Consider the following 42,102-nt stretch of genomic DNA (forward strand, 5'->3'; position numbering starts at 1 on the left):
GTGACGGGGTGCGGGAGGGCGGCGTGTACGGGGGAGGGAGTGGGGTTGGGGCTCACAGTGGTCATGCTGTTTCGCTTCTCCTCGTGCGGGGGTGCACCACTCAGCACATGCCGGTCGGTGCGGACTTGGCGCAGACGTTGTCGGTGAAGGTGTTGCCCTTGCCGGTGTCCCCATTGGCGAGGTCGGCCGGCTTGTTGCCGAGCACGACATTGCCGCTGATGGCGTTGCCGGTGTTCTTCGTGCCCACGAAGCTCTTGAACAGGACGACGCCGCCGGACATCGGGGTGGTGCCGGAGTTGTCGCGGATGGTGTTCGAGCGGACCTTGGTGTCCGCGGCGCCGGTGAGCACGAGGCCGGAGCCCTGGAGGGCCGACAGCCGTTCGGTCGCGGAGCAGAACTTGTTGTTGCCGGTGATGTTGTTGGACTCGATCGTCATGGCGCCGGCCTGCGGCTTTCCTTCGTCGCCCACGACGAACACACCGGTGCAGTTGCCGGAGACGGCGTTGTCGTGGACCGACAGGTTGCGGACCCGTCTGGCGGTGAACCCGATCCGGTTGTCCTTCAGCGCGTTGTGCCGGACCTCGGTGCCCCGGGTGTCGGTGGCGCCGCCCTCCTTGTCGACGGTGTTCGCGACGAAGATGCCTGCGTCGCCGTTGGCACGGGCGGTGTTGCCGATGAACGCGCCGCGGGTGGAGCGCTCCTGGGCGATGCCCCAGACACCGTTGTGCTCGGAGGTGACCCGGCGGACGGTCAGCCGGTCGGTCCAGGAGGCCCAGACGCCGTTCTTCTTGAACCCGGACAGGGTCAGCGATTCCACGCGGACGCCGTCCACGGTCTTGCCCGACCGGCCCTGGACGCAGATTCCGCTGCCGGCCTTCGCGCAGGCGTCGGTGGCCTTCGTGCCCGCCTCGGCCGGCCGGATCACGGTCTTGCTGCCGGCGCCGCGCAGGGTCAGTTCGGGCTTGGTGACCAGGACACTCTCCCGGTACGTGCCGGGCAGCAGGACGATGGTGTCACCCGGCTGGGCGGCGTCCACCGCTTTTTGGATCGACTCGCCCGGGCGGACCTCGTGCGAGTCCGTGGCCGAGGCGGAGGACAGTCCGCACCCAGCAGCCGACAGAGCCAAGATCGGGACAAAAGCCCTGATGTTTCGTTTCTTCATGAGCCGAAGCTATGGGCGATCTCCCCCTGTTGCCACATAGGGTGAGCGGATGGGTCCGCAGCGTGCCCGAATGGGTGACGCGGGCTCCGCCGCTCGGTGATCCGGGCCCGGTCCGCCCGCGCGGCCGGGCCCGCCCTCATTCCCCGGGTTCGGGCCTGGGCACGACGACCGAGCGGGCCCAGCGGTAGTCGGCCTTGCCGCTCGGCGAGCGCTGGATCCGGTGGGCGATCACCAGCCGGCGGGGGATCTTGTAGCCCGCCAGCCGGGTCCGGCAGTGGGCCTGGAGATCGTCGAGCGAGGGCTCGGCGGCTCCCTCGCGCAGCTGCACCACCGCCGCGACGCGGTTGCCCCACCGCTCGTCGGGCACCGCGGCGACCAGTACGTCGTACACGTCCGGGTGGGCCTTGAGCGCCTGCTCGACCTCCTCGGGGTACACCTTCTCGCCCCCGGTGTTGATGCACTGCGAACCGCGGCCGAGGACCGTGACGATGCCCTCCTCGTCGACCGTCGCCATGTCCCCGAGCAGGACCCATCGCTCGTCACCCCGCCGGAAGAAGGTCTCCGCGGTCTTGCCGGGGTCGTTGTAGTAGCCGAGCGGCACGTGCCCGCGCTGGGCGATCCGTCCCGGCTCACCCGGGGCCACCGGCTCGTACGTCGCCGGATCGACCACCGCCGTACGGGAGTTGACCCGGAGCCGGAACCCGTTCTCCGGGCCCGAGTCGGCCGTCGCCGTGCCGTTGAACCCGGACTCCGAGGAGCCGAAGTTGTTCAGCAGCATCACCGTGGGCACCAGTTCCTGGAACTCCGCGCGCACCGAGTCCGACATGATCGCGCCCGAACTGGACACCGAGAACATCGACGAGCAGTCGGTGCCCTTCAGCGGGCCCTTCAACGCGTCGATCAGCGGGCGCAGCATCGCGTCGCCCACCAGCGACACACTGGTGACCTTCTCCTTCTCGATCGTACGGAGCACCTCGTGCGGTACGAACTTGCGGTGGACCACGACCCGCTGCCCGAAGTTGAAGCCGATGAAGGCGGTGAGCGTCGAGGTGCCGTGCATCAGCGGCGGAGTGGGGAAGAAGGTGATCCCGTCGCCGCCCGCGGCAACCCGCTCGGCCAGCTCCTGCGGCGATTTCACCGGCTCGCCGGTCGGCGCGCCCCCGCCGAGGCCGGAGAAGAAGAGGTCCTCCTGGCGCCACATCACGCCCTTGGGCATTCCGGTGGTGCCGCCGGTGTAGATGATGAACTGGTCGTCGGCCGACCGCGGCGGGAACCCGCGCTCCGCGCTGCCGGCCGCCTCCGCGTCCGTGAAGGCGACCGCGTCCGGACCGCGGACACCCGCCTCCGGGGCCCCCACCCGCACGAGATGACGCAGGCCCGGCGCCTTCGGCGCGGCGGCCGCGACCCGCTCGTCGAACTCGGCGTCGAAGACCAGCGCGGCGAGATCCGCGTCACGGTAGAGGTAGATCAACTCCTCTTCCACATAACGGTAGTTCACATTGACCGGAACGACGCGGGCCTTCAGGCAGGCCAGCACGGTCTGGAGGTACTCCACCCCGTTGTAGAGGTGCAGCCCCAGGTGCTCGCCCGGGGTGATGCCCGCCTCGATCAGGTGGTGCGCCAGGCGGTTGGCGGCCGCGTCCAGCTCCGCGTACGTCAGCCGTCGCTCCGCCCCCGTGCCGGGATGGTCGAGGTAGACGAGCGCCTCGCGTTCCGGAACCGCGTCGACGACCGACTCGAACAGGTCGGCAAGGTTGTACTCCACCGTTCCTCCTGACCCCGGAAGCTGACTGGCTCGGCGGTCATTAGAGCGCCGGGAGGCGCAACTGGGAAGGGTGCCGCCGAAGAAATCTGACTGGCTGTCAGAAAACTATTGAACTGGGCCACCGCCTACTGCAACCTGTTCTAGGTCTTTAGACGGGAGGCGGACAATGGGTGGTACGGAACACCTCGTCGTGCGGCGCGAGGGCGCCACACTGGTGCTCACGCTGAACAGGCCGGAGGCGAAGAACGCCCTGTCGCTGCCGATGCTGGTCGGGCTCCACGACGGCTGGCTGGCGGCGGACGAGGACGACACGATCCGCTCGGTGATCCTCACCGGCGCGGGCGGCTGCTTCTGCGCCGGCATGGACCTCAAGGCCCTGGCGGGCAAGGGAATGGAGGGCGAGCGGTACCGGGACCGGATGACCGCCGACCCCGATCTGCACTGGAAGGCGATGCTGCGCCACCACCGCCCCCGCAAACCGGTCATCGCCGCCGTGGAGGGCCACTGCGTCGCGGGCGGCACCGAGATCCTCCAGGGCACCGACATCCGGATCGCCGGAGCGGGTGCCACCTTCGGGCTCTTCGAAGTGCAGCGCGGCCTCTTCCCCATCGGCGGTTCCACGGTCCGGCTGCCGCGCCAGATCGCCCGGACGCACGCACTCGAAATGCTCCTCACCGCACGCCCGTACAGCGCCGCGGAAGCGGCCGGCATCGGACTGATCGGCCGGGTCGTCCCGGACGGCACCGCGCTGGAGGAGGCCCTCGCCGTCGCCGAACGGATCAATGCCTGCGGACCGCTGGCCGTCGAGGCCGTCAAGGCCTCTGTGTACGAGACCGCCGAGATGACCGAGACCGAGGGGCTGGCCGCAGAACTGAAGCGCGGCTGGCCGGTGTTCGCGACCGAAGACGCCAAGGAGGGCGCCCGCGCCTTCGCCGAGAAGCGCCCGCCCGTCTACCGGCGCACCTGAGCCCAGGAGGCAACCGTGCCCGAAGCCCTCAGCGCACCGCTGGTGGTCGAATTCCCCTTCACCCGCTCCCTGGGCCCCGTACAGAGCGCCTTCCTCACCGGTCTGCGCGAACGCACCGTGCTCGGGGTCCGCACCGCCGAAGGAAAGGTCCTGGTCCCGCCCGTCGAGTACGACCCGGTCACCGCCGAGGAACTCCGCGAACTGACCGAGGTCGCCACCACCGGCACCGTCACCACCTGGGCCTGGAACCACGCACCCCGTCCCGCCCAGCCCCTCGACACCCCCTTCGCCTGGGTTCTCGTCCGCCTCGACGGCGCCGACACCGCGCTGCTGCACGCCCTCGACGCCCCCGGCCCCGAGGCGGTGCGCACCGGCATGCGGGTACGGATCCGCTGGGCCGCCGAACGCACCGGCGCGATCACCGACATCGCCTGCTTCGAACCGTACGACGGCGGTGACACCGGGCACGGCGCCCCGCACGACGGCGAGTTCACCGACCCGGTCACCGGCATCGTCACCCCCACCCGGCTCGACTACCGCTACACCCCCGGCCGCGCCCAGAGCGCGTACCTCGAAGCGCTCTCCGGACAGCGGATCGTCGGCGAACGCTGCCCGTCCTGCCACAAGGCGTACGTACCGCCCCGCGGCGCCTGCCCCACCTGCGGGGTAGCCACCACCGAACAGGTCGAGGTCGGTCCGCGCGGCACCGTCACCACCTTCTGCATCGTCAACATCAAGGCGAAGACCCTCGACATCGAAGTCCCCTACGTCTACGCGCACATCGCCCTCGACGGCGCGGACCTCGCGCTGCACGCCCGCATCGGCGGCATCCCGTACGACCAGGTGCGCATGGGCCTGCGCGTCGAACCCGTCTGGACCGAGAGCGGGCGGCACCCCGACCACTACCGGCCGACCGGCGAGCCGGACGCCGACTACGACGCGTACAAGGAGCTGCTGTAGATGCGAGACACGGCGATCGTCGCCTTCGCGCAGACCGACCACGTGCGCCACACCGACGAGCTCTCCGAAGTCGAGATGCTGATGCCCGTCCTGCACCGGGTCCTCGACGCGACCGGGCTCAAGGCCAGCGACATCGGTTTCACCTGCTCCGGCTCCAGCGACTACCTCGCGGGCCGCGCCTTCTCCTTCACCATGGCGCTCGACGGCGTCGGCGCGTACCCGCCGATCTCCGAGTCCCATGTGGAGATGGACGGCGCCTGGGCGCTGTACGAGGCCTGGGTGAAGATCCAGACGGGGCAGGCGGACACCGCGCTCGTCTACTCCTACGGAAAGTCCTCGCCCGGCGAGGTCCGCGACGTCCTCACCCGCCAGCTCGATCCGTACTACGTCGGCCCGCTCTGGCCGGACTCCGTGGCGCTCGCCGCCCTCCAGGCCCGGGCCCTGATCGACGCCGGCGACACGGACGAGGCCGCCCTCGCCGCGATCGCCCACCGCAGCCGCGCTGCCGCGGCGGACAACCCGCACGCCCAGCTCGGGGGACCGGTCCCGGCCGGCGAGTACGTCGTGCAGCCGCTGCGCACCGGCGACTGCCCGCCGGTCGGCGACGGCGCGGCCGCCGTGATCCTCGCCGCCGGTGACACCGCACGGGCCCTGTGCTCCCGCCCCGCCTGGATCCGCGGCATCGACCACCGCATCGAGGCGCACTCCCTCGGCGTGCGGGAGCTGACCGAATCACCCTCCACCCGGCTCGCCGCGACCCGTGCCGGGGTCTTCGAACGGCCCGTGGACACCGCCGAACTGCACGCCCCGTTCACCTCCCAGGAGGTGGTGCTGCGCAAGGCGCTCCGGCTCGACGACAGCGTCGACGTCAACCCGTCCGGCGGCGCGCTCGCCGCCAACCCCGTCATGGCCGCCGGGCTGATCCGCCTGGGCGAGGCCGCTGCCCGCATCCACCGCGGCGAGTCCGACCGGGCCCTCGCCCACGCCACCTCCGGGCCCTGCCTGCAGCAGAACCTGGTCGCCGTCCTCGAAGGGGAGAGCGCTCATGTCCAGTGAGCCCGTGGCCGTCGTCGGCATCGGCCAGACGAAGCACGTGTCCGCACGCCGGGACGTGTCCATCGCGGGACTCGTCCGCGAGGCCGCCGTCCGTGCCCTCCAGGACGCGGCCCTGACCTGGGCGGACATCGACGCCGTCGTCATCGGCAAGGCACCCGACTTCTTCGAGGGCCTGATGATGCCGGAGCTGTACCTCGCCGACGCCCTCGGCGCGGTCGGCAAACCGATGCTCCGGGTGCACACCGCGGGCTCCGTCGGCGGCTCCACCGCACTCGTCGCCGCCAACCTGGTCTCCGCGCGGGTGCACCGCACCGTCCTCACGCTCGCCTTCGAGAAGCAGTCCGAGTCCAACGCCATGTGGGGGCTCTCGCTGCCGATCCCGTTCCAGCAGCCCCTGCTCGCCGGAGCGGGCGGCTTCTTCGCCCCGCACGTGCGGGCGTACATGCGCCGTACCGGCGCACCCGACACGGTCGGCTCCCTCGTCGCGTACAAGGACCGCCGCAACGCGCTGAAGAATCCGTACGCGCACATCCACGACCCGGACATCACCCTGGAGAAGGTCCGGTCGGCACCGATGCTCTGGGATCCGATCCGCTACTCGGAGACCTGCCCGTCCTCCGACGGGGCCTGCGCGATGATCCTCACCGACCGTGCCGGGGCGGACCGTTCGCCGCATCCGCCCGCCTGGGTGCACGGCGGCGCGATGCGCAGCGAGCCGACGCTCTTCGCGGGGAAGGACTTCGTCTCGCCGCGGGCGGGCCGGGACTGCGCCGCCGATGTGTACCGGCAGGCGGGCATCAGCGAGCCGCGTCGGGAGATCGACGCGGTGGAGATGTACGTGCCCTTCTCCTGGTACGAGCCGATGTGGCTGGAGAACCTCGGCTTCGCCGACGAGGGTGAGGGCTGGAAGCTCACCGAGTCCGGCGTCACCGAACTCGACGGCGACCTGCCGGTGAACCCGTCGGGCGGAGTGCTCTCCACCAATCCCATCGGCGCCTCCGGCATGATCCGCTTCGCCGAAGCCGCGCTGCAGGTACGGGGCCGGGCCGGCGAACACCAGGTCGCGGGGGCCCGGAAGGCGCTCGGCCACGCGTACGGGGGCGGGGCGCAGTTCTTCGCCATGTGGCTGGTCGGAGCCGAGCCGCCCAGCAGCTGACACCGCTCGGTCCCGGGCCGCCGGAAGCCCCCTGCGCGCCCTGTCCGGGACCGCCGGGGGTGGCTAGCCTTGGTCCGGGACGACGAGCGGGAGGAGCCGACGTGGCGGAGCGCACCACGACCCAGCAGCCCTTCGTGGGCTGGGACAAACCGGATCTCGATCTCAGCAACGCGCAGTGGAGATCGGGCAGTCGGGGCGTGGGGGACGTCCAGATCGCCTTCGTCGAGGGATTCGTCGCGATGCGCAACGCCGGGAAGCCCGGCAGCCCGTCGATCGTCTTCACTCCGGCAGAATGGCACGCCTTCGTGGTGAACGCCCGCGACGGCGAATTCGACCTCACCTGAGGACGCGCCGTGCCGTGATCCGGTGTCCGACCGTGATCACCCGATCGGCGGCACGGCGGCACCCGGACCGTCCACGGGGGTCGCGCTCCGTGGACGGCCCGGGTGCCGGGAGTGACCGGACCCCGCCGAGCGGACCGCGACCGCAGCCGGACCCCGGCCGCCAGGTACTCACGGCCGTGCCCGGCGGTGCCGTGCCGGCGGGGGCCGGGCCACCCACCGACGCGACGACCTGTTCGTTCGGTGCGACGGGCCGCACACCCGTCGGCGCCCCGGCCTGCGCGGACCCGGCTCCGCAAGGTGAGCCCGGACACGTAACATGTCTGCATGTCCTTCCTCCGCCGCCGTAGCGCCGCCACACCCGCGGGCCCCGACTTCGACGTCCTGGCCATGGACCCGGGGGACTGGCCCGGAAACCTCGGCGCCGGTCTGCTGCCCGCGCCCGACGGAAGCTGTCAGGGTGTCTTCCTGCGCTACGACCTGTTCGGCGGCCGCGGCCCCGCGATGATCATCGGCAATCTCCCGGAGGGTTCGCCCGCCCGCGAGACCGAGGAGGGCCAGGTCCCGTTCGAGGTCGCCCAGCTGCTGCTCGCGCTGGAGAACGACGAGCCGGTCGAGGTCACCGGCACGGAGGACATGCCCGTGATGCAGGGCGACAACCTGCTGATCGTGCGCCGCGTCAAGCTCTCCGAGAGCCGGATCTCCTGCGTCCAGTTCGACCGCAGCGACGGTGTGCTCGTCACCATCGCCAGCTGGGACCGGCCGATCACCGACGACCTGTACACCCTGCTCAAGCCCCTGCCTGCCGAGCTGTTCCAGCAGGGCTGAATCCGCCCCGCCCGCAGGCCGTCCGCACATACCGGGCGGCTGCGGGGCGCATACCCCGAGATCCGTCCAAGTGCTCGCGGCCTCCGTCCAAGAGGCCGCTTTGTCATGCTCCTTGTCGGGTCAGTCGTCGGACCTTTACCGTCGGCCGCATGACATCCGGGATCACGCGACGTACCACCGTGAAGACAGCGATAGGGGCAACCGGTGCGCTGGCACTGGGAGTTCCGGCCCTTTCCGGCACGGCTGCTGCTGCCGGTACCTCCGATGAATCAACGGGAGACACCCACTCGAAGAAACAGGCGGAACCTACGCTCCGGTACGACGCGCCCGCTGCGGACTGGGAGCGCGAGTCGCTGCCGATCGGGGGCGGCGCCCTCGGCGCGAGCGTCTTCGGGACGCTCGCCTGCGAGCAGCTCACGTTCAACGAGAAGACGCTGTGGACCGGTGGCCCCGGCTTCGCCCAGGGTTACGACTTCGGGAACTGGACCGCTCCCAGGCCCGGCGCCCTCGCCGGAGTGCAGCAGCGGCTCGACAGCGAGGGTGCGCTCGGCCCGGACGCCGTCGCCGCCGAACTGGGCCAGGCGCGGCGCGGTTACGGTGCCTACCAGGTATTCGGCGACCTGAGACTGGATCTGCCGAACGCCCCGGCCGCCCCCGACGCCTCCTACCGCCGCACCCTCGACCTGCGCAACGCCCTCGCCGCCGTGACCTACACCCACCAACAGGTCGTTCACACACGGGAGTTCTTCGTCTCCCACCCCGGCAGGGTGATCGCGGGGCGCCTCGCCGCCGATCGTCCGGGACAGGTGTCCTTCACCCTGCGTCACACCTCGCCCCGCGACGACTGCACCGTCACCGCGGACGGGGACCGGCTCACCGTACGCGGCGCCCTGAAGGACAACGGTCTGCGCTTCGAGGCCCAGATCCGCGTCCGGACCAGTGGCGGCACCGTCACCGCGGGCACGGAAGGCACCCTGACCGTCACCGGTGCCGACAGCGCCTGGTTCTTCCTCGCCGCGGGCACCGACTACGCCGACAGCTACCCCGCCTACCGGGGCTCCGACCCGCACCCCGCGGTCACCGCCGCCGTCGACCTGGCCGCCCGGACCCCGTACGAGAAGGTCCGTGACACCCACGTACGCGACCACCGTGCCCTCTTCGACCGGGTCGCCCTCGACATCGGCCAGGAGCTGCCCGACCTGCCCACCGACCGGCTGCTCGCCGGCTACACGGGCGGGGCGAGCCCCGCCGACCGGGCCCTGGAGGCGCTGTTCTTCCAGTACGGCCGCTACCTGCTGATCGCCTCCTCACGTGCCGGGTCGCTGCCCGCCAACCTCCAGGGAGTGTGGAACAACTCGACCACCCCGCCCTGGTCGGCCGACTACCACAGCAACATCAATCTGCAGATGAACTACTGGCTCGCCGAGGTCACCAACCTCGCCGAGACCACCGCGCCGTACGACCGTTACATCGAGGCCATGCGTGCCCCCGGCCGCAGGACGGCGAAGGAGATGTTCGGGACCGCCGGCTGGGTGGTGCACAACGAGACCAATCCGTACGGCTTCACCGGCGTCCACGACTGGTCCACCGCCTTCTGGTTCCCGGAGGCCGCCGCCTGGCTCACCCAGCAGCTGTACGAGCACTACCGGTTCGGCGGCTCCGCCGGCTATCTGCGCTCCACCGCGTACCCGGCGATGAAGGAGGCGGCCGAATTCTGGCTGGCCAATCTGCGCACCGACCCGCGCGACGGACTGCTCGTCGTCACCCCCAGCTACTCACCCGAGCACGGCGACTTCACCGCCGGTGGCGCGATGTCCCAGCAGATCGTGCACGACCTCCTCACCAACACCCTGGAGGCCGCCCGCACCCTCGGTGACTCACCGGCCTTCCGCGGCCGGCTGGAGACGGCCCTGGAGCGGCTCGATCCCGGGCTGCGGATCGGTTCGTGGGGCCAGCTCCAGGAGTGGAAGACCGACCGGGACGACCCGGCCGACACCCACCGCCATGTCTCGCACCTCTTCGCCCTCCACCCCGGCCGTCAGATCGAACCCGGCAGCGCATGGGCACGGGCGGCCGAGGTCTCCCTCGGGGCGCGCGGCGACGGCGGCACCGGCTGGTCGAAGGCCTGGAAGATCAACTTCTGGGCGCGGCTGCGCGACGGAGACCACGCCCACCGGATGCTCGCCGAACAGCTGAAGAGCTCCACCCTGCCCAACCTCTGGGACACCCACCCGCCCTTCCAGATCGACGGCAACTTCGGCGCCACCTCGGGCATCGCCGAGATGCTGCTGCAGAGCCAGCACGACACCGTCGACATCCTGCCCGCCCTCCCGTCGGGCTGGCCGGACGGATCGGTGCGCGGGCTGCGTGCCAGGGGAGGGTTCACCGTCGACATCGAATGGGCCGCCGGGCAGGCCCGCCGTGTGGTGATCACGGCGAGCCGCACCCGCGAGGTGACCGTCCGCAGCACCCTGTTCGCGAGCGGCGAGAAGGTCTTCAAGGCACGCGCGGGCGGCCGCTACACCCTGGTCGCCGAGGGCTGAGCGAACAACGCGGTCACCCGCGCCGCCGAGACACCGATCCCCGTGGGACCGCTGATGTGCCACGGGGTTCCGGTGCCGCGCAGCAGATCCTGCTCGCGGTAGCGCCGGCAGCCCCGGTGCCAGATCAGGATGCCCGCGAGCCAGTGCTTGAGCTCCAGCACGTACCCCGCCAGCACCTCCCGCGCCTGAGCGTCCAGCCCGAAGTCGTCGTAGAGCACGGGGAGTTCCTGCTCGGCGACGTGCAGGAACTGCCTCAGCCGCGACTTCATCAGGTCGTACACGATCGCCACCCCGGTCGGATAGTCCACCCCGAAGAAGTTCTGCACGACCAGGACGCCGTTGTGCACCTCACCCTCGAACTCGATCTCCTTCTGGTACGAGAACAGGTCGTTGAGCAGACAGGCGTAGTCCGCCGCCGCGTTCTCCAGGGAGCGCAGCGGCCCGCTGTCGTAGATCTCCGGCGGAACCTTCCTGCCGTGGCCCAGCCGGCACAGGCTCATCGTGAGGTCGGAACCGAATGTCATACGCCGCATCTCGACGTAGTCCACCGGGTCAGGGATACGGTTCTGCACCTGGTTCGCCAGCTCCCACACCCAGCTGGCGGTCATGTCCTCGACCGCCTTTCGGAACGCCCGGCGCCCGGCCGTGTCCATCGGCGCCGAGGTGCGCGCCCAGAGATCACCGAGCCCCCGCTCCAGGGCGTTGACCGGCTCGGGCGTCCCGCCCCCGTCCAGGGGCATGAACAGCGACAGGCGCTCATTGGCCAGTTTGGCCCCCGTCAGATCGCGGGCCCGTCCGTGCACCACCGGGAACCAGTCGTCGCCGTACGTTCCCCAGGTCAGCCACTGCGAGGACAGGTCCAGCTCCTCGGGCGTCGCGTCCGGGTGGATCCCCGCCGCGCACAGCGGCAGATCGATCGCGATCAGTCGTTGCTCGTCCCAGATGTGTGAACCGGGCACCCCCGGCTGCGCCTTCAGGATGCCGATCCGGCCCGCCCAGTCGACGATGCGGGCCCGCGCCCCGTCCAGATGCGGACTGAGCGTCGTGCCGAAGGGCAGCTCGAAGTCGGGCAGCAGCGACGGGCCGACGTGCCGGTGGGGCAGATGCGTGTGGCTGCGCAGCCGGGCCGTCTCCGATCGTGGTGTGAAGCGGATCGACGCCGCGGCCATCCCGAAGCCGGTGGTGGCCGCCTCGACCGCGCCGTCGTTCATGTAGCGGCTGGAGCGCAGGTGCCACTCATGGCCGCCGGACTGCCAGTCCTGCAGACCCTTGACGTACGCGAGGACCGCCGCGGTCTGCGCCGGGTCGAGTTCCTTCGCCGCGCAGAGCGGTCCGAGTTCGGTGAGCGCGGTGTTCTCGAACTGCTGGAGACGGGAGGTCAGCAGATCGTTCACCGCGTCGGCGGCCTCCTGGGTGGAGCAGCCGAGGAAGTGCTCCAGGACGAGCACACCGTTGCTGTTCTCGCCCTCCTCCTCCACCTCCCGCTGGTACGAGAAGAGGTCGTTGCGCAGATGCACGCCGTCGGAGAAGGAGTCCCGCAGCACCCGCAGCGCACGCTCGCCGGCCACCGCCTCGGGGACCTCGGCGCCCGCCGCGTACTCCACGAGCCCCGCCGACCAGGGGGCGCCGCCCACCTTGCGACGCATCTCGATGTACTCGACGGGGTTCGCGATGCGTCCCTCGTTGATGTTGGCGAGCTCCCACAATGACTCGTTGAGCAGGTTCTCCGTCGCCTCGGCGAACCTGGCCCGCCAGGCGTCTGACATGCTCGGCACCGTTCGCGCCCACAGATCGGCCAGCCCCGCCTCGACCGGATTGGCCGGCTCCGGCATCGGCGCACCGCGTTCCATCGGCATGAAAGCGGGCAAGCGGTCCAGATAGTGCTTGGCGCCCTCGCGGTCGGGGTTGCGCTTGAACAGCTCCAGGAAGTGGTCGTCGAAGAAGAAGACCCACACGTACCAGTCGGTCACCAGCGAGAGAGCCTCGGCCGAGCAATCGGGATGGGTGTACGCACACAGCAGCGCGTAGTCGTGGGAGTCGATGTCCTTCTCCTCCCAGATGCCCGACCCCTCCACCATCCCCATGGCGCGTGCCCACTGCTTGGTGTGTACCCGGGCCTCCTCGACATGGACGTTGAGCCGCGCCGGATACGGAACATAGAAGTCCGGCAGTGTGAAGGGCTGAGCCATGCGCGTACGGCCTTTCCTGGGTCGCCGCGCGGACATCGCGCGGACGTGATCGTGTCGGCGCGAGCACTACCCTTCGGCCGTTCGGGGTACGCACATCCCGGATTAGTCACATAAAAGGAACGTGTGTTGGTGGTGCCCGGGTGCGCCCGGCCGGAGCTCGGGAACGTGCTCGGGATGCGGACAACAGGCCTCCGGCGACGACCGGTTGAATCTTTCCCGCGCAGGTCGGACACCCTGCCAGTGGTCTGGTCCACTGGCTCGACCTGCGAGCTCCACAGATCCCTTGACGCGCTGTCATTTCAGGTCGGAGAGTGTGCGCGCACAGCGGATCAGTGGGATCGGAACACGCACGGCTCCATCACGCACGGCTCCAGGAAGGGTTGTCATGACGTCCAAGCAGAGGACCGGAATCGCACTCGCGCTGACAGGTGTCGGCGCACTGAGCATGACGCTGCTCAGCCCCGTGACGCAGGCCGGTGCGGACGGGGTGCGACCGGAATGCCCGCGCAGCCTCGCATGCGACTGGGTACCGGCGGCCTACCAGCAGACGGGTGACCCGGCCGACAAGGAGACGTACGGGAACTACGACACCGCGGACCGGCCGCACACCAACAAGGTCAGATTCATCGTCCTGCACGACACCGAGGAAGACTTCGACACCACCCTGAAGATCTTCAAGAACCCGCTGAAGCAGACCTCGGCCCACTACGTGGTGCGCTCGGACGACGGGCACGTCACCCAGATGGTCAAGGGAAAGGACGTCGCCTGGCAGGCCGGCAACTGGTACCTCAACAGCCACTCCATCGGCATCGAGCAGGAGGGCGTCGCCGTCGACGGCGCCAAGTGGTACACCCCCGAGATGTACCGCTCCACCGCCAGGCTGGTGCGCTACCTCGCGGCCAAGTACGACATACCGCTCGACCGCCAGCACATCATCGGCCACGACGGGGTGCCGCCCACCAGCGCGGCGGGCACCAAGAACATGCACTGGGATCCGGGCACGTACTGGGACTGGAACCGGTTCATGGCGCTGCTCGGCAAGCCCACTGTGCCGAGCGCCCCCAAGAGCAGCGAACTGATCACCGTCAGCCCGGACTTCAAGCGGAACCAGCAGGCGTTCCGAGACTGCGAGAAGAGCGTCGACCTGCCGGTCCAGGGCTCCAGCGCCCTGCCGCTGCACACCGCGCCGTCCACCGAGGCGCCCCTCTTCTCCGACCCGGGCCTGCACACCGACGGCTCGCCGGGCACCAACTGCGTCGCGGACTGGGGCAGCAAGATCAGCGCCACCCAGCAGGCCGTGGTCGCCGACCACGCGCCCGGCTGGACGGCGATCTGGTGGTACGGCCGCAAGGCCTGGTTCGAGACCCCGGCCCGCAGCCGGAACACCACGCCCACCTCCGGCCATGTCGTCAGGCCGAAGGCCGGCCGCACGGACGTACCGGTCTACGGGGTCGCGTACCCGGAGCAGTCCGAGTACCCCGCCGACTTCACGGACAAGCGAGTGGGCGCGCCGCTCCCGTACACGATCAAGGCCGGACAGTCCTACCCCGGCGGCGGCGAGGCGCCCACGGGCTTCTTCTACGCGCCCACCATCGACTCCTCGTACCCGTTCGACCACGCGTACTTCGCGGGCAAGGAGAAGTACGTGACGGTCCAGATCGGCCACCGGATCGCCTTCGTGAAGGCGTCCGACGTCGACATCGTGCGCACCCGCTGAGACCGTCCCGGCCCTCCGCCGCAGCGACGACGGAGCGCCGGGAATCCGTACCACCGGAAATCCGCACCCCCGAGAAGGAGGCCTTCATGCACAAGCCGACCAGGACCGCCGCCACCGCCGCCGCCGGCGTCGTCATGGCACTCGCACTCACCGGCGCCGGAGCCGTCGCCACGACGGCGACGGCCTCGGCCGCCACCGTCGCGTCCGAGACCGTGGCTCAGGGCTGGGACGTCTCCGGCTCGTTCGACACCCAGCAGGAGTGCGTCGCGGCCGGGGACGCCGGCCTCGCCGACGGAAGCTGGGCGCAGTACCGGTGCGTACTGTTCGAGGCGCGGTGGGACCTGATGACTCCGGCCTGACCGTCCGACGAGTGTCCCTGCGCACACCCCGGGGCGTGCGCAGGGGCACTCCGCCTCACCCCGCGACCAGCCGGTTCACCTGCGCGGGAGACAACGCGTGCTCGATGGCGAGGATCCCCGCCCCCACCGCCGCCGCGTTCTCGCCCGTACGGCTCGGCTCGATCCGCAGCAACTGGGTGGCCAGCGGATGCGAGCGCCGGTACACCGCCTCCCGGACCCCCGCGAGCAACTGGTCGTGAACGGCGGCCAGCGCGCCGCCCATCACCACCGTGTCCGGATTGAAGAAGTTCACCAGACCGGCGAGCACCTCACCGACCGCCCGCCCGGCCTCCCGGACCATCCGCACGGCGTCCCGGTTCCCGGACCGCACCAGGCGCACGACATCGCTGCCCGATGTCGCGTCCAGCCCCAGGGCCACCAGCTTCGCCGCCAGTGACGCGCCTCCCGCGACGGCCTCCAGACAGCCCGAGTTGCCGCACCGGCAAGGATCGTCGAGATCCCCGACCCGGATGTGGCCGATGTCGCCGGCGCACCCCTGCGCGCCCCGGTGCAGCCTGCCGTCCGCGACGATTCCGCAGCCGATCCCCGTACCGACCTTGATGTACAGCAGATAGCGGCAGTCCGGGAACGCGCGCCGCTGCTCGCCCAGCGCCATCACGTTCACATCGTTGTCGACCAGCGCCCGCACCCCGAACCGGGAGGCGAAGAACTCCGGGATCGGATACTGGTGCCAGCCCGGCATGATCGGCGGATCGACCGGACGGCCGGTGGAGAACTCCACCGGACCCGGCACCCCGACGCCGATGGACCGCAGCGTCCTCGGCTCCCGGCGGTTCTCCTCCAGCAGGGCGCGGACGGTGCGCTCCACATGCCGCAGTACGGAATCCGGGCCGTCGCCGATCGACAGCGGTTCCTCGTGCGAGGCGAGCATGGTCCCGCCGATGTCCATCAGCGCCACCCGGCAGTGCGAAGCACCCAGATCCACCCCGGCCACCGCGTGCTCACGGGTGCGCAGCGCCAGCCGTCGCGGGGGCCGGCCACCGGTGGAACCACCGTCGGCGTCCTCGTCCACGAGGCCGTGCGCGATCAGCGCGTCCACCCGCTGGGAGACCGTCGAGCGGGCCATCTTGGTGACCCGGGCGATGTCGGCACGGGTCGTCACCGCCCCCGAGCCGATCAGCGCGAGCACCTCGCCCGGCGAGTGCGACGCGGCAGCGGAATTGCGATCCGACGGCGAAGACATGGCAGTCACCCTAGGGACGACTTCCGCTGCTCACAAGGCATCAACTGTTCGGCCATCGGCATAAGTGCATGCCAAGTCGCCCTGAAACAAAGGTGCTTGAGCCCTTGACACTCCCAATGCCTGTCACGACTCTGCTCTGCAGACCACTGAGCGAGGAGCAGTTCGATGCTGACGATGCAGGGTGTGTCCAAGAGCTTTCTCGGGGTGCGTGTGCTCGATGGGGTGGGGCTCGACCTCGAAGCCGGAGAAGTGCATGCCCTGGTGGGGGAGAACGGCGCGGGAAAGTCCACCCTGATGAAGATCCTCGCGGGGGAGCACTCACCCGACGCGGGGACCATCACCATCGACGGCACCGACCGCTCCTTCGGCCACCCGGCCGAGGCCCAGGCCGCCGGAATCGGCTTCATCCACCAGGAGTTCGCGCTCCTGCCCCACCGCACGGTCGCCGAGAACGTCTTCCTCGGCCGCGAACCGACCAGGTACGGACTGGTCGACCGGCGTGCCATGGAGCGGCGCACCGCCGAACTCCTCGCCGAACTCGACGAGACCGGCATCACCCCGCGCACCCCCGTGCACGAACTGCCGGTCGCACGCAGACAGACCGTGGAGATCGTCAAGGCCCTCGCGTCGGACGTCCGCATCCTGGTGATGGACGAACCCACCGCCGCGCTCGCGGACCACGAGGTCGAGCAACTCGGTTCCCTGGTAAGCCGCCTGACCGCCAGAGGCATCGGCATCCTGTACATCTCGCACCGCCTCCGCGAGGTCTTCGAACTCTCACGGCGCATCACCGTCCTCAAGGACGGCCGCCGCGTCACCACCCTCGACACCCGCGACACCGACGCCGACACGGTGGTACGCGCCATGGTCGGACGGGAGCTCGGCACCTACTACCCGCCCCGGGCGAGCCCGGGAGAGAGTGGCGGGGAGCGGCTCACGGTGCGCGGCGGCGGCAACGCCAGGGTCTCCGGCATCGACCTGACCCTGCGGGCCGGCGAGGTCGTCGGCGTCGCGGGTCTCCAGGGCTCCGGCCGCACCTCCCTGGCCCGCGCGCTCTTCGGCGCCGCCCCCTTCACCACGGGCGCCATGACCGTCGGCGGGAAACCACTGCGCCCGGCGACCCCCCGGGAAGCCGTCCGGGCCGGGATCGCCCTGGTCACCGAGGACCGCAAGGGGGAGGGGCTCGCGCTCCACCAGTCCGTGGCCGACAACGCGCTGCTCGTGACGCGTGCCGTCCCGGCGCGCGGCAGACCGGCCGCGCGCCGGGAGGCGACCGCGCTGCTGGAACGCGTACGCCTCCATGCCCATGGCGAGGACCAGCAGGTCCAGTACCTCTCCGGCGGCAACCAGCAGAAGGTCGTCATCGCCAAATGGCTCGCCGCCCGCCCCCGGATACTCCTCTTCGACGAACCCACCCGAGGCGTCGACGTCGGCGCCAAGGCGGCCATCCACACCCTCGTACGGGAACTGGCCCGCGAGGGCCTCGCCGTACTGATCATCTCCTCCGAACTGCCCGAGCTGATCGGGATGAGCGACCGGATCCTGGTCATGTCCGAGGGCCGCCTCGCCGGTGAACTGCCCGCCGGAGCAACGGAGGAAGCCGTCATGCGCGTCGCCACCGGCGGCGCCGGCGCGCCGGAGGGAGCGGCATGACCGCCCTCCGGCCCGGCCCCGGCACCCGGCCCCCCGCCACCGCACCACGCACCGCCCGCCGGCGCCTCGCCGGCCCCGTGGCCGGGGTCTGGCTCGCCGCGCTCGCCGTCACCCTGCTCGGCTGGATCGTCGTCGCGGCCCGCGGCGGAGACTTCCTGACCACGACCAACGTGGTGACGGTCCTTCAGAACTGCGTCGTCCTGGGCCTCGTGGCCGTCGGCCAGTCCGTCGTCATCCTCACCGGATCGCTCGACCTCTCCGTCGCCCACCTCATCAGCCTCGGCACCCTCGTCGCCGCGGAGACGATGCAGAGCGGCAGCGTGCTCGTCGCGGTCCTCGCGGTCCTCGCCCTCAGCGCCGCCGTCGGCCTGGCCAACGGGCTGATCGTCACCGGTCTCAAGGTCAACGCCTTCATCGCCACCCTCGGCACCGCCTTCATCCTGCGCGGCTGGATCGAGGACAACTACACCGGCCCCGCGGGCAAGGTCCCCGCCTCCTTCCAGCACCTCGGTTACGACCGGATCGGACCGGTCCCCGTCTCGCTCTTCCTCCTCCTCGCGGTCGCCGCCGCACTCTGGCTGATCACCCGCCGCACCCGGCTCGGACACCACATGTACGCGACCGGCGGCGACGAGCACGCCGCCCGGCTCTCCGGCGTCCGCACCCGGCGCACCGTCGTCGCCGCACACCTCCTGTGCTCACTGTGCGTCGGCGCCGCGGCCCTCTTCCTCGCCGCACGGCTCGGCGCCGGAGCCCCCTGGGCGGGCACGGAGGCCCGCTACGACCTGGAATCCATCGCCGCAGTGGTCCTCGGCGGCACCGCGCTCGCCGGGGGACGCGGGGGAGTGGCGGGCACCCTCGGCGGAGTCCTCGTCCTCGCCGTGCTCGACAGCGTCTTCAACCAGCTGTCCGTGGACCCGTTCTTCAAGAACGTCGTCCGGGGCGTCGTCATCATCGCCGCCGTCGCCCTCTACGCCCGAGGCCGCCGCACCCCGAAGGAGCGGACCGCATGACCACCGCCCAGGCACCCGCCACAGGCCGCCGAGTCCTGCGCGCCCTCGGCACCGGCACACCCGTCTACCTCCTGCTCGTGGTGCTGCTCGCCGTGCTCGCCCTCACCGACCCGGGCTTCTACGAACCCGACCGCTTCCTCGCCTTCGTCAAGCGCGCCGCCCCCCTCGTCATCCTGGCCGCCGGCCAGTACCTGGTCATCGTCTGCGGCGAGTTCGACCTCTCGGTCGGAGCGATCGTCACCGCCGGGGTGGTCGTCGCCGCCGAACTGTACGGCTCGTTCCCGGCGGCGCCCTGGCCGCTCGTCACCGTGGTCCTGCTGCTCGCCGGAGCCCTCGCCGGACTCGTCAGCGGCCTGATCACCACCCTGCTGCGGGTGCCCTCGTTCATCACCACGCTCGGCATGATGCTGATCCTCGAAGGCGCCGTCTTCTTCTGGACCGGCGGCTCACCGCACGGCGCGCTGCCCGCGGAGTTCCGCAGGCTCGGGCGCGGCACCGCGTTCGGCTGGCTGCCGTGGGCCGTACTGGCCTGCGTCGTCGCGGGTCTGCTGGCGGCACGCCTGATGCGTTCCGACTTCGGCCGTACGCTCCTGGCCACCGGCGACAGCGAACGCGCCGCGGCACTGGCCGGCGTCCGGGTCGCACGCGCCCGGACCATCGCCTTCGTCCTCTCCGGGGCGGCCGCCGCGCTCGCGGCCGTACTGGTCGGCGGGTTCTCCGGAGTCTCGGCGCAGGCCGGCCGCGGCTACGAGTTCGAGGCGATCACCGCCGTCGTCCTGGGCGGCGTGGTGCTGGGCGGCGGCCGGGGCTCCGTCGTCGCGGCGATGGCCGGGGCGTTCTCGCTCCAGGCACTGTTCACCCTGCTCAATCTCCAGGGCGTCTCCGGCGCCCTGGAGTCGACCGTGCAAGGCGTCATCGTCATCGCCGCCGTCGCCCTCGGCGCAGCCGACTGGTCCGGTCTGCGCCGCCGCGGCACCGAATCCCCGGGAGCGAAAACCTCATGAGTACGCGAAAGCTCGGACACGTCCTCGCGCCGGTCGCCGCACTGCTCGGCGCGGCCCTGCTGGCCGGCTGCACCAGCGACGCCCCGCCCGACGCGCCCGCCGCCGGAGCGAGCGGCGGCACGGGCGACGCGGGCACCGGCAAGCAGTCGAAGTTCTTCGACCGGGCCGAGTACGACCGCCAGCTCGGCCTCGCCGAGGTCACCCCGCAGGGGCCCGCAGGAAGGCCGTGGGAGCAGATGCTCCGCCCGGAGCTCGTCGACACCGGCCAGTACAAGAAGAAGGACTCCGGCGGAATCCATCTCTGTTTCTCCAACGCCGGAGTCTTCAACCCCTGGCGTCAGGTCGGCCTCAAGAACATGCGGGCCGAGGCCGCACTCCACAGGGAGATCACCGGGTTCACCGTGCTCGATGCCCAGGGCAAGGACGACAAGCAGATCTCCGACATCCAGGAGCTCGCCGGCCAGGACTGTGACGCACTGATCGTCTCCCCGAACACCACCGCCACCCTCACCCCCGCCGTCGAGCAGGCCTGCGGCAAGGTGCCCGTGATCGTCTTCGACCGGGGCGTCGAGACCGACTGCGCCGTCACCTTCATCAACCCGATCGGCGGCTACGGCTACGGAGCGGTCGCCGCCGACTTCCTCGTCGGAAAGGTGAAGCCGGAGGGGAAGGTCCTCGCCCTGCGGATCTCCCCCGGCGTCGATGTGCTGGAGACCCGCTGGTCGGCGGCGAAGCTCGCGTTCGACAAGAGCGGACTCGACGTCGTGGACGTGAAGTTCACCGACGGCGACCCGGCGAAGACCAAGGCGATCGTCACCGACGCCCTCACCCGCAACGGCGACATCGACGGCGTCTGGATGGACTCCGGGGCCACCTCCGTCGCCGCGGTGGAGGCCTTCGAGGACGCCGGACGGGAGGTGCCGCCCATCACCGGTGAGGACCAGCAGGACTTCCTCCAGGCATGGAAGGAGAAGAAGCTCACCGCGATCGCCCCCTCCTACCCCACCTTCCAGTGGCGCACACCGGTCATCGCCGCGCTGAGGATCCTCAAGGGGCAGCAGGTCCCCAAGGAGTGGAAGCTGCCGCAGCCCACCGTCACCCAGGAGACCCTCGACCGGTACTTCGAACCCGGCATGCCACCGCTGCACTACGCGATGTGCGGCTGCGAGAACCTTCCCGGATTCCCCGAGAAGTGGGGAGGCAAGAAGTGACCGTCGCCCTCCCGCTCGGCGCCAACCCGTGGATCTGGCACTCGCCGGTGACCTACGAAACGCTCGGTGACGTGCTGCCGAAGCTGTCCGCATGGGGTTTCGACTGCGTCGAGATCCCGCTGGAGAACGAGCGGGACTGGGCGCCGGGATCCGTCGCCAAGCTGCTCGACGCCTCCGGTCTCGCCCCCGCCGCGGTGATCGCCGTGATGCCGCCCGACCGCAATCTCGTCCACACCGACCCGGCGACCGTCCGGGTCACCCAGGACTATCTGTACCGGTGCGTCGACGCCGCCCGGGCTCTCGGTGCCCCCACCGTCGCCGGACCCATGTACGCGGCGGTGGGCCGTACCTGGCGGATGGACCGTGCCGAACGCGCCGCCGCGTACGAGGAGTTGCGGGAGAACCTCACCCCGGTCGTCGCGCACGCCCGCGCGGCGGGGGTGCGGCTCGCCGTGGAACCCCTCAACCGGTACGAGACGAGTCTGCTCAACACCGTGGACCAGACCCTCGAAGCGCTGACCGGGCTTCCCGAGAGGACCATCGGCCTCGCGCTCGACGTGTACCACCAGAACATCGAGGAACGCTCGCTGCCCGAGGCCGTGCACCGCGCGGCGGGCCGCATCGTCCACGTCCAGGTGTGCGCGAACGACCGGGGCACCCCCGGCGCCGACTCTCTCGACTGGCCGGGCTTCCTTGCCGCGCTCACCACGTGCGGCTACTGGGGCCCGCTCTGCATCGAGTCGTTCACCGCGCACAACGACGCCATCGCGGTCGCCGCCTCGGTCTGGCGCCCGCTCGCCGGTACCCAGGACAGCATCGCCGTCGACGGCCTGGCCTTTCTGCGCCACGCCCTCGGCACCACCCCCTGACCCCGCTCGTCCGCAATCCGCAGAGAGGACCCGCTCGTGAGCCGTCACCGATTGCGCTGTCATGTCCGTGACATGCGGCGTACGTTCATCGCGCTGCTGGGCGCACTGCTCCTCGCGCTGACCGCACTGCCCGCGACCGCAGCCACCTCCGGCAAGGCCCCCGCCTTCCGCGCCCTGCTCTTCACCCGCGCCGTCGGCTATGTGCACGCCTCCATCCCGGCCGGCATCCAGATGTTCAAGGAGGAGGCGGCCGCCGGCAATTTCGAACTCGTCGAGACCGCCGACCCCGCGGTCTTCGACCCGGCGAAGCTCAAGGACTTCGACGTCGTCGTCATGCTCCAGAACTCCGGCATGGTCTGGGACACCGACGCCCAGCGGGAGGCGATGCAGTCCTACGTACGCGGCGGTGGCGGCGTCGTCGCCCTCCACAACACCCTCGACATGGGCATCGAGGAGACCTTCCCCTGGTGGGACGAGGCCATCAACGGCGGCGTCCACATGCCCGCGCACTCACCCGGCGTCCTCCAGGGCACCGCCAAGGTCGCCGACCGCGTCCACCCCTCCACCGCAGGGCTCCCCGAACGCTGGGAACGCCCCGAGGAGTGGTACAACTTCGACCGCAACCCCCGCGGTGACGTCCACGTCCTGGTCACCGCCGACGAGACCACCTACAACCCCGGCGGCTCCGCGATGGGCGCCGACCACCCGATCTCCTGGTGCCGCAACACCGAGGGCGGCCGGGTCTGGGCGACCGCCATGGGCCACGACACCGCCTCGTACAGCGAAGCCGCCTTCCGCACCCATGTCATGGGCGGCGTCAGGTGGGCCGCGGGCAACAAGCCCGGCGACTGCGGCGGCACCGTCTGGAGCGGCTACGAGAAGGTCGCTCTCGACGACAACACCGCCGACCCGATGGAACTCGACGTCGCCGAGGACGGCCGGGTCTTCTACGTCCAGCGCAGCGGCGAGATCAACATCTACGACCCGGCGACCCACGCCACCACCACCGCCGGAAAGCTCGACGTCTACACCGGCGGCGAGGACGGACTGGTCGGCATGGAACTCGACCCGGACTTCATGAAGAACCACTGGATCTACCTCTACTACGCCCCCGCGGGCGCCACCGAGGACATCAACCGGCTCTCCCGCTTCACGGTCAAGGGCAACAGCCTCGACCCCGCCAGCGAGAAGAAGGTCATCGACGTCCCCGCCTACCGCGACCGCAGTTTCCCCGAGCCCGGACACACCGGAGGCGCAGTCGAGTTCGGCCCCGGCCGCACGCTCTACCTCGGCGTCGGAGACGACACCCCGCCCAACCTCGACCCGAACTGGCAGGGATACGCCCCGCTCGACTGGCGCGAGGGCAAGCAGATGCTGGACGCCGCCCGCACCGCGGGCAACACGAACGACCTGCGCGGCAAGATCCTGCGCATCAAGCCGAAGGACTCCGGCGGCTACACCGTCCCCAAGGGCAACCTCTTCGCCCCCGGCACGGCCAGGACCCGTCCCGAGATCTACGCGATGGGCTTCCGCAACCCGTTCCGCTTCACCGTCGACCCCAGGACGGGCTACGTCCACGCCTCCGACTACGGACCCGACCGCGGACTGCCCACCACCGACCGAGGACCCGAGGGCCTCGTCGAGTACAACGTCATGAAGAAGGCCGGCAATTTCGGCTGGCCGTTCTGCCACGGCAACAACCAGGCCTACGCCCCGTACAACCCCGACACCAAGGAGGTCGGCGCCAAGTTCGACTGCGCCAGTCCCGTCAACCCCTCACCCAACAACACCGGTCTGACCCGACTCCCGCCCATCCAGCAGCCGGAGATCTGGTACGGCTACGGCGCCTCCGAGGAATTCCCCGAAGTCGGCAGCGGCGGCTCGGCCCCGATGAGCGGCCCCGTCTACCACTACGACGGGAAGAACCCCTCCACCACGAAGTTCCCCGCCTACTTCGAGGGCGCGAGCTTCTTCTACGAGTGGTCGCGCAACTTCGTCAAGGAAGTCCGCTTCGACAAGGACCAGAAGGTCCTGAAGATCAATGACTTCCTCGCCACCCAGAAGTTCAACAAGCCGATGGACATGACCTTCGGGCCCGACGGCTCGCTCTACGTCCTCGAATGGGGCAGTTCCTTCGGCGGCGGAAACAACGACTCCGGGCTCTACCGCATCGACTACGCCCAGGGGCAGCGCGCCCCGGTGGCCAAGGCCGCCGCCTCGGCCAAGGACGGCCCCGTACCGCTGAAGGTCGACTTCTCCAGCGAGGGCAGCAACGACCCGGACGGCGACACGCTCAGCTACGCGTGGGACTTCGACGGCGACGGCACGTACGACTCCACGGAGGCGTCGCCCAGCCACACCTACACGGCCAAGGGCGACTTCGCCGCCCAGCTGAAGGTCACCGACTCCACCGGCAAGTCCGGCTACGCCAACATCCCCGTCACCGCAGGCAACACGGCACCGAAGGTGACCATCGAATTCCCGGTCAGCGGCAAACTCATCGAATTCGGCGACAAGATCCCGTACAAGGTCACGGTCACCGATCCCGAGGACGGCCCGGTCGACTGCACCAAGGTGACTGTCAACCCGGCTCTGGGCCACGACGACCACGAGCACCCCACCACCGACATCCCCGGCTGCGAGGGCACCGTGGACACCGGTGACCTGGGCGGCCACCCCGAAGGGGCGGACCTCACCTACGTACTCAACGCCAAGTACACCGACAAGGGCGGCGACGGAGTCTCCGCACTGACCGGCTACGGCCGTGCCGTGCTCCAGCCGAAGCACAAGCAGGCGGAGTACTACGACGCCCAGTCCGGCACCCGGATCGTCGCCCAGGAAGGCGCCGAGAACGGCAAGCGGATCGGCGACGTCTCCGACGGCGACTGGGTCGCGTTCGACCCGATGAGCGTCGAGGGAATCGGCACCGTCAGCTACCGGCTGTCCTCACCGAACGGGGTCGGCGCGATCGAACTCCGCGCGGACTCCGCCGACGGCCCGCTGCTCGCCACCACCCCCGTGCCCGACACGGGCGGCTGGGACAACTATGAGGCGACCCCGCCCGTGCCCGTCCAGGAACTGAAGGGAACCCACAAGCTGTACCTCGTCTTCACGTCCCCGCAGGACAACTCGTTCGACGTCGACGCGGTCGACTTCAAGAGCCCCTGACGTACCCCGGCGCGCTGCGGGCCCGGTGTGTCGGCACCGGACCCGCAACGCGCATCCCCCGGCAGGGTCAGCGAGTGCCGACCGCGGCACGCACGGCCCTGCGGGCCATCGCGCAGTCGTCGTGCAGCCGGCGCAGCAACAGCCGCTGCTCCTCGCTCGACGACAGCGCGCCCGGGCGCTCATGACCGGCGCCCGAGGCCGTCGAATCCCGCATGGCCCGCTGGACGGCCGTCTCGTACGTACGGATCTCGCGGGTCAGCACCAGCATCAGGTTGACCAGGAACGCGTCTCGCGCGGCCGGTCCGTTGGCCTGCGCCAGCTGGCTGATCTGACGCCGCGCCGCCGGTGCGTCACCGAGGACCGTCCACAGCGTGGCCAGGTCGTACCCGGGCAGATACCAGCCCGCGTGCTCCCAGTCCACCAGCACCGGACCCGTCGGCGACAGCAGGATGTTGGAGAGCAGGGCGTCACCGTGACAGAACTGCCCCATGCCCTGCCGACCGCCCGCGTGCGCCAGACCGTGCAGCAGCTTCTGCAGATCACCCAGATCGCGGTCGGTGAAGAGCCCCAGCTCGTGATAGCGCGCGATCCGCGAGGCGTAGTCGAGCGGGGCGTCGAACAGCCCCGGCGCCGGCCGCCAGGCGTTGACCCGGCTGATCGCGCCCAGCGCGGCCCGGACATCGGCACGGGGCGGAGCCTCCGAGGGATGCCGGGTCAACGCGGCCACCCGGCCGGGCATCCGCTCGATCACCAGTGTGCAGTTCTCCGGATCGGCCGCGATGAGCCGCGGCACGCGCACCGGCGGACGGTGCCGGACGAACGCACGATATGCAGCTATTTCGTGACGGAACCGCTCCGACCACGCCGGCGAGTGGTCCAGTAAGCACTTGGCGACCGCGGTCGCCCGGCCGGTGGAGCCCACGAGCAGCACCGAACGGCCGCTGCGGCGCAGCACCTGGACGGGGTTGAACTCGGGGCAGATCCGGTGCACCGACGCGATCGCCATTCTCAGCTGCGCCCCCTGCGGGCCGGACAGGTCCAGCCGGCCGCTGAGCGGCGGGCCGACCGTCCCGGCCGGCCGGCGCGGCCGGACCGTGCCGGACGCCGGGGGAGCGGCGTGCGGGGAGAGGTACGGACCGCCGCCCGCCCCCAGGGGACGGAGCGGCCGGGGCGGGGCGGTCACGGAGGACGATGCTGTGTACATGGGCGAGACAGATCCCTTCGCGCGCCGACAAGTTGCGTGCGCCGCCCCGGCCGGCGGCCGTTCGGCACCCTGGGGAGTACCTAGGGCTGCCGGGCGGGGTGGCGCTTTCCTACCTGACACCGGCAGGCGGGTGGCAGACCAACTGGCGGACCCTGGCGAACCCTGGCGAATTGTCGCAAGGCCTCTGACAGGGGGTTACTGTCGACTCAGCCGAGAACCTGGGGGCTTGACGTGACCGGAGAACCCAACACCCGCCTGTCCGACCTGTTCGGCCTCGCCGGCTGGTCCAAGGGCGAACTCGCGAGAATGGTGAACAGGCAGGCGGCGGCCATGGGCCACCCGCAACTGGCCACCGACACCTCGCGGGTGAGGCGCTGGATCGACATGGGGGAGTCCCCCCGCGATCCCGTTCCGAAGGTGCTGGCTGCCCTGTTCACCGAGCGGCTCGGTCGTGTCGTGACCATCGAGGACCTCGGGTTCGGCCGACGCGGGCGTGTGGGGAAACGGCGGGAGGCCGGGACGCAGGACAATCCCGACGGACTGCCGTGGGCGCCCGAGCGGACGGCAGCGGTCCTCACCGAATTCACGGGAATGGACCTCATGCTCAACCGACGCGGCTTGGTGAGCGCGGGCGCCGCGCTCGCCGCAGGATCGACCATCACCGGCCCCATGCACGACTGGCTGCACTCCGACCCCGTACTGGCGGCCGACGCGCCAAGGATCGAAGACCCGCTGCACGCGGACCCGGCCGGTTTCGACCGGTACGAGGCCGCGCCCATCGGGTCGGACGAGATCGAGGCGCTCGAACGGTCCGTCGAGGTGTTCCGCGCCTGGGACGCCTCACGGGGCGGCGGACTCCAGCGCAAGGCCGTGGTGGGCCAGCTCAACGAGGTGGGCGGCATGCTCGCCTACCGTCACCCCGATCATCTCCAGCGCAGGCTCTGGGGCGTGGCGGCCAACCTGGCGGTACTCGCGGGTTGGATGTCCCACGACATCGGCCTCGAACCCACCGCCCAGAAGTACTTCATCATCGCGGCCCACGCGGCGCGCGAGGGCGGCGACCGCCCCCGCGCGGGCGAGGCGCTCTCCAGGGCGGCCCGTCAGATGGTCCATCTGGGGCGTCCGGACGACGCCCTGGACCTGATGAAACTCGCCAAGTCCGGTTCCGGGGACATGGTTCTGCCCCGCACCCAGGCGATGCTGCACACCATCGAGGCCTGGGCACAGGCGTCCATGGGCCGCGGCCAGGCGATGCGGCGCACGCTCGGGAAGGCCGAGGAGCTCTTCACCTCGGACAAGACCGATGTGCCGCCGCCCAGTTGGATGCAGATGTTCGACGAGGCGGACATGCACGGCATGCAGGCCCTGGCCTTCCGCACGCTCGCCGAACACGACCCGTCGGCGGCGGTCGTGGCCCAGCGTCACGCCAAGCTGGCGCTGGAGCTGCGGGCCAACGGACGCCAGCGGTCCAAGATCTTCGACTACATCTCGCTCGCCTCGGCCTGCTTCATCGCCGACGATCCCGAGCAGGCCGACCGTTACGCGCGACTGGCCCTGGTGACGATGGGGGAGACCTCCTCGCACCGAACCTGGGACCGACTGCGCGAAATGTACCGGCTCACGGGCCAGTTCGCGGGTTACGCGAAGATCGAGGACCTGCGGGAGGAGATCAAGCTCTCCCTGCCACAGAGCTCCATCATCAAGCAGCGCAGGCGGTCCTCGGAGATCTGACCTGCGGGCGCCGCGACGAGGGGGCGCCCGGCAAAGACCTTCCGACCATCGTCTTTCCTGCTACCGGCCGTCCGAGCACCGCACCCGTGGGCGGGCATGCCCTCCTGCGTACTGCGCCGTGTCCGGTGTTCCGGGTGTCCGTGGCCCTGTACGCATGTCGTCGTGCGCTATGCCCCGATGCGGGCGATCAGCACGCAGGCGTCGTCCAGGCGTTCGATGCCGCCGAACTCCGCGACGACGGTCCGCAGGCACTCCTGTGCCGAACGGGCCTGCGCGAATCGCGGTGCCAGAGCCGCCAGCGCGTCCGGACCCGCACCCCGGTCGTTGTGACGGTTCAGTCCGTCGGTGTGCAGTATCAGCACATCGCCGGGCAGCAGGCGCACTTCGTCCTGCTCGTACGCGACCCCGGAGGCCGCGCCGAGCAGGACCCCGTCCGGCGCGGGCAGCGGACGTCCCACACCGTCGCGGAACAGCAGCGGCGCGGGGTGTCCGGCCTGCGCCCAGACGAGGGTGCCGGTGGCCGGATCGACGCGGCAGCACACCGCGCTGCCGAGAGCGGGCTGAACGGAGGACTCCAGCAACTGATTGAGGTGCCCCATCAGAGGACCCGGCTCGATGCCGGCCACGGCCATGCCACGCAGCGCGCCCAGCAGCATCGCCATGGCCGAGGTGGCCTGGACGCCGTGCCCGGTCAGATCACCGACCGTGAGCACGGTCCGGCCGTCCGGCATTTCCAGTGCGTCGTACCAGTCGCCGCCGATGAGTGAGCTCGACTCCGACGGAAGGTAGTGGGCCGCGATGTCCAGGGCGCCGGGCCCCTGCGAGGGAAGCCGCAGCGAACCCCGCCAGGGCGGGAGCACGGCCTCCTGGAGCTCGACCGCCAGACGGTGCTCGGTCTGCGCCCGGTGCTCCCGGCTGCGCAGCGAGTCATGGGTCCGGCGCACCGCCTGCTGGCTGCGCCGCAGCTCGCTGACGTCACGCAGAACGGCCCACATGGAGGCGGTGCACCCGTGTGTGTCCAGGACGGGCTCGCCCATCATGTGGAGCGTGCGCACCCGGCCGTCGGCCCGCGTGATGCGGAACTCGCCGTCTATCGGCTTGCCGTCCACGAGGCAGTCGGTCACCAGGGCGGTGAGCAGGGGCTGGTCCTCGGGAAGGAGCATGGACGGGAGCTCGTCGAGCGAGAGCGGTCCTGCCGCGGGGGGCCTGCCGAAGATCTGGAACAGTTCCTCGGACCAGCTGACGTCGTCGGTGAGCAGATTCCACTCGGCGCTGCCCACCCGGCCGATCAGCGAACCGGGCTTCGGCTCCTCGTAACGCTCCTGCGGGTCCTCCCGCGGTGTGTCCTGCCCTGCTCCCGGCGCCGGGACCCGTGCGTGGTGCTGCGGGGCCCTGGGCGGCAGGCCCTCCCTGAGCTGTCCCAGGTGCGACCCGAGGTCGTCGAGATGGTGGACCGCGAGATCGCAGAGCGCCCGCTGCCAACGCAGCTGCGGGTCTTCCTCGTCGATCAGCACCGTGTCCCGCCGCACGGCATCCACATCGCCACGGAGCCGGAGCGTCCGGTTGATCAGGGCATCGACGGTGTCGCGCTCGGGCGGTTGTGGGGCGGGGCGGTCCGCGGACAGAGGGGACGGCATCTCGTACTCCGATACAGGCGCGGCACGACCAGGTCTGAAAGGTGGACCGAAGATGACTGTCGCACAGCCTGCGGGAGCCCGTAAGGGATTTGGCAACACTCGAGACGTTGTTGCTTCTGGCATATGTCACAGGCTGCGCGGGGCGCCGATCCGTCGAACACCCTTGCCCTCGGCGGACGTTGGCGCAAGTCATCCGGCGTGTGGGGACGGTTGTGCGCCCGCGTGCGGCGAGCTCTCGCCGCACGCCGGGTCCGGTCGGGGGCATATGCGGGGCACCGTCGGCCCGGCGGCGGGAATGCGGCGGCGAACCGTCGCGTTGGGTCAGCAGAACGAAAACGACACCCATTCCCATCATGGGGGAGTGGGGTCGGTGCGAGAGTCTGGAGGTGCCCATGGCACGCAGTGAGACCCGTCCTGTCGTGACGCTCCGGTCGACGGCCGGAACGGGCCAGAGCTATGTGACCCGCAAGAGCCGTCGCAACAACCCCGACCGGCTGGTGCTGCGCAAGTTCGACCCCGTGGTGGGGCAGCACGTGCTCTTCCGTGAGGAGCGCTGACCGCGAAGCCGTAGGGGGGTGCGGGGAGGTTGCGTTCCGTGCTGTGGATCACAGTGCGGGGTGCGCGTTTCCGGGAACGGGAAGTGGTGGTTTATCGTTCACCTATATGTGGACGTCGCGCACCGCGCCCACCTTTGAGCCGCCCCGGCTGGATTCCCCCGATCCGGCCGGGGCTTTCCTCTGTGCCGGGAATCGTCGCAGGTCAGCCCACTGATGTCCGCCGGTGTGCCATCTCTGCGAGCAGTGCGCCCGCTGCCGGGACCGCCGCCACCGCGGCGGCCGCACCGGGCCACAGGCGTACGGTCAGCGTGGTCACGGCCGCGCCCGCCACGACCGCGACCAGCCGGCCGGCCACCCAGTGGTCCCCCCGCTCCCAGGACCGCAGCGCCGCCCGGCCGACCAGGGCGGTGAGCGTGCCGGTGAAATAGTTGGTGGGCGTCGCCCGGATCCGGCCCTGGACGCCCATGGCCACGGCGATGAGTGCCAGCAGCCCGAGCCGGTCCCCGCCCGAGGTGATCAGCCCCAGCGCCCACAGCACGGCCGCGGCCCCCAGCAGGACCACCTCCACCAGCAACATCACCGGCAGTGACCACCGCAAACGCTCGCTCATCCACGCACCACAGCCGACACCGACGGCGTACGCGACCAGCGCGGTGATCACCCGTAGCGCCACGCCCTGCTCTCCGGCGCCGGCGGCAGACGCTCCGAGCAGCACCAGATTTCCCGTCATCACCCCGGCGAAGACCTGGCCGACGCAGATGAAGACGAACGCGTCGGCCGCCCCGGAGGCGGCCGACAGGAGCAGCAGGGCCCATTCGCCCCATGGGCCGGGCCCGGCACGGCGGGCGGGGGCGGGGCGACGCGCGGGAGTGGACACGTCTGCATTCTCGGTTCGGGCCCGCACCACCGCGATGTCGACGTACCCCGCCGTGCGGCCCTAGAGTCCTCCGCCGTGAACAGGCACCTGGCATTCGAGCGACTGCACAACTTCCGCGACGTCGGCGGCTATCCGGGGGAGGGCGGCCGTCCGGTCCGATGGGGCCGGCTCTACCGGTCCGATTCACTGGGCAAGCTTCGCGGCGCGGACGAGGAGCGCTTCCGGGCCCTCGGGATCGGCACGGTCATCGACCTGCGGTACGACTGGGAGATCGCCGCCAAGGGCCGAGTGCCCGAGGTGCCGGGGCTCCGCTACCACAACCTCAGCATCGAGCACCGGCCCTACGACCAGGCCGCCCTGGGCCCGGAGGTGGAGACCGGGCGCTTCCTGGCCGACCGCTACGCCGAGGTCGCCCACGACGGAGTGGTCGAACTCCGCCGCGCCCTGGAAGTGATGGCCGACGAGAACAGCGGCCCCGTCGTCTTCCACTGCGCGTCGGGCAAGGACCGGACCGGCCTGCTCGCCGCACTCGTCCTGTCCCTGCTCGGCGTGGCCGAGGACGACATCGTCGCCGACTTCGCCCTCACCGGGCTCGCCACCGAACGGCTGCTGGCCGACTGGCGGGCGGACCATCCCGGCCAGGAGCCCCGCTGGCCCGGATACGGCACGGCGCCCGCCGACATCATGCGGTTCTTCCTGGCCGACCTGACCGCGACACACGGCTCCGTCCACGCCTACGTCACCGAATTCCTCGGTACGGACGACAAGTTGGTGGCCGCACTGCGCGAAAGGCTGCTCGAACCCACCGGGTGAACCCGGCGACTTGGCCACCCGTACGCCGTAGGACCGCCCCGATGGGCCGGGGCACTCGTTCGGACCTCCGCCGATTGCGGGGCGCCGCCTCCCGGCCCAGCGTGGGGAGACGCCGTACGCGCCGACGGCGTACGGACCACCCGCCGACGAGGAGCGACATGGCCGACGCCCAGTGGAGTCCGGGCCCGAGGGCATGGATCGCCGCCGAGTGGCTGCCCGTGCTGGACATCGTCGAGCCGCCACGGCAGCGCCGGCTCACCGTACTGGTGCGGCTGCTGATCCTGATCCCGCACTTCATCGTGCTGTTCTTCCTGCACATCGCGGCCGTGCTGACCGTCATCGTGGGCTGGTTCGCCGCCCTGGTCCTGGGGCGGCTGCCCGAACCGCTGTTCCGGTTCCTCGCCGGGTACCTCGGCTACCAGGTGCGGGTCGGCGCCGGCAGCATGCTGCTCGTGGACCGGTATCCGCCGTTCGCCCTCGACCCGCCGCCGGACTACCCGGCCCGGATCGAGGTCAGACCCACCGCCCTCAACCGCCTGGCCGTCCTCTTCCGGCTGATCCTGATGATTCCGGCGGCCGTCGTGCAGAGCCTCGCCGTGGCCGGCTGGTGGACAGTGGCGATCGTCTGGTGGCTGATCACGTTGATCCTGGGACGCATGCCCCGCCCCCTCTTCGAGGCCACGGCCGCCGTGCTCCGCTACGAAATGCGCTTCTGCGCCTACGCCATGATGCTCACCCCGGCCTACCCCAAGGGCTTTTTCGGCGACGACGACCTCTCCCTACCGCAGCAGCAGCCGCGCTCCGCCACCCGGCCGCTCGTCATGGGCAGTGCGGGAAAGTGGCTGCTCATCCTGTTCCTGGTGCTCGGGGCTGCCACCTCCATCACCACGTCCTCCACGACCGACTGGTCGACCGAGTCCACCGGCGGCAGGTGAAAATCCTCCCCGGCCCCGTGGCGGGCGAGGCATGATCATGGCATGACATGGACAGCACCCGAGGTTGCGCGCACATCCGGTTCACTCGTGGCCGGCGAGCGGGAGATGCTCACCGGCTACCTCGCATGGTTCCGCAGCTCCCTGCTTCACAAATGCACGGGCCTGACCGGGGAGCAACTTGCCCGACAGACCGTGCAGCCTTCGAATCTCACCCTGCTCGGGCTGATCCGCCACATGGCGAAGGTCGAACGGGTCTGGTTCCGGGAGCGGTTCGCCGGGCAGTCGTTCGACCCCATGTACGACCCGGCGAAGGGCAAGGACGCGGACTTCGAGGACCTGGACCCGTCCCGCGCGGCCGAGGACTACGCCCGCCTCGTCGAGGAATGCCGGCTCGCGGACGAGATCGTCGCCACTGCCTCGCTGGACGACACCTTCGTCCATGGCGGCGAGGAGTTCTCGCTGCGCCTGATCCACCTGCACATGATCGGTGAGTACGCGCGCCACACCGGCCATGCCGACCTGGTGCGGGAGGGTGTGGACGGCGCGACGGGGTGGTGACGTGCCGCCGAACGGGGGGCTCCGCGCCGACGGTGCGCGGTCCGGAGCGGGCCCGGCCGGGCCCACCGTCGTCCGTCGTCCGGCCCGTCGCCGGGCGCGGCCGAGGCACCGCACGCCCGGCGAGCGGTGGTACAGAATGACGCCGGGCTCCTTGACGTGAACGCGCCGATGGGTATGGTCTAGTCCAAGTGCAGGGCCCTGCCGGACGTCGCGAGTCCCGGGCGTACGCGGCAGGTTCCTGCCGTGCCCTTCGCACTTCTTGGCCCCCACACTGGAGAGGCCGGTCTGCCACCCCCGGGCCCCCACAGCCCGCTCGTGTGCGGCGACGCCTCATGTGAAGGAGAAGCATGCACGCGAAAAGGAAAACGGCCGCAGTCATCGGTGCCTTACTCGCCCCCGCACTGGTCCTGAGCCTTCCGGTCGGCTCCGCCAGTGCCCACGGATACATCTCGTCGCCCCCGAGCCGCCAGGCCCAGTGCGCGGCCGGAACCGTGAGCTGCGGGGAGATCAAGTACGAGCCGCAGAGTGTGGAAGGCCCCAAGGGGCTGACCAGTTGCAGCGGCGGCAACAGCAGGTTCGCCGAACTCGACGACGACTCCAAGGGGTGGCAGGTCACCCCGGTGGGCCGGAGCACATCGTTCCAGTGGGTCCTGACCGCCCGGCACGCCACGAGCACCTGGCAGTACTTCGCGGGCGGCCGGAAGATCGCGGAATTCAACGACAACGGTGCGCAGCCCGGTTCCACCGTCACCCATCAGGTCGACTTCGGCGGCCTGTCGGGCAGGCAGAAGGTTCTCGCGGTGTGGAACATCGCGGATACGGCCAACGCCTTCTACGCCTGCATCGATGTGAACGTCGGCTGACCGAGGGGCCCGGCCGACGGTGCGCCGAAGCCCTCGCCCACTCGCGCGGGCCTCGGCGTACCAACCGAGTCGTCGCAGCCGGTCACGTTCGACCGCGTCGTGCTCCAGGAGGACATCACCCGCGGGCAACGCGCCGAGTCCTTCACCGTGGACATCCGGCACGGCACCGCACGGAAGGCCGTCGTGCAGGCGGGCACCATCGGCTGCAAGCGCATCGAGCAGCTGAGCGCTCCCGTCACCACGTGCGGGGTCCGGCTGCGCGTCCTCGGCGCCCGTGCCAACCCGCGCGTGGCGAAGCCGGGTCCGTACAAGGCCTCCCGACCCGGATGATTTCGGGTGCGGGGCGCGACGGACGACCTCCGCCGCGCCCCGCACCCGTACCGCCGGCCCGGTGGGGCCGCGGCTATGTCGCGCGGTCCTCCCGGTCGTGGACGCGCCGGGCCTGCGGCACACAGCAGTGGGTCGTGGCGGGGGCGGCGGGCGCGCTCTGGGTGATGTGCTCGGCCCGTGTCCGGTACTCCGGATCGTCGGCGACCGGGTGCATGTCGGTCCAGTAGATGCTGAGCATCGTGCGCAGCGTCGTCGGATCCTGCCCGGGGCCGGTGGGCACGGTCAGCCGGTCGAGGTGCCGCCACAGTTCGTGGTCCGCCGGCTCTGCGCCGCCGCCGTTGCGGGCGTGGACCGCCTGGTGGCGTTGCACGGCGACGGCCAGTTCGCGGAGCGTCTCCCGGCTCTGCTGACCGGAGTTGAGGCTCTGCGCACGGTTCACGTTGCGCTGTTCCTGGCCCAGTTCGGAGATGGCTCGCTGGACGCGCTGGTGGAAGTTGGCGGTGCGGCGCCGCAGCGATTCGAATTCGGCCCGGGTGGCGAACCATTCGCGCTTGCCGGCCTCACCCCGGGCGAAGCACTCGATGCGGAACTCCTCGCGCTCCGTCTTCCGGCGGCGCAGTACGCTCGCGGTGCGTTCGTGGACATGCGTGAGGATCTTCCGGGCGCGCGGCAGATTGTCGGGATGGGTGATCGCCGCCCACGTTCTGGCGTCGCGGGTGGGCGGGTGAATGTTCGAGGTGAGAATCTGCTCGAACTCTTTGTCGGCGAGCTGCGCGAGGTCCTGGGCGTCCACTACTGGCCTCCAAGCCGGTGTTGGGCGGTATGTGCCCAGCGTGGCGTATGTCACTGACAAGAACGTAGAAATCCGGAAATAGAACGCGCCGAGGTGGAGGCGCACGCAAGCCATGTTTCTGACGATGCGTCAAGTCTGGTGATTCGGTCTGCTTCCAGCCGCAGCGGTCAACGGGCGCGGTCCGCAGGAGACCGCCGGGTCGCCGAACCGGTCGACGGTGCGCCGCGGCTGCCGGGTGCGGACGGGCCAACACGCCGGTCGCGCGACGGAGCAAGGCCATCCTGCGCATGTCCGAAACTGGATGCCACGAGTCAACGTGCCCGGCCGGTGGTTGCTCCTTCCTGACCTGCTGCTGGTACTGGTCCGCCACTGATGCCGGCCCGGGCCGGGGACCTGGGGACATCGCACGGCCCTGGGCCGCCGCCCATGACCCGGAGCCCTCTCGAACTGGTGATCTTCGACTGTGACGGTGTCCTCGTGGACAGTGAACGGATATGCGTCAGGGTGGACGCGATGGTCATGGCCGACCTGGGCTGCCTGTTCACCGAAGCCGAGATCATCGAGCAGTTCGTCGGCTCGTCCGGCGAGGTCTGCACGGCGGTCGTCGAGCAGCGGCTCGGGCGCCGGCTGGAGAAGGACTGGCAGCAGAAGTACGAGCATCTGTACCGCACGGCGCTGGACGCCGAGCCGGCCGCTGTCGACGGCATCGCCGAGGTACTGAACCGCCTCACCACACCCGTCTGTGTCGCGTCGAACGGCGATCACGACGGCATCAGGCGCAACCTCCGGCTCACGGGGTTGAGCGACCACTTCGCGGAGAACATCTTCAGCGCCGACGACGTCGCGACGGGCAAGCCGGCCCCCGACCTCTTTCTCCACGCCGCCCGCTCCATGGGCGTGGATCCCGGACTCTGCGCGGTGATCGAGGACAGCGCGTACGGGGTTCAGGCGGCCCGCGCCGCCGGGATGCGGGCCTTCGGCTACTGCGGCGGTCTCACACCTGCTTCGCGGCTCGAAGGGCCATGTACCACCGTGTTCGACGACATGGCCGAACTCCCCGGGCTGCTGGCGGCCGTCACCCACTGAGGCAGGACGCGATCAACCGGTCGTGGCGGGGGAGGGGCCGACCCCGCGCCGAGAAACCCACCGGGCCCGTCCTCAGGAGCGCCACACCGGTGCGCGCACCACATCGTTCTCGGAGACCTTGCAGTTGATGCCGTTGACGACCTCGTCCGCCTCGATGTCCCAGCCGACGACACCGTTGCCCTTGCGCCCCAACTCCACCGGACGAGCACGTTCATTCCCCTCTCCGGTGTTCACATCGCATTCCACAACATTCGTCCAGGAGCGGTCGTCCACCGCCCCGGCCGGCGCGATCGACGGGAGCACCACCCCGGCCAGCAGCAGCGCGGCCACGGCCGCGGCGTCGGCGCAGTGCTGGAGCCGGCCGGAGGGTGAGGTATGGGTGCGCTTGCCGCTGCCTCGCTCGCGACGCCCGGTGCGGTACTCGACGATCACGCCGAGACGCAGCGCGTACGAGGCGACGGCCACCGCGACGCCCCACCACCATCCGTGGAAGGCCCCGACCACCAGCGCGAAGGCGAGGGGTACTACGGCGGCCGCCGACAGCGTGTGAGCGACGGAGCTCTCCGCGTGGACCCGGCCCCGCCCTTCGCGGCGAAGTACGCGTGCGTGGTGCGCGAGACCACGACGGCGAGCACCGAGGCGAGCAGCGCGGTGTTGAGCAGCATGCCGATCAGGACGTCCGGCCAGTTGGACGGCTCCATGGCGACCAGCGCCTCGCTCGCGCTCGCCTCCGCCGCCGAGCGTCCAGGCCGGCTTGAGGACGGGCATGGCGAAGACGACCGCCAACAGGATGATGTGGCCAAGGCCGCCCTTGAGATCCGCCGAATTCTCGTTGTCGCTCATGGCGCAAGTCTTTGCTGCGTCCGGTCGGCCGGCGAGACGACCTGCCGGGACCGCCGCCCGCTCGGGGCGGCACGGCCGCCCCGGATGCCACCCGAACGGCGTACTCCCGGCCGGTCCGTCCCAGTGCCGGGAAGTCTGTGACGCGGTGCAGGGCAACGGCCGCCGGCGTTGGGTGATCGCCCGCGCCGTTGCGAGAAGGGATGGGCGTTGGTCTAGTGAAATCACCTGTCGATGGGGGCCACGGGGCGACCGCGACGCGCCGCGGTCCCGGGCACCTCACGTCCGTGTCCGGCGCAGGGCGATCCCGGCAGGCACACCGCTCGCGCTCTCCCTTCCCACCCGCACTCACTGGACGGTGACCATGACCATGTCCTCCTTCGGCTCCTTCGGCGGCCCGGACCCGTTCAACGAACTGCTCAACCGGTTCTTCGGGATGTCCCCGGCGTCCTCACCGCCGCAGGTGCAGCGGGTTCCCATCGGGCGGCTGCTGACCGAATCCGCCCGTGAGCTGATAGGCCGGGCAACCACACGTGCGACCGAGGACGGCAGCCGGGACCTGGACACCGAGCACCTGTTGTGGGCCGCCACCCAGGTGGACCCGGCGCGCACCCTGCTCGCACAGGCCGGGGCGGACCCCGACGAGCTGGGCAAACGGATCGCGGAAGTCCTGCCGGGCGAGAGCGCCACGCCGTCCGCGGAGCCGAGCCTGACGCCGGCCGCCAAGCGCGTACTCCTGCAGGCCTATGAGCGTTCGCAGGCGGCCGGGGTCTCCTACATCGGGCCCGAGCACATCCTCGGCGCGCTGCTGGACACCCAGGAGTCCGGCGCGGCCAAGCTGCTCGGTGCCTCCGGCACGGACACCGGCAAACTGCGGCGCGAGGCGGACAACGCGGCACGGGCCGACGGCACCCCGGCGGGCGGAACGAGCGACACCCCGACACTCGACCAGTACGGACGCGACCTGACCGAGGAGGCGAAGGCCGGGAAACTCGATCCCGTGGTCGGCCGGGCCGAGGAGATCGAGCAGACCGTGGAGGTCCTCTCGCGGCGCTCCAAGAACAACCCCGTGCTGATCGGTGAGCCCGGCGTCGGCAAGACCGCGATCGTGGAGGGAATCGCCCAGCGCGTCGTGGCCGGGGACGTCCCCCGCACCCTCAAGGACAAGCGGGTGATCGCCCTGGACCTCTCCGGTCTGGTGGCGGGCTCCCAGTACCGGGGCCAGTTCGAGGAACGGCTCAAGAACGTCATCGACGAGGTCAGCGCCGCCGCGGACTCGACGATCCTGTTCATCGACGAGCTGCACACCGTGGTCGGCGCCGGAGCGTCCGGCGAGGGCGCCATGGACGCGGGCAACATGCTCAAACCGGCCCTGGCCCGCGGCGAACTGCACGTCGTCGGCGCGACCACCATCGACGAGTACCGCAAGCACATCGAGAAGGACGCCGCGCTGGAGCGCCGATTCCAGCCCGTCATGGTGCCCGAGCCGACGGTCGAGGAGACCATCCAGATCCTGGAGGGCCTGCGGGACTCCTACGAGGCCCATCACCAGGTCCGCTTCGCCGACGACGCACTGGTGGCGGCGGCCGAGCTGTCCGACCGTTACATCAGCGACCGCTTCCTGCCGGACAAGGCCATCGACCTCGTGGACCAGGCGGGCGCCAGGGTGCGGCTGCGGTCGCTCGGCAGGTCCACCGAGGTCGTCTCCCGCGAGGACGAGCTCGCCAAGCTGAAGCGGGAGAAGGACGAAGCGGTCGCGTCCGAGGACTTCGACAAGGCGTCCGGGCTGAAGCTCCGGATCGCGGAGACCGAGGCCGAACTCGCCGGTGTCGAGGAACGGCGCGAGGGCGTCATGGACGTCACCACCGCCGACATCGCCGAAGTCGTGTCCCGCCGCACCGGCATCCCGGTCACGCAGCTCACCGCCAGCGAGAAGGAGAAGCTGCTCAAGCTGGAGGACGCGCTGCACTCCCGTGTCGTCGGCCAGGACGAGGCGGTCACCGCGATCGCGCAGGCGGTGCGCCGCAACCGGGCCGGAATGGGCGACCCGAACCGTCCCGTCGGCTCCTTCCTCTTCCTCGGGCCGACCGGTGTGGGCAAGACCGAACTTGCCAAGGCACTCGCGGAGTTGCTCTTCGGCGACGAGAACCGCATGGCCCGCTTCGACATGAGTGAGTTCCAGGAGAAGCACACCGTCTCGCGGCTCGTCGGCGCACCGCCCGGATACGTGGGCCACGAGGAGGCCGGCCAGCTGACGGAGAAGGTGCGCCGCCAGCCGTACAGTGTGCTCCTGTTCGACGAGGTGGAAAAGGCTCACCCCGACGTCTTCAACACACTGCTGCAAGTCCTCGACGACGGACGCCTGACCGACGCGCAGGGGCGAACCGTGGACTTCCGCCACACCGTCGTCATCATGACGTCCAACATCGGTGCCCAGCGCATCCTCGCCCACAAGGGCGATGTCTCCGAGATCCGCGACGACCTGATGGGCGATCTGCGGGGTCACTTCCCGCCGGAGTTCCTCAACCGAGTGGACGAGACGATCATCTTCCACGGCCTCGACAAGGAAGACCTCGGCGAAATCGTCGACCTCATGCTCGACGGCAGCAAGCGCCGTGTGCGGGCCCAGGACATGGAGCTGGAGGTCACCGAGGCAGCGAAGAAGCTTCTCGTCGCGCACGGCCACCAGCCGGAGTTCGGCGCCCGCCCACTGCGCCGCACGATCCAGACCGAACTCGACAACCGGATCGCGTCACTGCTGCTGAGCGGCGAGGCGGAGCCGGGTGACACCATCGTCGCCGACGTGAAGGACAACGCCCTGGTCTGCTCGATCCGGCGCCCGGAGACCTCTGCCGGGGCGGAGGCGGAGGCCGGGACCGGGACCGAGGCGGTCGCGGCCGAATAGGCTCCGACGCCGCAGATCCCCGGATCGGCATCACGGGCTCCCAGGAGCCCATGGGCCAGGGATGCCTGGAGCCCGAGCTGTCCGGACCCCGAGCTGTCCGGTTCCCGAGCTGTCCGGTTCCCGAGCTGTCCGGTTCCCGAGCTGTCCGGTTCCCGAGCTGTCCGGTTCCCGAGCTGTCCGGTTCCCGAGCTGTCCGGTTCCCGAGCTGTCCGGTTCCCGAGCTGTCCGGTGATGACAGGGCTTGTCGCACAGTCTCAAGAACTGTGCGACAAGCCCTGTGCGTGTTCCGGCAGCGTCCGCGAGATTCGGACCGGCCGATCACGGAACCCCGGCTCCGATCTCCGCATCCTCCTCCACACGACGCGCGGCCACCTGCCACGCAATGTGTCCTGGGGGGACCACATGTTCACGTTCAACAGGCGTTCCGCGGCCGCCGCGCTGACCGCCTCCGTCCTCGCCGCGGCCGGTCTCGCGGTCACCGCGACTCCTGCCGCCGCCATCCACGGCGGGCAGAACACCACCGTGGCGGACCACCCGTACACCATGCTCATCGAGACTCCGGACGGCGAGCAGTTCTGCGGCGGCACGCTGGTGGCGCCCACCAAGGTGCTCACCGCCGCGCACTGCATCGAGGACGCCGCCGACCCCCGCGACCTGCTGATCATCGGCGGGCGCACGGACATGAGCAGCACCAAGGGGACGGTCCGGCACGTCGCGTCGGTGAAGGTCCACCCGAAGTTCGCCGCGGCCACCCTCACCTACGACGCCGCGGTGATCACCCTCTCCAAGCCGATGCCGTACGCGTCGATCAAGCCGGCCGGTCCGAAGGACTCGGCTCTCTACGCCCAGGGGAAGACCGCGAAGACCATGGGCTGGGGCAAGACCGCCACCGACACTCCCGGGAAGCGGCTCAAGTCGGCCACACTGACCCTGGCACCGCTCAAGGGGTGCGCGCCCTTCACCGAGCCGGGCGAGTCCGCCTCGCTCAAGGTGTGCGGGATCCCGGCCGCCAGGACCCATGACAGCGTCTGCCGGGGCGACTCCGGCGGCCCCCTGGTCGCAGGGGGCAAGGTGATCGGTGTGGTCTCCACGGGCAACAAGTACTGCGACGACCAGTACCCCGTGTCCGTCTTCACCCGGGTCAGCGCGATCGCCGCAGGGCTCGGCCTCCCGGTCGGGTGATCGCAGGCCGGTCCTCGGCGGGCCGGACCGGCTGTCCACGCCGCGCTGCCGGCCGCTAGCCTCGCTCCCATGAACCGGCGGCGGCGCAAGAAGCTCACCCAACACCTCGGCACAGCAGTCCTCATGGGCCGATCCGGCCGGGTGAAGGCGATCCTCCGGGCCGGGGCCGACCCGGAGCGGGCGGACAGCGAAGGCGTCACCCCGCTCTATCTGGCATCCGTGAACGGCGAAGCCGAGATCGCCCGGTTGCTCCTGGTGTCCGGGGCCTCCCCGGACACCGAGAGCGGCGGACTCGGTTCGGAGGGCACGCCCCTGTGCGCCGCCGCGTGCTGGGGGCACACCGAAGCGGTGCGCGAACTGCTGGCGCACGGAGCGGATCCGAACCTCCGCGAAGATCACGGCGCCGGCCGCTCGCCCCTGGACTGGGCGCAGGCCGGCCCGCATGCCGGAACAGTCGCCCTCCTCATCGGCGCGGGAGCCGTCACGCGTACCTGACGAGTGCCCGGACCACGACCGTCCGAGCCTTCTCCTCCGGAGATTCCGGGAAGCCCAGGGCCGGGGAAGCCGGGGGCTGGGCAGGCTGGGGG

Annotated in this window: 35 protein-coding genes; 26 read left to right on the plus strand and 9 right to left on the minus strand. The window is 70.5% G+C overall.

Features of this window, described 5'->3' with window-relative positions:
- Nucleotides 1-100: 100 nt before the first annotated feature.
- Nucleotides 101-1,162, minus strand: a complete 1,062-nt coding sequence (locus AADR41_RS24055; RefSeq protein ID WP_342283466.1) for a right-handed parallel beta-helix repeat-containing protein — start codon at nt 1,160-1,162, stop codon at nt 101-103.
- A gap of 136 nt (nt 1,163-1,298) precedes the next feature.
- Complete coding sequence (locus tag AADR41_RS24060; protein WP_342283467.1) at nt 1,299-2,927, minus strand: acyl-CoA synthetase; 1,629 nt, start codon at nt 2,925-2,927, stop codon at nt 1,299-1,301.
- A 166-nt stretch (nt 2,928-3,093) separates the two neighbouring features.
- Between AADR41_RS24060 and AADR41_RS24065 the strand changes: the two genes are divergently transcribed.
- The 7 genes from AADR41_RS24065 to AADR41_RS24095 all read left to right on the plus strand — a co-directional run bounded on the left by AADR41_RS24065 (nt 3,094) and on the right by AADR41_RS24095 (nt 10,778).
- On the plus strand, nt 3,094-3,894 hold the full coding sequence (locus tag AADR41_RS24065; RefSeq protein WP_342283468.1) for a crotonase/enoyl-CoA hydratase family protein: 801 nt from the start codon (nt 3,094-3,096) through the stop codon (nt 3,892-3,894).
- A 15-nt stretch (nt 3,895-3,909) separates the two neighbouring features.
- Nucleotides 3,910-4,854, plus strand: coding sequence for a Zn-ribbon domain-containing OB-fold protein (locus AADR41_RS24070; protein WP_342283469.1), 945 nt, complete (start codon nt 3,910-3,912; stop codon nt 4,852-4,854).
- Nucleotides 4,855-5,910, plus strand: a complete 1,056-nt coding sequence (locus AADR41_RS24075) for a thiolase domain-containing protein (RefSeq protein WP_342283470.1) — start codon at nt 4,855-4,857, stop codon at nt 5,908-5,910.
- Nucleotides 5,900-7,066 carry a thiolase domain-containing protein gene (locus AADR41_RS24080; protein WP_342283471.1) on the plus strand — a complete coding sequence of 389 codons (1,167 nt, stop codon included), beginning with the start codon at nt 5,900-5,902 and terminating at the stop codon, nt 7,064-7,066. The genes AADR41_RS24075 and AADR41_RS24080 overlap by 11 nt, the downstream gene beginning before the upstream one ends.
- 101 nt (nt 7,067-7,167) lie before the next feature.
- Complete coding sequence (locus AADR41_RS24085; RefSeq protein ID WP_342283472.1) at nt 7,168-7,410, plus strand: DUF397 domain-containing protein; 243 nt, start codon at nt 7,168-7,170, stop codon at nt 7,408-7,410.
- Nucleotides 7,411-7,734: 324 nt separating this feature from the next.
- Complete coding sequence (locus AADR41_RS24090) at nt 7,735-8,235, plus strand: hypothetical protein (protein ID WP_018550733.1); 501 nt, start codon at nt 7,735-7,737, stop codon at nt 8,233-8,235.
- 149 nt (nt 8,236-8,384) lie between these two features.
- The gene (locus AADR41_RS24095) at nt 8,385-10,778 is read left to right on the plus strand and encodes a glycoside hydrolase family 95 protein (RefSeq protein WP_342283473.1); all 2,394 of its coding nucleotides are present in this window, start codon (nt 8,385-8,387) and stop codon (nt 10,776-10,778) included.
- Here the strand turns inward: AADR41_RS24095 and AADR41_RS24100 are convergent.
- Nucleotides 10,754-12,967 carry a terpene synthase family protein gene (locus tag AADR41_RS24100; RefSeq protein WP_342283474.1) on the minus strand — a complete coding sequence of 738 codons (2,214 nt, stop codon included), beginning with the start codon at nt 12,965-12,967 and terminating at the stop codon, nt 10,754-10,756. The two genes, AADR41_RS24095 and AADR41_RS24100, sit on opposite strands and share 25 nt — an antisense overlap.
- A gap of 385 nt (nt 12,968-13,352) precedes the next feature.
- Here AADR41_RS24100 and AADR41_RS24105 point away from each other — a divergent pair, with 385 nt between their 5' ends.
- Together AADR41_RS24105 and AADR41_RS24110 are read left to right on the plus strand one after the other, a co-directional pair.
- On the plus strand, nt 13,353-14,684 hold the full coding sequence (locus AADR41_RS24105) for an N-acetylmuramoyl-L-alanine amidase (RefSeq protein ID WP_342283475.1): 1,332 nt from the start codon (nt 13,353-13,355) through the stop codon (nt 14,682-14,684).
- Between the two features lie 86 nt (nt 14,685-14,770).
- The gene (locus AADR41_RS24110) at nt 14,771-15,043 is read left to right on the plus strand and encodes a hypothetical protein (protein ID WP_342283476.1); all 273 of its coding nucleotides are present in this window, start codon (nt 14,771-14,773) and stop codon (nt 15,041-15,043) included.
- Between the two features lie 55 nt (nt 15,044-15,098).
- On the opposite strand, the gene AADR41_RS24115 is transcribed toward AADR41_RS24110, so the two are convergent.
- Nucleotides 15,099-16,286 (minus strand): ROK family transcriptional regulator, encoded by a 1,188-nt coding sequence (locus AADR41_RS24115; RefSeq protein WP_342283477.1) that lies wholly within the window; start codon nt 16,284-16,286, stop codon nt 15,099-15,101.
- 165 nt (nt 16,287-16,451) lie between these two features.
- Between AADR41_RS24115 and AADR41_RS24120 the strand changes: the two genes are divergently transcribed.
- From AADR41_RS24120 to AADR41_RS24145, 6 genes are all read left to right on the plus strand, one after another.
- On the plus strand, nt 16,452-17,939 hold the full coding sequence (locus AADR41_RS24120; RefSeq protein WP_342283478.1) for a sugar ABC transporter ATP-binding protein: 1,488 nt from the start codon (nt 16,452-16,454) through the stop codon (nt 17,937-17,939).
- Nucleotides 17,936-18,952, plus strand: a complete 1,017-nt coding sequence (locus AADR41_RS24125) for an ABC transporter permease (RefSeq protein WP_342283479.1) — start codon at nt 17,936-17,938, stop codon at nt 18,950-18,952. The genes AADR41_RS24120 and AADR41_RS24125 overlap by 4 nt, the downstream gene beginning before the upstream one ends.
- Nucleotides 18,949-19,956: an ABC transporter permease gene (locus AADR41_RS24130; RefSeq protein ID WP_342283480.1), complete on the plus strand. Its 1,008-nt coding sequence runs from the start codon at nt 18,949-18,951 to the stop codon at nt 19,954-19,956. The genes AADR41_RS24125 and AADR41_RS24130 overlap by 4 nt, the downstream gene beginning before the upstream one ends.
- Entirely contained in the window at nt 19,953-21,167 is a 1,215-nt protein-coding gene (locus AADR41_RS24135; RefSeq protein ID WP_342283481.1) for an ABC transporter substrate-binding protein, read from the plus strand. Before AADR41_RS24130 ends, AADR41_RS24135 begins: the two co-directional genes overlap by 4 nt.
- On the plus strand, nt 21,164-22,036 hold the full coding sequence (locus AADR41_RS24140) for a sugar phosphate isomerase/epimerase family protein (RefSeq protein WP_342283482.1): 873 nt from the start codon (nt 21,164-21,166) through the stop codon (nt 22,034-22,036). The genes AADR41_RS24135 and AADR41_RS24140 overlap by 4 nt, the downstream gene beginning before the upstream one ends.
- A 72-nt stretch (nt 22,037-22,108) precedes the next feature.
- Complete coding sequence (locus AADR41_RS24145; RefSeq protein ID WP_342283483.1) at nt 22,109-25,204, plus strand: ThuA domain-containing protein; 3,096 nt, start codon at nt 22,109-22,111, stop codon at nt 25,202-25,204.
- 67 nt (nt 25,205-25,271) lie between these two features.
- Here the strand turns inward: AADR41_RS24145 and AADR41_RS24150 are convergent, their stop codons facing one another.
- Nucleotides 25,272-26,408 (minus strand): aminoglycoside phosphotransferase family protein, encoded by a 1,137-nt coding sequence (locus tag AADR41_RS24150; RefSeq protein WP_342283484.1) that lies wholly within the window; start codon nt 26,406-26,408, stop codon nt 25,272-25,274.
- A 231-nt stretch (nt 26,409-26,639) separates the two neighbouring features.
- On the opposite strand from AADR41_RS24150, the gene AADR41_RS24155 reads away from it, so the two are divergent.
- Nucleotides 26,640-28,139: a DNA-binding protein NsdB gene (locus AADR41_RS24155; protein ID WP_342283485.1), complete on the plus strand. Its 1,500-nt coding sequence runs from the start codon at nt 26,640-26,642 to the stop codon at nt 28,137-28,139.
- A 167-nt stretch (nt 28,140-28,306) separates the two neighbouring features.
- On the opposite strand, the gene AADR41_RS24160 is transcribed toward AADR41_RS24155, so the two are convergent.
- Nucleotides 28,307-29,776 (minus strand): PP2C family protein-serine/threonine phosphatase, encoded by a 1,470-nt coding sequence (locus AADR41_RS24160; RefSeq protein ID WP_342283486.1) that lies wholly within the window; start codon nt 29,774-29,776, stop codon nt 28,307-28,309.
- A 392-nt stretch (nt 29,777-30,168) separates the two neighbouring features.
- On the opposite strand from AADR41_RS24160, the gene rpmG reads away from it, so the two are divergent.
- The gene (gene rpmG / locus AADR41_RS24165; protein WP_124721937.1) at nt 30,169-30,333 is read left to right on the plus strand and encodes a 50S ribosomal protein L33; all 165 of its coding nucleotides are present in this window, start codon (nt 30,169-30,171) and stop codon (nt 30,331-30,333) included.
- Between the two features lie 202 nt (nt 30,334-30,535).
- Here rpmG and AADR41_RS24170 read toward each other — a convergent pair whose 3' ends face one another.
- A complete protein-coding gene (locus AADR41_RS24170) occupies nt 30,536-31,210 on the minus strand; it encodes a YoaK family protein (protein ID WP_342283487.1) in 675 nt (224 codons plus the stop codon).
- 75 nt (nt 31,211-31,285) lie between these two features.
- Here AADR41_RS24170 and AADR41_RS24175 point away from each other — a divergent pair, with 75 nt between their 5' ends.
- The 5 genes from AADR41_RS24175 (at nt 31,286) to AADR41_RS24195 (ending at nt 34,709) form a co-directional block, all read left to right on the plus strand.
- Complete coding sequence (locus AADR41_RS24175; protein WP_342283488.1) at nt 31,286-32,023, plus strand: tyrosine-protein phosphatase; 738 nt, start codon at nt 31,286-31,288, stop codon at nt 32,021-32,023.
- 158 nt (nt 32,024-32,181) lie between these two features.
- On the plus strand, nt 32,182-32,958 hold the full coding sequence (locus AADR41_RS24180; protein WP_342283489.1) for a DUF4389 domain-containing protein: 777 nt from the start codon (nt 32,182-32,184) through the stop codon (nt 32,956-32,958).
- A gap of 42 nt (nt 32,959-33,000) precedes the next feature.
- On the plus strand, nt 33,001-33,516 hold the full coding sequence (locus AADR41_RS24185; RefSeq protein WP_342283490.1) for a DinB family protein: 516 nt from the start codon (nt 33,001-33,003) through the stop codon (nt 33,514-33,516).
- Nucleotides 33,517-33,863: 347 nt separating this feature from the next.
- Nucleotides 33,864-34,379 (plus strand): lytic polysaccharide monooxygenase auxiliary activity family 9 protein, encoded by a 516-nt coding sequence (locus AADR41_RS24190; protein ID WP_342283491.1) that lies wholly within the window; start codon nt 33,864-33,866, stop codon nt 34,377-34,379.
- Between the two features lie 99 nt (nt 34,380-34,478).
- Nucleotides 34,479-34,709 carry a hypothetical protein gene (locus AADR41_RS24195; RefSeq protein ID WP_342283492.1) on the plus strand — a complete coding sequence of 77 codons (231 nt, stop codon included), beginning with the start codon at nt 34,479-34,481 and terminating at the stop codon, nt 34,707-34,709.
- Nucleotides 34,710-34,782: 73 nt separating this feature from the next.
- On the opposite strand, the gene AADR41_RS24200 is transcribed toward AADR41_RS24195, so the two are convergent.
- On the minus strand, nt 34,783-35,502 hold the full coding sequence (locus AADR41_RS24200) for a hypothetical protein (protein WP_342283493.1): 720 nt from the start codon (nt 35,500-35,502) through the stop codon (nt 34,783-34,785).
- Nucleotides 35,503-35,928: 426 nt separating this feature from the next.
- Between AADR41_RS24200 and AADR41_RS24205 the strand changes: the two genes are divergently transcribed.
- The gene (locus AADR41_RS24205; protein WP_342283494.1) at nt 35,929-36,588 is read left to right on the plus strand and encodes an HAD family hydrolase; all 660 of its coding nucleotides are present in this window, start codon (nt 35,929-35,931) and stop codon (nt 36,586-36,588) included.
- A gap of 72 nt (nt 36,589-36,660) precedes the next feature.
- Here the strand turns inward: AADR41_RS24205 and AADR41_RS24210 are convergent, their stop codons facing one another.
- Nucleotides 36,661-37,431, minus strand: coding sequence for a hypothetical protein (locus AADR41_RS24210; protein WP_342283495.1), 771 nt, complete (start codon nt 37,429-37,431; stop codon nt 36,661-36,663).
- A 361-nt stretch (nt 37,432-37,792) separates the two neighbouring features.
- Here AADR41_RS24210 and AADR41_RS24215 point away from each other — a divergent pair, with 361 nt between their 5' ends.
- From AADR41_RS24215 to AADR41_RS24225, 3 genes are all read left to right on the plus strand, one after another.
- Nucleotides 37,793-40,333, plus strand: coding sequence for an ATP-dependent Clp protease ATP-binding subunit (locus tag AADR41_RS24215; protein WP_342283496.1), 2,541 nt, complete (start codon nt 37,793-37,795; stop codon nt 40,331-40,333).
- Nucleotides 40,334-40,735: 402 nt separating this feature from the next.
- A complete protein-coding gene (locus AADR41_RS24220; protein ID WP_342283497.1) occupies nt 40,736-41,515 on the plus strand; it encodes a S1 family peptidase in 780 nt (259 codons plus the stop codon).
- A gap of 69 nt (nt 41,516-41,584) precedes the next feature.
- Nucleotides 41,585-42,010, plus strand: a complete 426-nt coding sequence (locus tag AADR41_RS24225) for an ankyrin repeat domain-containing protein (protein WP_342283498.1) — start codon at nt 41,585-41,587, stop codon at nt 42,008-42,010.
- Nucleotides 42,011-42,102 lie beyond the last annotated feature (92 nt).

This window comes from Streptomyces sp. CLV115, from assembly GCF_038448545.1.
Lineage (GTDB): Bacteria > Actinomycetota > Actinomycetes > Streptomycetales > Streptomycetaceae > Streptomyces > Streptomyces sanglieri.

Bases quoted from the DNA above. Each gene is read 5' to 3' on its own strand.
- AADR41_RS24055 (WP_342283466.1), bottom strand. From the start codon at position 1,162: ATGAAGAAACGAAACATCAGGGCTTTTGTCCCGATCTTGGCTCTGTCG.
- AADR41_RS24065 (WP_342283468.1), top strand. From the start codon at position 3,094: ATGGGTGGTACGGAACACCTCGTCGTGCGGCGCGAGGGCGCCACACTG.
- AADR41_RS24075 (WP_342283470.1), top strand. From the start codon at position 4,855: ATGCGAGACACGGCGATCGTCGCCTTCGCGCAGACCGACCACGTGCGC.
- AADR41_RS24080 (WP_342283471.1), top strand. From the start codon at position 5,900: ATGTCCAGTGAGCCCGTGGCCGTCGTCGGCATCGGCCAGACGAAGCAC.
- AADR41_RS24090 (WP_018550733.1), top strand. From the start codon at position 7,735: ATGTCCTTCCTCCGCCGCCGTAGCGCCGCCACACCCGCGGGCCCCGAC.
- AADR41_RS24095 (WP_342283473.1), top strand. From the start codon at position 8,385: ATGACATCCGGGATCACGCGACGTACCACCGTGAAGACAGCGATAGGG.
- AADR41_RS24100 (WP_342283474.1), bottom strand. From the start codon at position 12,967: ATGGCTCAGCCCTTCACACTGCCGGACTTCTATGTTCCGTATCCGGCG.
- AADR41_RS24105 (WP_342283475.1), top strand. From the start codon at position 13,353: ATGACGTCCAAGCAGAGGACCGGAATCGCACTCGCGCTGACAGGTGTC.
- AADR41_RS24110 (WP_342283476.1), top strand. From the start codon at position 14,771: ATGCACAAGCCGACCAGGACCGCCGCCACCGCCGCCGCCGGCGTCGTC.
- AADR41_RS24115 (WP_342283477.1), bottom strand. From the start codon at position 16,286: ATGTCTTCGCCGTCGGATCGCAATTCCGCTGCCGCGTCGCACTCGCCG.
- AADR41_RS24120 (WP_342283478.1), top strand. From the start codon at position 16,452: ATGCTGACGATGCAGGGTGTGTCCAAGAGCTTTCTCGGGGTGCGTGTG.
- AADR41_RS24125 (WP_342283479.1), top strand. From the start codon at position 17,936: ATGACCGCCCTCCGGCCCGGCCCCGGCACCCGGCCCCCCGCCACCGCA.
- AADR41_RS24130 (WP_342283480.1), top strand. From the start codon at position 18,949: ATGACCACCGCCCAGGCACCCGCCACAGGCCGCCGAGTCCTGCGCGCC.
- AADR41_RS24135 (WP_342283481.1), top strand. From the start codon at position 19,953: ATGAGTACGCGAAAGCTCGGACACGTCCTCGCGCCGGTCGCCGCACTG.
- AADR41_RS24145 (WP_342283483.1), top strand. From the start codon at position 22,109: ATGCGGCGTACGTTCATCGCGCTGCTGGGCGCACTGCTCCTCGCGCTG.
- AADR41_RS24150 (WP_342283484.1), bottom strand. From the start codon at position 26,408: ATGTACACAGCATCGTCCTCCGTGACCGCCCCGCCCCGGCCGCTCCGT.
- AADR41_RS24160 (WP_342283486.1), bottom strand. From the start codon at position 29,776: ATGCCGTCCCCTCTGTCCGCGGACCGCCCCGCCCCACAACCGCCCGAG.
- rpmG (WP_124721937.1), top strand. From the start codon at position 30,169: ATGGCACGCAGTGAGACCCGTCCTGTCGTGACGCTCCGGTCGACGGCC.
- AADR41_RS24180 (WP_342283489.1), top strand. From the start codon at position 32,182: ATGGCCGACGCCCAGTGGAGTCCGGGCCCGAGGGCATGGATCGCCGCC.
- AADR41_RS24185 (WP_342283490.1), top strand. From the start codon at position 33,001: ATGACATGGACAGCACCCGAGGTTGCGCGCACATCCGGTTCACTCGTG.
- AADR41_RS24190 (WP_342283491.1), top strand. From the start codon at position 33,864: ATGCACGCGAAAAGGAAAACGGCCGCAGTCATCGGTGCCTTACTCGCC.
- AADR41_RS24205 (WP_342283494.1), top strand. From the start codon at position 35,929: ATGACCCGGAGCCCTCTCGAACTGGTGATCTTCGACTGTGACGGTGTC.
- AADR41_RS24210 (WP_342283495.1), bottom strand. From the start codon at position 37,431: ATGAGCGACAACGAGAATTCGGCGGATCTCAAGGGCGGCCTTGGCCAC.
- AADR41_RS24215 (WP_342283496.1), top strand. From the start codon at position 37,793: ATGACCATGTCCTCCTTCGGCTCCTTCGGCGGCCCGGACCCGTTCAAC.
- AADR41_RS24220 (WP_342283497.1), top strand. From the start codon at position 40,736: ATGTTCACGTTCAACAGGCGTTCCGCGGCCGCCGCGCTGACCGCCTCC.
- AADR41_RS24225 (WP_342283498.1), top strand. From the start codon at position 41,585: ATGAACCGGCGGCGGCGCAAGAAGCTCACCCAACACCTCGGCACAGCA.